This is a genomic window from Agarivorans sp. JK6 (genome assembly GCF_045277145.1).
GTDB classification, from domain to species: Bacteria; Pseudomonadota; Gammaproteobacteria; order Enterobacterales; family Celerinatantimonadaceae; genus Agarivorans; species Agarivorans albus.
The window spans coordinates 1,355,808-1,413,478 of the sequence record NZ_CP113525.1 but is presented as its reverse complement, the minus strand read 5'-3'; the positions used below and the strand labels follow the sequence as shown (position 1 = coordinate 1,413,478).

Genomic DNA, 57,671 nt, shown 5'->3' with positions numbered 1-57,671 from the left:
TCTTCCAGCAAATAATAAAGCAGCTCATTAAGGTAAAGGGTGCTATAGAGATATTGCCCAAACAGCGGTAGCGCTAAGTTACTGGCTTCTACCTGTTTAAAATTACGCAAACTGCCTTTGCCACTAAGCTCTACTAATAGTGGAACGCCGGGTTGCAATATGCCTCGCCACTTAGAGCGTTTAGCTCTAGCTCCGCGAGCCACAGCACTCACTTTGCCATATTCGAGGGTAAACAGCTGAACTAACAAACTGGTTTCTCGATATGGCCGCGTATGAATAACAAACGCAGGTGTGAGCGCCTGTTCAGGCAAGCTTATTCGTCTCCGTAACCTAGACTACGCAAAGCGCGTTCGTCGTCAGCCCAACCAGATTTAACTTTAACCCACATCTCTAAGAACACTTTGTTATCAAACAAACGCTCCATATCTAGGCGGGCTTCTTTACCGATGGTTTTTAACTTATCGCCTTTACTGCCAATAATCATGCGCTTTTGGCTAGGGCGTTCTACCAAAATAAGTGCGTTAATTTGGTAAACACCGTTTTCTTGCATTTTGAACTGCTCAATTTCTACGGTGGTAGAATATGGCAGTTCTTGGCCAGTAAATCGCATCAACTTTTCACGTACTATTTCTGCCGCCATAAAGCGTGAAGAACGGTCGGTAATGTAATCTTCTGGGAAGAAGTGCACGTTCTCTGGCAAGGTTTGCTGTGCCCACTCACGCAGCTGTTCAACATTTTTTCCCTGCTTAGCAGAAATAGGCAGAATATGAGAAAAGTCGAATTTCTCCTGCATCATTTGCATGTGCGGAAACAGCTCTTCTTTTTCTTGCACGTTATCCACTTTGTTAATTGCCAAAACAACTGGCACTTTTAAGTGGCGCAACTTGCCTAAAACCAACTCATCATCGGGGTTCCACTTGGTCCCTTCAACCACAAAGATCACCATCGAAACATCGCCCAGCGAACTGGTAGCAGCTCGGTTCATTAAGCGGTTAATTGCCCGCTGCTCTTCAATGTGTAATCCCGGCGTATCAACAAAAATTGTTTGATAAATATCATCGGTATCAATGCCCAAAATACGGTGGCGCGTAGTTTGTGGCTTTTTAGATGTAATGCTTACCTTTTGGCCTAAAAGAGCATTCAGTAAGGTCGATTTACCCACATTTGGACGACCAACAATGGCTACAAAGCCACAACGGGTATCATAGTTCATACTAAACGCTCCAATACCAGTTCAGCCGCCACTTGCTCGGCCTTGCGGCGACTAGTGCTAATCCCAATAACCGGCTTCTCCAAACCTTCTACTGAGCAGCTTACGGTAAATTGCTGATTATGAGCTTCGCCTTTAATTTCAACGACTTGATAATCAGGTAAGGCTTGCTTTCTCGACTGCAGTATTTCTTGCAATCTAGTTTTAGGATCTTTCTGGCTAAGGCCCGGCTCTATAGTATTTAAGCGATCTTTATACCAACGCAAAAGCATTTCTTTGGCGCTATCGTTACCGCTATCTAAATATACTGCGCCGATAATAGCTTCTACTGCATCGGCCAAAATTGACTCCCGGCGAAAACCACCGCTTTTCAGTTCACCAGGACCAAGCTTAATATACTCGCCTAATTCAAAACTGCGCGCTAACTCAGCTAGGGTTTTCCCCTTTACTAAGGTTGAGCGCATAGGGCTTAAATCGCCTTCCGACACATCAGGAAAGCGGTGATACAGTTCGTCGGCAATTACCCAACTAAGCACTGCATCCCCTAAAAACTCAAGACGCTCGTTATGTACGCCACCAGCACTACGGTGAGTAAGTGCTAGGTGCAATAAACTGTCATCTTTAAATGTATACCCTATAGCACGCTGCAAGCGTTCTGGGTTTGAGCTAATCATCATCTACCTACTTGATCGCGCCAATGCGATTAAATCGAACACCTGTGGGTATCCATCCCGGTAATACTGAATCTTCAGCACGCTCAAATTCAAAGCTAATCCATATTGCTACCGCTTTGCCCACTAAGTGGTCGTCTGATACAAAACCCCAGTAGCGACTATCGGTACTGTTATCGCGGTTGTCACCGAAGGCTAAATAGTGGCCTTCTGGTACAATCCACTCATCTTTAGCCGTGCCCGGCTGTTGATAAAAGTATTGCACACGATCTGGTGCTGCAGGATTTATCAAAATCTCGTGCTCAACTTCTGCTAGGCTCTCTCGATAATTCTCTAGAGCCATTGGACCTTGCTTAAAACGCCCCGAAACTTCAAAATCCAAGGGTACAGGTTTTAGCTCAGGGCAAGGTTTAGCTTCACACTTAGGTTGAATAAACAGCTGCTTACCACGATATATCACTCTGTCGCCAGGCAGGCCAACAATGCGCTTAATGTAATCAATACGGGTATCTTGAGGGTACTTGAATACCGCAATATCACCACGTTCAGGCGAACCAGTTTCAACAATAGTGCTACGAGTAACAGGATCTTTTAAGCCGTAAGCAAACTTTTCAACCAAGATAAAGTCACCCACTAACAGTGTCGGCATCATCGAGCCAGAAGGAATTTGGAAAGGCTCGTAAATAAATGAACGCAGCACCATCACAATCGCAATAACCGGAAACACCGAGCGACCATTCTCAATCCAGCTTGGCGGTGTGGTTATCTTTTCTTCTGCATCGTTAGGTAACTCGCCACCTGCAGCGGTGCGAGCATCTTGCAATTTAAGTTCGCGCTGCTTTTCCCAGTGAAACTTATCTAAGGCCCAAATAATGCCCGTAACAAACGTAGCAATTACCAGAATTAGCGGAAATATTGTGGCCATGTTAATCCTTACCAATATGAAGTACGGCTAAAAACGCTTCTTGAGGCACTTCCACGTTGCCTACTTGCTTCATACGTTTTTTACCTTCTTTCTGCTTCGCTAGCAGCTTCTTCTTACGACTTACGTCACCGCCATAACACTTGGCAATTACGTTTTTACGAAGTTGTTTAACCGTAGAACGAGCAATAATGTGCATACCAATAGATGCTTGAATCGCGATATCAAACATTTGGCGCGGAATAAGCTCTTTCATTTTATCAACTACCTGACGCCCACGAGATTCAGAGTGATCTTTGTGAGTAATCAAGGCTAGCGCATCAACCCTATCGCCGTTAATCATGATATCTACACGCACCATGTTAGCAGCATTAAAGTACTTGAAGTTGTAATCCAAAGACGCATAGCCACGGCTGGTAGACTTAAGTTTATCGAAGAAATCCAACACGACTTCAGCCATAGGTATTTCGTAAGTTAAGGCAACTTGCTTACCGTGGTAAGCCATGTTCTTTTGGATGCCGCGCTTTTCTACACACAGGGTGATTACATTCCCTAAGTATTCTTGAGGAACCAGAATATTTACTTCGGCAATGGGCTCGCGAATCTCTGCAATATTGTTAGTAGGTGGTAACTTAGCTGGGCTATCTACATAGATAACTTCGCCTTTGTTCATCTCTACTTCGTAAATTACGGTTGGCGCTGTAGTGATTAAATCAAGATCGTATTCACGCTCTAAACGCTCTTGAATGATTTCCATGTGCAACATGCCTAAGAAACCACAACGGAAACCAAAACCTAGAGCGGTAGAGTTTTCTGGCTCATAAAATAACGAAGAATCGTTAAGGCTTAACTTAGCTAGCGCATCACGGAAGTTTTCATACTCATCAGAACTGGTAGGAAACAAACCCGCATATACCTGGGGCTTTACTTTTTTAAATCCAGGCAAGGCTTCGGTAGAACCATTTTTTTGGGTAGTTAAGGTATCACCAACAGGTGCGCCCAAAATCTCTTTAATACCGGCGATTACGTAACCTACTTCACCGGTTTTTAATACTCCGGTATTGGTTTGTTTAGGGGTAAAAATACCCACTTCGTTAATCACATGTGCTTGGCCAGTAGACATTACTGTCATGCGCTCGCCTGCTCTTAACTCACCGCTTTTAATACGTACCAGTGATACAACGCCTTGGTAGTTATCGAACCATGAATCAATAATTAGCGCCTGTAGCGGAGCTGTATCATCACCTTCAGGTGGTGGTACGTCACGTACAATGGTTTCTAATACATCTTCAATACCTAGGCCTGTTTTAGCTGAACAAACCGTTGCATCGGTGGCATCAATGCCTACGATATCTTCAATTTCTTCCGCTACGCGGTCTGGATCTGCCTGTGGTAAATCAATTTTGTTCAGCACTGGAATAACTTCTAAGTCCATTTCCATAGCGGTATAACAGTTCGCTAAGGTTTGGGCTTCTACGCCTTGCGCAGCGTCAACAACCAGTAAAGCACCTTCACACGCCGCCAGTGAACGAGATACTTCATAAGTGAAGTCTACGTGTCCTGGGGTATCAATAAAGTTAAGCTGGTAGGTTTCACCGTCTTTGGCGGTGTAATCCAAGGTTACACTTTGTGCTTTAATGGTAATTCCGCGTTCGCGCTCTAAGTCCATAGAGTCAAGAACCTGCGCTTCCATTTCGCGCGCGCTCAATCCACCACAGTGTTGAATCAGGCGATCAGACAAGGTCGATTTGCCATGGTCGATATGGGCAATAATCGAAAAGTTGCGAATATTCTTATTTATCAAGAGCTTACCTATAAAAAGTCATCTGTACGCGAATTAAGATTCGCTTTTCTTAAAAATGCAGCAATCGCGCATTATATCGTTGACGCGGATACTACCACAATCCACTCAGAACCAAAAAAAATGCAGGCTTAAATTAGTAATTGTTTTGTATTCCCTAAAATCAAAAAACGCCCATTACAGGGCGTTTTCTAAAAGAAGTTTATTGCTTAGTATGCATTTGGGGGCGATATCGTGGCTGCCGAGCAAAGTAACGAGTAAAGCCACGAACCAATAAAAAGCCTAAGGCTAAACCTAGTAAGGTGCAGATGGCAATAGCCCATTCACCAGCAAAGCCTTGCATAGTGATAAATTTACCGAGTGCTGCGCCTATAATCAGCATGGCAATGGGAACAAGATAAACAAGCAATGCACTTTGCAGCATGTTTTTGGCGTTCAAGGCTAACTCTATCTGGTCCCCCACCTCAACCGTTTCAGTAAGCTTTACCCGAAGCTGATGAATCCGAGTAGGAAAGGCTTTAGCTATGGCACTATTTCCGCAATTGTCTGCACTGGCGCAACTGCCACATGCACTTTTACTTACGCACTCAACTTTTGCGTAACCGTCACTTACCTCAACAACCTTGGCTGTTTCAATGATTAATGCGGAATTACTGGGCCGGCTCAATGGGCTTCTCGAAGTAAGGACCAATGGTTACTGAATCGGCCATTTTTGAGGCGGTTTCTGGTGGAATTTCACCAACAACAGTGATTTCAATACCTTTACGTACAACGGTATGTAAGCTGGTCGCACCTTGGCGAACCAGTTGTTCACGTAAGGGGTTAGTCTTGCCAACGGCATTGGCATAAACCGAAATATCAAACAGGCCATCGCTAAGTTTAATGTAATCAACCGATTCTGATATAGCCGCCAAGGAATGCTGCTCTTTTTGAGCAACTTTCATCCCTTTGGGTGACCAACCCAAGCGCCAATTAATTTGGTGCTCTTGTTTATCTACCGACTCTTTACCCATTACGGTGCTTGGCAACTCTAAGCTGGCCAATTCTGTCATCCATTCACTGGGCTTTTCATATTCAGCCAACGTCACAGCCATATGCTGTTCGATCAACTCACCTGTTTGATCAACCACATCTAAACGCAAGGGTAAGTGAGATGCGTAATCAATCCATAGGTATAAACCGTACAAATCGGAAGACTTAGGCACTATGCGCATCACCTGTGCGGGTCGACCGGCAACGCGGCTTTTACCTGCAATCACTAAGTCAAAATTGCTTTGTAAATCTTCCAGTTTTACTGCCGCTAAATTGCCAAACATGCCGGGTAAACGACTTGAGGCCAAACTGTAAGGTGATTGCCCTGGTTCAAAAAAGGCTACGGTACCTTCACGGTATACCGCTTCATTAGCAGGGCCGTTTAAGTACACGCGGTGGGCAACTTCTACCCCATTAACCACTCCGTGAATTAAGCGCACTGGCTCGATGTGCCCTTGGCGAACCACAATATAAGAGAGCTCATACTGACGCTGATGAAAAGCCTGTTGGTAATCGTGTAATAAACTCACCGCAGGGCTGGTTTGGCTAACTGAGGTAGCCGAGGCATCAGAGGTGGTTACGGGGGACTCTGCTGAAACAGAAAAAGATGCCAGTAATAAGATTACTGGCATCGAGATAGTCTTTAAGCGCATAGGCTAATTATTTACTCTACAATTCGTTGCTGGAAGCGATGGTCCTGTAAGTAGGCGCTAATACGCTTACGCTGTTCCATAATTTCAGCTTCACTTAGCTCACGAGGCTGAGGGTTAGACTGTAAGCTAACTGGTGCTACAGCTCCACCTACCGGTACTGTGCTAAATACGGGTAAAGGTTGGTCAGCATCGTTGGCTTGATATGAATATTGCTGAACACCAATAATAGCGGCTACCGCTACCGATGCAGCAATTGCATATTGCCCAGCATATTTGAAGAATCGAACAACACGTACTGACGATTCTTTTTGTTCGGCCGCCTGAGGTTTAGGGGCTACAATCGCTGGCTCTTGCTCCAAGGCAGCGGCTACACCACTAGCAATATCAATATCGATTTGCTTGGGGGTTTCTCCGCGAAGTACATCACCAATTAAATGATAATTACTCCACTGCTCTGCATGCTCCGGCTCATTGGCTAACAGATCTAACAGTGCTGCGTCGGTTAATTCGTTATCAACCAGTGCGGATAACTGTTCTTTATTTGCCATATTAGTCATCAATCCCCAAAGTTACCTACTTAAAAGCGGTTGTATTCGCTTTTCAATTGCATCCCTTGCTCGGAAAATCCGTGATCTCACGGTCCCGACAGGACAATCCATTACATTGGCAATCTCTTCGTAGCTTAAACCATCTATCTCTCGAAGAGTAATTGCAGTGCGCAAATCATCAGGTAGTCCTTCCATTGTAGCAAAAACTACCTCTTTTATTTCTTCGGATAACAACAAAGTTTCTGGAGTGTCCGCTTCTTTCAAAGCATCTGCGCCATCATAGAACTCTGCTTCATCAGCATCCACATCATTTGCAGGCGGTCTACGACCTTGAGCAACAATGTGGTTTTTAGCAGTATTTACTGCAATTCGGTATAACCATGTATAAAACGCACTTTCTCCTCGAAAGTTTGGTAGTGCACGGTAAGCCTTAATAAACGCATCTTGCGTTACATCGGCCACATCCCCGTGATTCACAATATAGCGTGATATAAGGTTTGCTACCTTATGCTGATACTTTTGTACCAACAAATTAAATGCCGCCTTATCGCCACGTTGCGTTCTTTCGACCAACGTTTGATCTGTCCACTGTTCTGACATTTGTAACTACCGTCCTCCTAATGCTTGAGATTCGGTAGCTTTTTTGGCGGCACATCTCTTCAGACTGCTTGTTTTCAAAAAAGTTCTCTTCCAACCAAATAAAATTTTTGCGCCTCTGTGAGACACTGCAAACTTGCGTAAGTTTCAGTTAAACTAGCTTATACTCCAATTTTTCTTTTAACTACGTATAAGAGCGCATCTAATGGAATACACTAGCGATGTTCTAATAATAGGCGGTGGCGCTGCAGGCTTAACTATGGCCTTAAACTTAGCTGATTATGCCAAAGTCCACGTACTGAGCAAAGGACCTCTCAAAGAAGGTTCTACTTATTATGCTCAAGGAGGCATCGCTGCTGTATTTGATAAGAATGACAGCGTAGAAGAACATGTCAATGACACCTTGATCGCGGGTGATGGCTTATGTGACGAAGATGCGGTTAAATTTACCGCAGAAAACAGCAAGCAATGTATTGACTGGCTAATTAATCTAGGCGTTCCTTTTGACCAAGAAACCGCCACCAATGGCGAGGCCAAGTACCACCTAACCCGTGAAGGTGGACACAGCCGCCGCCGTATTTTGCATGCCGCCGATGCCACCGGTAAAGCGGTACAAAAAACCTTAGTACGTGCGGTATTAAGCCACCCTAACATTACTTTGCTAGAGCGTTTCAACGCCGTTGATTTAATCACCGAAACTGACAACGAGCAGAAAAAAGTGGTTGGCGCGTATGTTTGGAACCGCAATAAAGAGCGAGTAGAGGTAGTTAAAGCCAAGTTTGTGGCAATGGCCACTGGCGGCGCAAGTAAGGTTTACCAATACACCAGTAACCCAGACGTAAGTAGCGGCGATGGCATTGCCATGGCATGGCGTGCGGGCTGCCGGGTAGGCAATATGGAATTTAACCAGTTCCACCCAACCTGTTTATTTCACCCAGAAGCGCGAAACTTTTTGCTTACCGAAGCACTGCGCGGCGAAGGTGCGTTACTAAAACGCCCTGATGGCAGCCGCTTTATGCCAGACTTTGACTCTCGTGAAGAGCTAGCTCCCCGAGATGTAGTAGCACGCGCTATCGATTATGAAATGAAACGACTAGGTGCAGATTGTGTCTACTTAGACATTAGTCACCGCGATGATGAGTTTATTGAGCTGCATTTCCCTACTATCTTAAAGCGCTGTTTGGAGCTGGGGATCGACATCCGCAAACAAGCTATTCCGGTGGTTCCTGCAGCTCACTACACCTGTGGTGGAGTAGTCACCAACCTACAAGGCGAAACCGACTTAGCCAACTTATACGCCATTGGTGAAGTGGCCTACACTGGCCTGCATGGCGCTAACCGCATGGCCAGCAACTCGCTGTTGGAATGTGTGGTATTCGCCCACGCGGCTAGTGAGCACATCAAGCAGCACTTAAACGAAGTACAGCTATGTAACAGCATTCAGCCTTGGGATGACAGCCAAGTAAGTGACTCTGACGAAGAGGTCATCATTAACCACAACTGGCATGAACTGCGCTTATTTATGTGGGACTACGTAGGCATTGTTCGCACCAACAAACGCCTGCAGCGAGCAATGCGCCGCATTCACTTACTGCAGCAAGAAATTTTTGAGTATTACTCAAACTTTAAAGTGGGTAATAACTTGTTGGAGCTGCGTAATTTGCTGCAAGTAGCAGAATTAATTGTTGGCTGTGCGATGCGCCGTCATGAGAGCCGCGGCCTTCATTACAACTTAGATTACCCAGATAAGTTGGATAAGATCAAACCAACCATTCTCGACCCCAATACCTTCTATCAAGAAGAAGATAGCGAAAGGTAATTAAAAAAGGCTTACATAGGTAAGCCTTTTTTGTAGCCATAAGTTTGCTTAGTTAAAGGCTTGCTTCCGCCTTAGGGAAATTAATTACAAAGCATAATTTGCGATAAATGTGCTCTGGCAAGCTGTCGGCAAAAATCAGTTTACATTTAGGTACATCTTGCTCAAATACAATCACCAGACAACAGCCAAATGCGACTCGAGAATAGTTTGACCATGTGCATTCAAGCTGTTCATCTTGTTGTTCAAAAACCATTTTGTCAGGGCTGAAGTAGCCACTAGGCTGATAATGCCACCAATGAGAGACAAGCACGGCACTGGTTAAAATACAAAAAACTATAAGCGGTATTAACTGAGGAAAGAGGCTTAAAACCAAGCCTTGGAACAGCACACTCGCAGCTATCAAGTACAAGTAGCTGCGCGAGCGATGAGCCGAAAAGTTACACTTTGACACGCTTAAGGATATGCTCAACCATGGCCGCTAAAGGTGCATCTTCACATTCTTTATGGCCCATAAACCAAGCGAATAAATCAGGATCGTCACAAGCAAGCAAGCGTTTAAAGGTAAGCTTTTGCTCGTCGCTTAGTTCATCGTAGGCTTCATCAACAAAGGGCATAAACAAAACATCTAGCTCTAACATCCCACGACGACAAGCCCATTTTAAACGTGATTTATTTTCCTGCATGTTGTTCCTTGTAGACATGAGTTACACTGGTCAGCATCAACTTATTTCGACTAAAAGCCTTATAAGTAGTGCTGTAAAAGTATTGACGAAGATACCATTTCAACAACAAAATTACACCCTTATAAGCTTGACTTAGCTCTCAACGGAAGCCGACTATGTCTCAACAAACTTTATGTACTCTTCCTCCATTATTGGTTCAACCTTTGGATCAGTGGCACCTAGTTAGAGTAAGTGGCGAAGACGCCCAAAGTTATTTACAAGGCCAACTTAGCTGCGATGTAAATAGCCTATTACCAGGCCAACAAAGCTTGGCTGCTCACTGTGATCCTACTGGAAAAATGTGGTCGGTATTACGTCTACTGCGCTTGGAGCAAGACTACCTTTACTTGCAACCAGCATCTTTAGCAGAGTCGCAATTAAAAGAACTAAAAAAGTATGCGGTGTTTTCGAAGGTAAATATCGAAACCGAATCCACGCTACATACAGTAGCGGTAATGGGAGCCGAAGCGCCTCACTATATTGCTGAGCAATTTGGTGAAGAAATTGCCAGCCATGGCGGCCTAATTGAGCAAGGTATTTGTGTACATATTGATGGCCCGAAACGCCGCTACTTGGTGATCACAGAAGATAACAATTGGGGGGCAGATGCTCCTAACAGTGATCTTGATGCCAATGAGCTTTGGCGTGCCCTGCAGATTGTTTCTGGTTTACCCACCATTGAACAGGCAACTCAGCAGCAATTTATTCCTCAAGCGCTTAACTTGCAGCATTTAAACGCCTTAAGCTTTTCTAAAGGCTGTTATACCGGCCAAGAAACCATTGCTCGAGCCAAGTATCGCGGCGCAAATAAACGCGCTTCGTTACGTTTAGCGGGTCACGGTGCTACTTTGCCTAAAGCTGGAGATAGACTAGAACAGCAAATGGGTGACAACTGGCGCGGCAAAGGTACAGTATTGCAAGCAGTTCAGTTAGAACCGGGTTACGTAGAGCTATTGGCAGTGCTAAACAACGATACCGATGCAGAAGCTAAGTTTCGCTTAGCAGGCGATGAGCAAAGCTTGTATACCATCGCTCAACTACCCTACAGCTTAGTAGACTAAACTAGTATTAAGCGCCTGAAGAGATTGCCTAACCATGGAATTACACAAACTTATTGATTCGCCCTGTATTAGGCAATGCACCCTTGACGGTGATGATGTTTGTGTTGGCTGCTTTCGTCACCTAGATGAAATTTGCGCTTGGAGTGGTTCTGACAATGCATCTCGAAAAGCGATTTTGCGGCGCTGCGAACAACGACGCAAATTGGCGCCGCAATGGCAATTTAATCACAGTATTGTTAAGCGCTAGAAAGCCAAACTATAAATACAAAAAAGCCGCAGAACATAGCTCTGCGGCTTTTATTTAACTATCTAAGATTTAACCAAAATCGCCATTCACGTAACCGCGAGTTCGCTCATCCACTGGCGCATTAAATACTTGCTCGGTATCGCCATGCTCAACCAACTCGCCCATCCAAAAGAAGGCGGTTTTATCTGAAATACGCTTAGCTTGAGCCATTGAGTGCGTCACAATCACAATAGTGAACTTTTTGCGCAACTCGTCCATCAACTCTTCAATCTTGTGAGTAGCAATAGGATCTAAAGCACTGGTTGGCTCATCCATCAAAATCACGTCTGGTTGAATCGCAATAGTGCGCGCAATACACAAGCGCTGTTGTTGTCCACCAGATAAACCAAATGCAGGGCTATTTAAGCGGTCACTTACTTCATCCCATAAAGCTGCACTGCGTAGCGCTGTCTCTACCGTTTCATCTAGAATTTTTTTATTGCGAATACCTTGGGCTTTCAAGCCGTAGGCTACATTTTCATAAATGCTCATTGGGAAAGGGTTCGCTTTTTGGAATACCATGCCCACCTTCATCCGAAGCGCTGCTACATTGCGGTCTTGATAAATGTCTTTGCCTTCGAGCTTTACGTCACCTTTAATGGTTACGTTCTCAATTAAATCGTTCATACGATTTAACGTTCGCAACAAAGTAGATTTACCACAGCCAGAAGGGCCAATTAACGCGGTAACTTTCTTTTCAGGGATCGGTAAGTTAATCCCTTTCAGGGCGTGAGTGTCACCGTAATGTAGGTCTAGTTGGTTAACGTCAAACTTATTCATATCAATCTCTTAGTAAGAAGCTTTGTTGAATCGGCTAGCGATCAGCTTAGTTGTTAGGTTAATAAGCAGTACTAAAACAATCAGTACTGTTGCAGTTGCATAAGCCTGATTCCATTCATGAACAGTGAACAATTCTTGAGTTAATTTGTATAAATGAACCGTTAAAGTTCGACCTGAATCCATCACTGATTCAGGGATGCGAGTAACCATACCCGCGGTTAAGAATACCGGAGCAGATTCACCAATAATTCGACCAGTACTTAAGATAACTGCGGTAACAATGCCTGGCATTGCCGACGGTAGTACTACACGCCAAATTGTGTAAATACGTGAGCTTCCCAAACCATAAGACGCTTCGCGATAAGCTTGAGGCACCGCAATTAACGCTTCTTCGGTGGTACGAATAATCACTGGCAAAATCAAAATAGCTAGAGTTAAGGCGCCCGACAAAATAGAGAAACCCAAACCTAAAGTAACCACAAAGAAGGTCATACCAAACAAACCGTAAATGATCGACGGTATGCCCGCTAACGACTCAGTACAGAAGCGAATAACCTTAACTAATTTACTACCTGGCTTTGCATATTCGGTCAGGTATAAAGCGGTCATAATGCCAATAGGTGCGGCAATTGCGATAGACAATCCAACCATGTAAATGGTTGAAACAATCATCGAGAAAATACCCGAAGTTTTGCCAACGGTTGTATAAGCAGAGCTAACAAACTCCCAGCTAACATGGCTTAAACCGTTGCTTAAAATATGCCAAAGCATCCATACCAAGAATAAAATGGTCATGCCGGCTCCGCCCCAAATTAGGCTAAGCGCAATTCTGTCTTCAATACGGCGGCGCATTACTTCACCCTCTTACGGTTTAATACCACTAAGCTGGTATTCAAAATCATCACAAATACCAATAAAACAATACCCGTTGAATACAAAGAGCTAGCGTGAATGCCAGTAGCATACGACATCTCTAATGCAATGTTGGCGGTAAGCGAACGGGCTGAATCTAACAATGAACCAGGCATAGCCGTTGAGTTACCCATAACCATAATAATTGCCATGGTCTCCCCAACTGCGCGAGCCACACCCAGCACTACGCCTGCCAAAATCCCCGAGCGAGCTGCTGGCAACATCACCTTAAAAATGGTGAACATAGGTGAAGCACCCAATGCGTATGAGCCTTCTTTATAGGTACGAGGAATAGCGCGAATAGACGTTTCTGCAATAGTGATTACGGTAGGTAAAATCATCACCGCCAAAACAATGATGGCAGCTAACAAAGTACTACCAGCAGGAACATTAAACGTTGATTCAATTGCCGGAACAATAATAACCAAACCAAAGAAACCATATACTACCGACGGAATGCCAGCTAGCAGCTCAACGGCAGGGCGAATGATATTTGCCAACCATTTCGGCGCAACTTCAGCTAAGAATATTGCCGTTAGTAAGGCTACTGGCACGCCAATAACTACCGCACCTAAGGCCGATACCACCGACGCAACAATCATCGCGCCAATGCCATATAAAGCTGGCGGATACCAATCTACACCAAGTAAGAAGTTGGTTAATCCAGCAAACTGAATGGCCGGTAAGCCCTCAAGCACTAAGAAGTAGCCAATAGTCGCTACCGATAGCACACCAATCAGAGCGCTCAGCAAAAACAGCAAGTTAAAGAAACGACCAACCCAGTCGACCTTTTGGGAAGACTGGCTAAGCGCTTCTAATAGCGCAGAATTTTTCAACTCAAATTCTTGAGTTGGAGCAGCAATCGTTTGATTCATTTTAAAATTATTCCAAAATCAACGTACAACAAAGAGGCATTAAACAATGCCTCTTTTCTTCGTTCCAAATGGGAAGCTTAATTAACTTCGATGTAGCCTTCTTCAGCAACAATCGCTTGACCATCAGTACCCATAATGAAATCTAGGAACTGTTGAGCTTCAGGAGCAGGCTGGTTGTTCACCAACAATACGAATGGACGCGCAATACCGTAAGAGCCAGATTTGATGTTGTCTTTAGTCGCTGCGGCACCTTCAATAGATACAGCTGCTAAAGAGTCATCAACCGAACCCAAAGAGATGAAGCCAATAGCGTAAGGGTTGTTAGCCACTAAAGTTTTAATTGCACCATTACCACTAGCAACCTGTGCACGTGGAGAGATAGCCGTAACAGTTACATCGTTGATTTTACGAGTTAGACCCATAATGTCTTCAAATGCACCACGAGTACCCGAACCTACTTCGCGAGTAACTGCAACGATAGGTTGGTCAGCACCACCTACTTCTTTCCAGTTATTAATCTCACCCATGTAGATTTTTTTAACCTGCTCAATGCTTAAATCTTTTATTTCATTAGCATTGTTTACAGCTACTGCAATGCCGTCCATTGCCATAACAATTTCTTGAGTTACTTCATTCTTTTCAGAATCTTTAACATCACGAGAAGACATACCAATCATGCTAGTGCCTTCTTTAGCAGCTCGAATACCTGCAGAAGAACCAGTACTTTGAACTTCAACAACGTCATGCTGAGTTGCTTGGTATTTTTCAGCTAATACTTCCATGATTCCTGATACCGAAGTAGAACCAGAAACGGTAACAGTGTTACTTGCAAACGCGCTAGTAGCAAACAACATAGAAGCAGCACTTAATGCCGTGATTAACTTGGTTTTCATAACATTTCTCTTTGCAATTAAAAATAACAATCAATTTGTCTAAGTCGGAATGCATTGAAACAATCAAATATGACAGATAGATTACAAAAAGAATTAATAGGAGATTTTTTGGGTTTATTCTGGAGTTTTTATTTGGATTTTATATTTAAATCGGTTTTTATGACTAAAATTTAACAAAGAAAAGGGCGAACACAGCATTAGCAGTTCGCCCTAAGTATTAAGACCCGCGCCAGCTGCGCACCCTTCCGGTATCTAAGTGGATAAAACCACTAGCAGGGTAATAGCCCACACCACCTAGTTTTAAATCAAGCGCATGTTGGTGAACCTTAGCTAGAGATTGCCCCTTAACTCGCAGATCCACAGCTTGTCCGGTCATATGAAAGCTTTTTCTGGCAACCCCACCACCATTTTTACGCAACATCTCATTGGTTGCTGGTGAACGATAGCCAGAAATAATGTCAAAATGCACCTTTCCGCCCAAGCGATCTTGCAGCAAGGCCATTTGCATATATAAGGCCTTATCCATTTCGGTGGCTTCATTACGTCTAAAATCACGTAACAATTGGTCCAACTGCCCTACTTCCTTGTCTTGAAACTCACCACTTTTCCAAAAACACACCTCACAGCTTTCGTTGGTATGTAAATTGGTCATGCTTAGAAAACGCTCTCCTGGCAATTCCCTCGCAATACTAGAACTCGCATAGCTTTTTGGTATTCCAAGACCGACTAACCCAGCGCCTAACCCTAACAACAACGACCGCCGTTTTATATTTCGGTCTAACATCAACACTCACTCCAAATGGATCAAAAAACAACCAATTCGGAGAAAAATACCGACAAACAGCCTAAAAAGCAAACAAAGCTCTAGGTCTTAGTAATACAATTTGGAAAAGGATCGTTTACAGATACCAGCTAGTAGTTTGTTTAAACTAGATTTTCTAGCTCGCTAAAAAAGAATCAACAGAGGCAAAATTATAAATATCTTTTCGATAATGTAGCCCACCACTACCATCAAACCACGAAGTAAAATACACCAAGTAAACCGGTACTTTTTGTTTCAATGGAACCCATTTAGGCTCACCTTTAGCAATCAAACGCTGTTTATACTGTTCGCTATAACCCGCCTGTTTGAGCAAAGTCTCTGCTAGGTAATCAGCCGCCTCAACCCGCACGCAGCCGGAGCTAAAAGCCCGCTGTTGTTCAGAGAACAATTCCGGTGAAGAAGTATCATGTAAATAAACCGCAAACTGATTGTCAAAATGAAACTTGTAAGCACCTAGTGCGTTACCAGGCCCTGGGCGCTGGCGCATACGATAAGGAAAAGAGCCAGTGTCTTTAACTCGTGTCCAATCAATTTGCTCACTGGGCACGGCTTGTCCCTGATAGTCAAACAACTCAAAACGTTGCTGGTCAACGTAACCAGGGTCACGACGCAGTTTGGGGATAATGTCTTTACGAACAATGGTTCTTGGCACGTTCCAATAAGGGTTTATCACCACACTACTTATTTCACTCACCAATAAAGGCGTAGCTCGTGAAGCTCTGCCAACTACCACTTTAGATTGGAAGACCTCGCTGTCTTTATCTAGATAAGTCATCTGATAAGCTGGCACATTAACCATAATACGCTGCTGATTAGAACTGAGCATAAAGCGCTCGAGTAACTGCTTACGCAGTAAATTTCTGGCCAACATTTTAGAGCGATTCACTGGCTTAAAATTTAGCCAATACAGGGTATCGCTCCCTACTATGCCATCAGCCTTTAAACCATGCTGCGTTTGGAAACGCTTTAACGCAATTACAGTGTCTGCGTCCATAGTATCTAATTGCAAATCAACAAACTGATTAGCGATATCAAACTCAGCAAGGCGCTGGCGAATTAGGGGCACCCGCCAATCGCGGCTGTTTAAACTAATCAGCGGTCCACTTGCAATATTCACTTGTTGTTTTCGCTGCTGTTGCACATTTAACCAATGCAAAATCTGCTGACGATAACGCAAACGCTCAATGTTAAGTTCACCGCGCATACTACTTAACTGCTGATACAAATCTGCTCGGCTTAAGTGAGCCAACCACGGTTCATCAATTAGTATCACCAGGGGCGTAGCTGTAATGTTGTTTAAGGCCATACTTTGGGCATAATCTAAACGCATTAACTGCTGGCAAAAAGCCATTAAGCCCAAAAAGGCATCGGTATATAAGGCTTCCCACTGTGGGTTATCGTTGTTTATCGCATTTATTTGCGCCAGCCAATCACTTAACTGTTTTGGCCCCCCCGCTAAACTAAATTCCAACAACATCCACTGCAGTTGGTCGCGAGTATTTCTCGCCTGAGGGTAGCCATACCAAAGTGAATCGGGATGAAAATATTGAATGGATTGTTGAAGATCTGGATAACGAACTTGGTAGTCTTCTGCCTTAAGTACCAAGGCTGACTCTCTACCGGCTTGAACTGGCCAACTTAAGCGACTTAATAAGCGCTCTCCTACACCTAATTCACTATTTGGAGAAGTATCTAAACCCTTAATAGCCGATTGCGAATTGTCAGTATCAAGATGAGTTTGATTGGCTTGTTTAAACACATTACTGGCTTGCTCGTTAGGCCCAAGCAAGCTTACCGCTGCATGAAGATGCAAACTAAAACAACTTACAAAAATGCCCAACAACAACCTGCTCACTGGCTACTCCAACACCAAACAACACCCTTTAAGCTTAGTGTCTAACTGGTATTGGCAGCACAAAAAAACATGACAATTTTATGTCACAATTTTAAGTTATTGAGATCATTTAGAAAGAAGAGTCGGGCCCTGCTAAAAAGGCGATTTCTTCAGGGCTAGACTCTCTACCAAGTATTTGATTACGATGTGGGTAGCGTCCAAAGCGCTCAATAATCACTTTATGCTTTAGCTCAAACTGATAGTTATTTTCTAGCCCTGTCGCTTTAAACAACTGCTCAGCCTGCTGGTGAATAACTAGGGATTCGCTATGCATATATGGCATGTATAAAAAGCTTCGCTGGCTTAGATTAAGCTGCTGATCAAACCCTTTTGCTACAGCTTGCTGCGCAAGGCATAGTGCTAATGAATCGTTAGCAAAAGCACTAGCTTGACCACGATGAATATTTCTTGAGAACTGATCCAATATTATGATTTCTGCTAAGCTTGCTTGCGCTTGCTCGCGCCAAGTAAATAACTCGCTACTAGCAGCTTGTTGCAACAAAGCAGAGAACTGATTACTTATGATCTCATCAAGCTTAGCGTCTACACTAAACCACTGTTGTGGGTTTAGCTGTTCAAACCAAAAATCTAAAACATCTTGATAAGCCATACTTGCCTCTTTGGTCATTGGCTAACAGCCGCAGTCGCCTTGTAAGTTCCACTGGCATTGCTGGTAGTTTTCAAAAATAGAAATTTGACTTATATACCCTACAACTTCGCAGCCTTGTTCTCCCCAAGTACAGCCAGGGCGAACTTGATTTTCTACTGTTATGGCTGTCGCTTGGTAACGAAAATTTTGAGCTAAACTCAATCCAGCTTGGGTTAACAAAGGGCTCTCTTTAGCTCCCCATAAACTCACTAATTTGCCTTCGCGCATCATAATGGGATGAGTTCCATCAAGAGCGGTTTGCAACACAATGTCTGGACGAATCGGAAGATTGGAAGGAAAATAGTAACTGCAACCACATCCCCACCGCTGCTCTGCCACTGGAATAGCTTGCAACTCACAGGCATAAGTAACACTACTTAGCATTGTTAATAACGCGGTGCAGAATCCAACCACAAACTTATTCATAACCATCCAAAGGCCTTAAGGTATAAGCGCAGCGACGCGAGCCAGCAACAATGTGTTCGGTGCGCTCTACCTCGCATTCGCTAAACAGCTTCTGCAGCATATCAAGTTCAGAGCGGCATAAACCTTGGCATTCGGTAGCAGCAATACAAATAGGGCAATGATCTTCAACAAACAGGTAAGCACTTTGCTGGCGCTGCCAATTAGCCATATAACCTTCTTGACTACGCTTATTGCTCAAAAGCTCCAACTTGTCGGCAATACTGGTAATGCCTTCCATCACTTGCTGATAAGCACTAAAACTTTGTTGCTCACGATGACTAACCAATTGCTCTAAGCCAGATTCACCGAATACTTGCTTCACCGCGCCAATTAGCTGAACGCTTAAGTCGCTGTGGCAATCAGGAAAGCGTCCATGGCCTTTATCGGTTAACTGCCAATATCGAGTAGGCCTACCTACTTTTACTTTTTTGTCGAAATGTTCAATTAGGCCATCACTTTCCAAACTTTGTAGATGCTGGCGAACGCCCATGGTTGTGATATCAAGCTGCTCGGCTAACATCTTTACCGTAAGCCCACCTTGGCTTTTTATTCGATACAAGATGTTATCTGTGGTTTTCATGCAATTGTCCTGCGCCTTTATTAAGCACATTATTGTCATTGCTACCGGCTTTGTAAAGCTAGCACTTTATTAAGCTAACAAGCCACTTAGTGAATACTTTTAAAAACTTTAATTCTCAGAGCTTCTAATTGCTCAAGAGCTTCAGAAGCAGTAACTCTACCTTCCAAAAACTCCACCATTATATCCATAGCAGGCAATGCAAATTGTTTAGGGCTATCACGATCAAAAAACTGAGACACTCCTTTGGCGCTATTTAACAGCTGAGTGCCAGCTTGAATAAACCGATCTTCACTGCCCTTACTGTTAGACAAGGGGTTAATTTTCCCCAATTGCAGATTAAGCTCGACTAAGGCGTCGCCCTTGGACAAGAAATCTAAAAACCAATAAGCGGCGATATTAGTTTTCGCTTGTGGGTGCGCCACAATGACATCAATAGGCGCTTCTTCATATTGCTTTTGCCCTTCAAGCACCGGGGGAAACGCCGCAAAGCCTAAGTCATTACGCACTCTATCGGGCACGGTCGCGAGAAAGAAGTTCCCCATTAATACTGCCGCGGCTTTTTCACGATACATTGCTGGTAGCGCTTGTTTCCAGCCCATTTCATCACTATTTGGTACAAAACACTGAGCATCGATAGCTTGTTGCCAATAATTAAAGACCTGCACCACTCGCTTATCGGTGAACGCGATGTTCCCAGCCAGCAACTGTTGATGAAATGCCAAGCCATTAATGCGCAAATTAAGGTAGTCAAACCAAGCAGCCACCGGCCATGCCTCTTTGCTACCAATGGTGACTAAGTGTTGTTGTTTGTTGGCAAAGCTTTGGCAACTCATCAGAAATTGCTGCCAGCTAGTAAAGGTATCGGGTTGGTAGCGAATCATCGACTGCCGATAATAAAAACCCCACTGGTAGTAATTTATTGGCAGTGCGTAATAGTGTTGCTGATACTGGGAGGCGTGTTTAGCAGCCGAGCTGAAAGTATTATCCCAATTGGCTTGTTGCCACCACGATGAAATATCGAGAATTAGATCATTTTTAGCTAGTGCTCTAAGCCGCTCACCACCAAACCAAAAAAACAGATCACCTTCGCCATCATTGCTCTTCATGATGTCTTCAATGTTCTTTTTGTAGTATTCGTTTTCGTAAACCTGTGTCCCCACCTCAACATGTGGGTAGGCAGTACTAAAACGTTCAATAAGCTGCTTGTAGGCTTGTCGCTGTTTGCCGCTACTGGGCATTAGTACCAAGGTGAGCGAGTATTGTTTATCTAGTTCATGCTTTGCTTTAACTTGCCAAGAGCCAATGAGTAAACACAAGAGCAAAAATAACTTTAGCCACTTAGACGAATGTTTCAAGGCGCCAATACTCCTTAAGCCTGCTAGTTCAAACAATCTAATCATTAAGCAAAAGCAAGCGCGTTAGGCAGCACCAATTGTTAGCTTATTGCCATGGAAAATATTGATTTAACTATAGTTATAGCAGCTCTTTGGCACACAACAAGTTGCAAAAATAAACAACTGCAACTTTATCCAGTGTTGAACTAGTTACAGTATTCTTTGATTTTTTCTTCAACCTGCTGCTGGCAGGTTTGCTTATAGCGAATATCTATTTCATTAATTAAGTTGGTGTAAACCTCAAAGCTTTCTTCATAGCCTTTAAAGGCTAGATCTGCATTACTTTTATTGCCTTCACTAACGCAGGCCTCATGCACCGAATACCACTGTTCTGCGGCTTTCTCGGCATTATCTAATACTGTGTTAAGAGGCACTTGGTTAATTAAAGCGAGTTGGCTTCGCTTATCAGTAAACAATTTACATACCTTGTCGCGAGGCATGTCATAGTCCCAAGAACATATTGCCACATACTGTTTACTCAAAGTTTGAATGTCTTGGTGTATACGCTGGTTGCTGCTGGAAGCTTCGGCAAAACCTTCTTTAGAACACACACTGGCAAAAGCTAATGTCGGTAAGCAGCTTACGGCAATAGCAACAAGTAAATTTCTCATTTTCATCCTTAAAGCAGAGCTTCATTTCACACTTATATTTATTAGCAATAAACTAAAACTACGCAGCACTCCAATCAAAATGCCTAGGGCACCTTTCTAAGCATTCTATACCTTTGATTTGATAATGCTTTTCTTACAAGTGCAATAATTGCTTAAGATCGCATGTTCAATCGAGAAAAACATCAGTACAGCTCCAAAAAAATACTTTTTATCAAAAATATGCGCTGTATCTGCTGCTTACCTCAACACTACGATAACAAATATAAAAACTAGCTAAACTAAAAACCAAGTTCAGAGATACTAGGTTTAACGGTAGTATTTCCCGACCTTTCATGAACACAACAAGCAGAGTATTGAACTAGGTTAAAAGCATTAGTTAAAAATTATCGACCTGCCTTTGTATATTTTACAATTCATTATCTGGTCAACCAATATCACTTATGATACTAATTAGTCATACGAACGAATCGTAATAATTATTCCTAAAAATCAGTAAATTAGTGAACCATACTAATAACTATGGCTAGCTTTATAGTAACTGATTTGGCTTGGGAGCAGCAGGAATACTAACAGGGATCTGTATCATGAAACTCAAAGTTGTAACCCGCACACTACTTGGTTTTGCTGTGCTACTTGCGTTGTTGTTGATTGTTGCGCTAATTGGCCAAATTAATATGCGACAACTAGAAAGCCAACTGGATCAAACCGTCAGCCGCTTAGCGCCAATGGCAGAGCAAGTGAATCAACTATCAGGATTATTGCTTAACTCGGCGCGCAAAGTTGGCTTACACAGCAATAGCCAAAACCGGCAACAAGCAGAGCAACTAGAACAGGAAGTCACCAGCCTATTTAGCAGCTACAGCCAACGTATCGAGTCCCTCTCTCAGTTAGCCCAACCTTACCCGCAAATAGTGAGCGGTTTAAGTCAATTAGATCAAGACCTTAATGGCATTAAAACCACCAGCCAAACGCAGTTAACCTTGGCCAACCAAGCGCAACAAGCACAGCAGTTGTTAACCAATCAGCGCCAAAGCTTTAATCAAAAGTGGAAAAACTTTGCGGGTGATATGGAGTTTATGATTGAAATGGTAGAAGAGAGTGCCGAATGGCTAGTAACCGGTATGCAAGCCGACATAGCGGCGTTTTCAGGCTCTCTCGAGAAACTGTTTTATGCTCAAAATGCCCAGCAGTTTGACTCCCAATTTAGTGTTGTATCTAGTTATTACAAATCTCTTCAGCAAAAGCAGGAACAATTGCTCAAGCTAGATCCAGCCAGTGGTGAGGAGTTAACCAGCTATTTCGAGTTACTCAAACAAGCCTTTGCTAACAACGGCTTATTTAGCAATCTAAAAAATCAGCAATTAGTTCTGAGTCGTCAAAACGAGCAATTAGTAACACTAAACCAACAAACAGACCAAGCCCTAAACTTGCTCGACAATATCTCTGAGCAGCTAAGCCAAATCATTGCAGCCGCTCACCTACAAGCTCAACAAAGCTCAAGTTCTGCGCTATTGCAAACAGGGCTAGTGCTGCTTTTGTCAATTGCTATAACCCTCTTTGTAGCTTGGAACGTAAGCAGGCAAATTCGCTTACCGCTAGCAAATACCCTGGCTCAAATTAAACGCATGGTAGATGGTGACTTTAGAACAGTTGAAGGTGTAAATGCCCACGATGAATTTGGTCAAATAGCCACTCATTTACATGAGCTTAGTGCCCAAATGAATCAGGTAATTAGCCAAATGAGCAATAACGCAAAGCAACTTGCTGCCAGCGCCAAGAGCGGCTTAGCAACCAGTGAGCATTCACATAAAGTGATTCAAGAGCAACAAGATCAAAGCCAGCTCGTTGCCGTTGCGGTAAGCCAAATGGAAGTGGGTGTTAACGAAGTATCTGAGCAAGCCCAACAAAGCCGTGACGACATTGGCCAAGTAAATCAACTTACTGGGCAAAGCCACCAAGCCGCGCAATCGACTTTAGCCACAACAAATCAACTACAAACCACCGTGGTAGATGCCAGCCAACAAGTGAGCGAGCTTAAACAACAAAGTGATGACATTAACCGTATCGTTGATGTTATCCAAGGCATAGCCGAACAAACCAACTTATTAGCCTTAAACGCCGCTATCGAAGCTGCCCGCGCAGGCGAACAAGGAAGAGGTTTTGCGGTCGTTGCCGATGAGGTTAGAGGATTAGCTACTCGCAGCCGCGAAGCCACGCAAGAAATTCTAACAATGATAGAGCAACTACAGAGCCGCGCTCAACACGCTATGGACATGATGGTACAAGGCGAAACCATGGTGGGAAGCTGTATCAACGAAGCCGAGCAAAGCTCTCAACAGCTAGAGCAAGTTGCACAACTGCTAAGCGCTATTCAACAGCGTAGCGAGAACATTGCTAATAACGCCCAGGATAAACACACTGTAGCGGTACAAGTAGCAAACAACGTTGAGAAAATTGTCGAACTGAGCGAGCTGGCCAACCGAGATGCTAACCAAACCCAGCAAATTAGCGATGCTCTGCAGCAGCAGTCTCAGCAACAGCTAAGCGAACTATCTAGGTTTAAGCTGGGATAAACAAACGGCTTTTACATAAACATAAAGCGGTAATCACACCGCTTTATGTTTAGCCTTATAGACCGAGTAGAACAGCGCCAAAAACAAACATACTCCAGCTGGTATCAATAAAGAGTAAAACGCCAAGTTAGCAAAGCCAAGTGCCCCTAAAGTGCCGCCGAGTATAAAACCTAGCACAATGAGTGAGAACAACAGTGCCCGCCGTTTATCAAATGGGTCACCACGAAGAACAGCCCCCAACATAATCCCCAAATCAGTAAATATACCGGTAACGTGAGTGGTGCGGACAACCGCACCACTGTAGGTAGTTGCCAAGGCATTTTGTAAGCCACACGCGGCGGATGCTAAGTAGATCCCATAAGAAAAGTCACCGATTAGTAGATAGCTAGCACCACAAAGAAACATTGCCTCTAAGCAAAGTAGAGCGCTGTAATTACGCCCCAACTTTAACGCTTCACCCCGTAAAAAGTAGCCAGAAATTGCAGCGCCCATAACAAAGCTAAACAACACGCCAAACAAATATAATAAGTCATTAAAGCCAGCACTCATTGCTCCCGTGCCCAGTAAAGTGGCCGTTCCAGACAAATGGGAAACCGACTGGTGCTTAAATCCCAATAAGCCCACTGCATTAATAAAACCCGCGTTCAACGCTAGCAAAAACGTTCCATATTCAACCCAGCGAGGTAACTTAGAGATCACAACAATTCCTTGAACTTATGCGTGTTTTTAATCCTAGCGATCAAAAGTTTACCAAACAACCAGGCCTTACCGAAGTAAGTAATATGCGCTAGAGTAGTGACACCATAAACAACACAAGCAAAACACTTTTGGTAACTCAGGGCTTGGCAAAAATAACGCTCTTAAAATCGACGAAGGTTAAAGAACCCCCTTCGCCAAATTAGCCTTAAACGATAATTCAAAGAGCCGAACAATCCAGTAGCGAACATTCATGGCTTTGATTGTTTCGACTAAAATCCCAACTTAACTATGCGCGATGCTTTTTGATGCCTTAACCTCAATACTGCCTCAGCTGTATTTTAGCTTTAACTAAAAAAACTGTCTCAAATTTATGACAACGCAAGTCTTCCACATTTATGAACTAAGCAATTTATTCGCTTGCAGCCTTTATTCACAAACCCACGCCTCACTTTAAAAAACACTGTCTCAAATTGGGGACATAACAATTGACAAAAATGAATATTTACCATTTAATATTCATCATCATTTATTTAAACAACAACACAAAGAAATGCAGAACTTGGTAAAAACCCCTCATTGAGACAGGCACAAGAACACATATAAATCATTAATAATAATGAAATAAAACTATAAAAACAGCCAGTATAAGTCATAAGTTAATATCTATAACAAAGCTGAAATTGGTATAAATCCGTTAAAAAATCAATATCATCTCAAACACCTCTCGCGATCAAAATCACATATTTATGCAATAATACATGAAACAAACTCTAAATGTAGATTGTTTTTTATCCATTCAATGTTTTACATCACGCTGCCAGATTTGTTCATCAAAACAGCTATAGATATTTCTATTAATAAGTTTGATTCTTTAGCCCGAATTTATCGTTCGATCTGTTGGCTAGGTGTTAACTCCCCTTGTAAAAAAACAACACGCTCAAACTAGCCAAGAGCTTGGCGATAGATTCCGTTTTTTTAGGCTGTATAAAAATCTGTAGCTAGGTGATGCGGCTAGAAAGCCACACACGGCAACAGTGACCAATGTGTTTTAAAGGTGACAGCAATACCCTGTCGTTAGGGTTTATTTTTTGAAATGGAGTTTACAATGCAATTTGCTAAACGTTTAGGTTCGAACCATTTACGCGGTTCAAATCAAGCTACTGGGTTAATACGACGCTCTAAACTTACCGCCGCAATTGTTAGTGCCCTTGTTGGGGTTAGCTTTTCTGGTATCGCTAATGCGTCGGTATATGAAGATCGTTTTGCTGAAATTCGCGGTGAAATTTACGCACCAGAAAATGGTTATTTAAGTGCCGACGGTGGCCCTTATCACTCTATCGAAACTTTTATTATTGAAGCGCCAGATCACGGGCATGAATCAACCTCTGAAGCGTATTCTTACATTCTTTGGTTAGAAGCTGTTCACGGTAAACTAACCGGTGATTGGCAACCGCTTATAGACGCCTGGACTCTTATTGAAGACCACATTATTCCTACTTCGGAAATGCAGCCTACGGCCGATAAATACGCTAACGCTAAAGCGACTTATGTACCAGAAGGCCCATTACCTTCTAGCTATCCCCTTCCACTAACTAACGGCGCAGCTGTAGGTGAAGACCCAATCAGTGCCGACCTAGCTTCAACCTACGGTACCTGGGACGTTTACGGCATGCACTGGTTGTTAGACATGGACAATGTCTACCAGTACGGTAATTTGGGAGACGGAACGTCTACACCTTCATACATCAACACCTTCCAACGTGGCGAACAAGAGTCGGTATGGGAAACCGTGCCACACCCTTCTTGGGAAGATTTTAGTTGGGGCGGCGAGTACGGCTTTTTAGACTTGTTTGTTAAAGAATCTCAAGCGCCTGCTAAGCAATGGCGTTACACCAATGCGCCAGATGCCGATGCTCGTGCAGTACAAGTTATGTACTGGGCATTGCAGTGGATGAAAGAACGAGGACAAGATCCAGAAGTTGTTGCACCAGGTCTAATGGCTAAAGCAGCCAAAATGGGTGATTACCTGCGTTTGGCCATGTTTGACAAATACTTCAAGAAAATTGGTTCGCAAGATGCGCAGGGAAGCGCTGGCCAGGGTTACGACTCTGCTCACTACCTAATGTCTTGGTACTACTCTTGGGGTGGTCCTATTGACCCTTCAGCAAACTGGGCTTGGCGTATTGGTTCTAGCCACGTTCACTTTGCCTACCAAAACCCAATGGCGGCTTATGCACTCTCGCAAATTGCCGAGCTACAACCTAAAGCACCAAACTCAGTTCGCGACTGGGATATTGGCCTAGAGCGTTCTTTAGAATTTTTCCAATGGACACAGTCAGCTGAGGGCGCATTCTCGGGTGGTGCCACCAACAGTTGGAACGGAAAATACGATACCTACCCAGCAGACCGCGCTAACAATACCTTCTATGGTTTAGCCTACGACGAAAACCCAGTTTATGAAGATCCAGGTTCAGGCACTTGGTTCGGTTGGCAAACTTGGGGGGTTGAGCGGGTAGCTGAATACTACTTCATTACTGGCGAGGCACGCGCTAAAGCTATCTTAGATAAATGGATTAGCTGGGTGCTAAACGCTACGCCAGAAAAGGGCCTACCAGTTCTCGATTTTAGTGACAACGACGTAAAACTCGCTGCTACTTTAGCCTTTACGGGTGTTCCAGAGAAATGGGATCCTGCTAACCCTAAAGCCAATACAAACCTTCATGTTGAAGTAATAGACCACGGGCAAGATGTGGGTGTTGCGCACAACTTAGCTAAAACCCTTATGTACTACGCTGCAGCAGAACAGAAACACCAAGGTGAAGTTCATCAAGGTGCTAAAGATGCTGCACAAATGATTTTGGATCGTTTTTGGGCTAACCATCGCACAGATAAAGGTGTCTCGGCTCCGGAAACACGCAGCGACTACGCAGAGCGCATCAACGAGCCAGTATTCTTCCCAGCAGGATGGAGCGGTAAAAATGCGGTTGGCGCAGACTTAAATGCCGACACCACATTCTCTAGCATGCGTCCTTTCTACAATGAATCAGATCCAGGATATCAAGAGCTGCAAAATGCTTTAGCTGAAGGTCGCGATCCAACATACACTTACCACCGTTACTGGGCCCAAGTAGATGTTGCAACTGCAAACGCCTTGTATGCTGAATTGTTCCCTGAAGCTGATTGTGCAGACGGATGCGCCCCAAGCGCTAAAGACATTGCAGTTAAAACTTCGGTAAACACTGCAACTAGCATTACCCTAGAAGGCAGTGACAGCAATGGCACGGTAGAGTCTTACAACTACAGCCAAGCGAGCAACGGCACAGTAAGTGGCTCAGGTAAACAAGTTACTTACACTCCGCAAAATGGTTTTGTAGGTGTTGATAGCTTTACTTACACAGTCACCGACAACGAGCAACTAAGCTCTGCTCCCGCTACGGTAACTATTACCGTTGAAGATCTAAACAGTAACTTGCCACCAGAAGCGTGTTTTACTGCTACACCAACTAGTGCAATGGTAGGCGATATCATTAGCTTTGACGCAAGCTGTGCAACAGATACTGATGGCGACACCTTAAGCTACAGCTGGGCCTTTGGCGACAACAGCAACGGCAGCGGTGCAAGCATTAAGCACAGTTATGCAGCCGCTGGCAGCTACGATGCAGTGTTAACAGTTAGTGATGGCAAAGGTGGCGTAGATACTTCAAACGTAACTATCACCATTGAAGAGCCTGCTGGCAACCTGCCTCCGGAAGCGTGTTTTACCGCTACCCCAACCAGCGCTAATGTTGGCGACGCGATTAGCTTTAACGCTAACTGCTCAAACGATGCAGACGGCGATAACTTAAGCTATAGCTGGGCCTTTGGCGACAACAGCAATGGCAGCGGAGCTTCAACTCAACATAGCTACTCACAAGCGGGTAGCTACAATGCAGTACTAACAGTAGACGATGGTAAAGGTGGTGTAGATACCTCTAGCACTACTATCACTATTAGCGAGGCGCCGGTTTCTAGCGCTAGCTGTAAGTACGAAGTGCAAAACCACTGGAACGCTGGCTTTGTTGCAACCATAACCATTACTAACAACGGTAACGAAGTGATTGATGGTTGGGATGTTAACTGGAACTACGCCGACGGTTCGGTAATGAGCAACGGTTGGAACGCTAACTTTAGTGGTAGCAATCCATACTCTGCTAGCTCATTAAGCTGGAACTCACGCATCCAGCCAGGCCAATCAGTAAGTTTTGGTCTGCAAGGCAATAAAGCGGTATTTAACGGCCCTGCTCCTGTGGCAACCGTTACTGGCGCTGTGTGTAACTAAGATCCAATGTTCGTTTCATAATCCGTAAGTAAAGGAGGCCTAGGCCTCCTTTTTTCATGTTTAAAACCAACAGCATTAGCATTTCCTCCAAACTAGAACCCATTTCGCAATCAACCCACCTCGCTAAGCAACAGGCGATAAATCCAGATCTCATTTTGAGCCGCTCACCTTCTGAAACATCGGCCTAATATTTCTTAACACTCACTAAGTTTGTGCTGCTCTCACACATTCGATCATTATTATCAAATCACATAATAAAAATCAAAAAGCTGACTTATACCTTTATTCGCATGAGGGAATTATGTGATTAGTCAATACCGTAAGGGCAAGATTGCCGCAAAGACATTGCCAAAGAGCAAACGCTAGCAATTCTTACAAATAAATTGAATGAACATACATGCAAAGCAAAAGGTAAATAGCTAGCGAACGGAAAATTAGCTTACAGCACCAAGCTATGCGGTAACGAATCGTCGGCTATTGATGATACTCGCTCATCGTAATGATGAGTTTTCATACGAAACGGAGATTCACATGTTTTTATCTAAAACATCCTGGACAAAGCCACAACAAACCACCGGCTTCTCAGGAAAAATCAAACACCACTCATTACGTTTATCTGTTATTGCCGCCCTTGCCAGTGCTGGTTTAAGTAGCATGGCTAATGCTGGTGTATATCAAGACCGCTTTACTGAACTACGTAATGAAATTTATAACCCTGCTAATGGTTATTTAAGTGCTGATGGAGGTCCTTACCACTCGGTAGAAACCTTTATTATTGAGGCCCCCGATCACGGCCACGAATCAACCTCGGAAGCTTATTCCTATATTCTTTGGTTAGAAGCAGTGCACGGTAAAATCACCGGTGATTGGCAACCCTTAATTGAAGCTTGGAGAATAATTGAAGAGCAGATTATTCCTACTTCAGAAATGCAGCCCACCGCAGCGAACTATGCCTCGGGTAAGGCAACTTATGTTCCGGAAGGACCGCTACCTTCTAGCTATCCTCTAGCGCTAGACTCTGGTGCAGCAGTGGGTGAAGACCCAATTAGCGCAGGGCTAGCTGCAACTTATGGCACCTGGGATGTGTACGGTATGCACTGGTTGCTAGACATGGATAATACCTACAAATACGGCAACCTTGGCGATGGTGTTTCTACTCCTTCTTACATCAATACCTTCCAGCGAGGGGAACAAGAATCGGTGTGGGAAACTGTGCCTCACCCATCTTGGGAAGAATTTAAATGGGGTGGAGAATATGGCTTTTTAGACCTATTTGTTTCTGAGCCGCAAGCCCCAGCCGCACAATGGCGCTACACCAATGCGCCCGACGCCGACGCGCGCGTAGTACAAGTGATGTACTGGGCCCTACAATGGATGAAGGATCAAGGCGTAGATCCAGAAGTAGTTGCTCCAGGTTTAATGGCTAAAACCTCCAAAATGGGTGACTACTTGCGTTTGGCCATGTTTGACAAATACTTCAAAAAAATTGGCTCACAGGATGAACAAGGTAGCGCAGGTGTAGGCTACGAGTCTGCGCACTATTTAATGTCTTGGTATTACTCTTGGGGCGGACCAATTGATACTACTCAAAACTGGGGCTGGCGCATAGGCTCAAGCCATATTCACTACGCATACCAAAACCCGATGGCTGCGTATGCGCTATCGCAAATTCCTGAGCTAAAACCGCTGGCGCCTAACTCAGTAGAAGACTGGACTGTTGGTTTAGAGCGTTCTTTAGAATTTTTCCAATGGACCCAATCTGCAGAAGGTGCATTTTCTGGGGGAGCCACCAATAGTTGGAACGGCACGTATTCCACTTACCCAGTAGATCGCCAAAATGCCACTTTCTATGGCATGGTTTACGATGAAAACCCCGTTTATGAAGACCCAGGTTCGGGCACATGGTTTGGTTGGCAAGCTTGGGGCACCGAGCGAGTAGCCGAGTATTACTACATAACTGGCGAAGCGCGTTCTAAAGCGATAATGGATAAATGGATAGGCTGGATTTTAGACAGCAATCCGGCCACTGGTTTAGCCGTGCTAGATTTTAGTAATGACGATGTAAAACTCGCTGCAGGCCTAGAGTTTAGTGGCTTACCAGAGAAATGGGACCCCGCTAACCCGGTAGCTAACAACAACTTACACGTTACAGTTACTTCGCAAAACCAAGATGTTGGTGTAGCACACAGTTTGGCTAAAGCCTTAATGTACTACGCAGCTGCTGAAGAGAAACACCAAGGCCAAGTACACCAAGGAGCGAAAGACGCCGCGCAAATGATCTTAGATCGTTTCTGGGCTAACCATCGCACCGATAAAGGTGTAGCAGCTCCAGAAAGTCGTGGCGATTACCGAGAAAGAATTAACGATTCGGTATACTTTCCTCCCGGTTGGAGCGGTGTAAACGGTGTAGGAGCAGAGTTAAATGCAGATACTACCTTTACTAGCATGCGTCCTTTCTACAACGAGTCAGATCCTGGCTATGTAGAATTACAAACGGCCATTAGCGAAGACCGCGACCCAAGCTATACCTACCACCGTTACTGGGCTCAAGTAGATGTTGCTACCGCCAACGCGCTCTACGAAGATTTGTTCCCCATCATCTGTGATGCCAACTGCCCACCAACAGCCAAAGACCTAGAAGTTAACGGCAATTTGGATACTCCACTTAGCATTACCCTTGAGGGTAGCGACAGTAACGGCAGCATTGTTAGCTATGCCTATACCCAGGCAGCTAATGGCTCGGTTACTGGAAACGGTCCACAAGTGACCTATACGCCAAATGCTGGATACATCGGCGTAGATAGCTTCACCTATACCGTTACCGACGATGAACAGCTAACTTCAGAGCCAGCAACGGTAACCATTACGGTAGAAGATCCCAATAGCAATCTTCCTCCAGAAGCATGCTTTTCTGCTTCACCAAGCAGTGCATATGTTGGTGACCCAGTTGCCTTTGACGCAGGTTGCTCAAGCGATGCAGACGGCGATACGCTTAGTTATGCTTGGGCCTTTGGTGATACCGCAACGGCCACCGGCGAAACCACTAGCCATAGCTATACAACTGCAGGTACTTATACTGCCGAGCTAAGTGTTGAGGATGGTAAAGGCGGAGTAGATACTAGCAGTAAAGTCATTACCGTAACCGAAGCTCCAGTAATCGCTAACTGTAGTTACTCTGTTGAAAACGAGTGGAACTCTGGCTTTGTAGCTAGTATTACCATAAGCAACAATACTAACGCAGTCATTAACTCTTGGGATGTAAGCTGGAGTTATAACGATGGTTCAAGCATGACCAGCGCTTGGAACGCCACTGTTAGTGGTGCCAACCCTTACAGCGCAAGCTCACTGGCTTGGAATGGTCAAATTCAACCTGGCCAATCGGTAAGCTTTGGCTTGCAAGGTAGCAAAGGAGCAGCGAACCAACCAGCGCCAATCCCAGTGGTAAGCGGCGCAGTATGTAACTAACCCGCAGCTAGCTCGTAGCTTGATCTAAAAAGGAGGCTAGCGCCTCCTTTTTTGTAACTAAAATCCAATCTTGCTCAAGCTTTCTCGCATCGTTTCACCTGATTTCTGCAGAGCAGCTAACTCATCACTTTCAAGTGGTAGCTCAATCAACTTCTCAACCCCTTTTAAACCAATACACGCCGGTAAACTAAGGGCTACATTGCTAAGTTGGTATTCGCCACTTAAACGCACCGAAACTGGCAACACGGTTTTACTGTCATCCAATATCGCTTCGACCAAACGTGCAATCACTACTCCTATTGCCAAGTTGGTATAGCCCTTCCCTTCAATAATTTTGTAAGCTGCTTGTTTAACACTCTCGGCTAGCTCTTCTAAACGGCTTGCAGAATAGCTTACGCCAAATACCGCTTGTCCTTGAATAGCTAAGCCTCCGATGCTCACCGTTGACCATGCCGCTAACTCTGAATCGCCATGCTCACCCAAAATGTAACCATGCACCGATTGCGGATCTACTTGATACATTTCGCCCAACAATGTTTTTAAACGCGAAGTATCTAACATAGTGCCGGTGCCAATAATCCGATGTTTAGGGCGCTGGCTCAGCTCCTGCAACATAAACGTTAATACGTCTACCGGATTACTGGCCACCACCACAATGGCGCTAGGTGCATAGCGGTCGAGTTGATCAGCAATAGATTTAAATACTTTGGCATTGTTTTCTAATAGCTCTAAGCGGCTCTCGCCCGATTTTTGTCCCACTCCAGCGGTAACAACAATAACTTGGCAACGGGCCAAATCGGAGAACTCACCCGCACTAATTTGCATCCTGCCGGTTAAACCCTGCCCATGCATTAAATCTAAGGCTTCCCCTTCGGCCCTAGCCTTATTCATATCCACCAAAACCAGCTCTTCACAAGCTTCACGTAAATACAGAGCGTAAGCCCCTGCCACACCAACATTGCCTACACCTACAATGCCCACACTGCGCGTTCGATGTTCCATTAGTCATCCTTTACTGATTTTGGCGACCGCTAGCCGCATAATATGAAATGCATTAATAATGAATTAGTGATAGTGCTAAGTGTTACTTTTAGCAAGCCTTTAAACCAATCACTTGCGTGATAAAAGGTAACTGGGTAAGGTCGGCCTACGCCATGTTTGAGAGTTAGTTATGTCCACTATTTTGTATTCTTTTCGCCGCTGCCCCTACGCCATGCGAGCGCGGTTAGCTATTGCAGTTAGCCAAACACCAGTAAAACTACGCGAAATAGTCCTCAAACATAAGCCGCCAGAAATGCTGGAAATATCCCCCAAAGGCACGGTTCCTGTTTTGCAATTAGCCAATGGCCAAGTCATCGAAGAAAGCTTTGAGATAATGCTTTGGGCACTCAAACAAAACGATCCCAAGGCTTGGCTCTCCCCTAATTACCAGAAGATGCTAGATTGGGTGCAGCGCAATGATGAACAATTTAAGCCTTTATTAGATAAGTATAAATACGCAGTGCGTTTTCCGGAGCAAAGCCCTGAAGACTACCGCCAACAAGGTGAGGCATTTTTGCAAGAGCTTGAACAACAGCTTAGCCGCACCCCTTATCTAATGGGCGAACAGCAGAGCCTAGCAGATATGGCATTGCTGCCTTTTATTCGTCAATTTGCTTCAGTCGATCTAAGGTGGTTTGAGCAAGCCCCCTATCCACATTTGCAAGCGTGGTTAAAACAGTTTATCGACTCAGCATTGTTTCGCTCAATTATGCAAAAACATCCCACCTGGTTAGAGAGCGCCAGTGAAATCGATTTTCCTTAACCACAACTAAAAGTTCGATAATTACCCCGTGATAGGGCGCCTATACTTGAAGTAAACCTAGTTGCTGTAAACTCAGCAGTTAGTTTTTAGCAAGTGCATTTCAGCAAGTAAACTGGAGAACACACCATGTCGAATATCGTATATATCGCCCTAAGCCTTGATGGCTATATCGCCGACAAAGAAGGGGATATAGCTTGGCTAGAAAGTGTTGCGAACCCCGATGGCGGAGACTTAGGCTTCGGCGAGTTTATGGCGGGTATCGACGCTTTAGTTATGGGGCGAAATACCTTTGAAAAGGTTGTAAGCTTTGGCATTGATTGGCCCTACAACAAACCAGTAATGCTGCTGAGTAACAGCCTAAAGCAATTACCAGAAGGCTTTACTGGCGATGTACGCATTGTAAATGGCGAGCTTAAGCAACTGGTAACGTCGCTCAACCAACAGGGCTACCATAATCTATACATTGATGGTGGCATTACCATTCAACAGTTTTTGGCAAAAGAGCTGATTGATGAACTTATTCTTACTCGTTTCCCCATTTTGTTGGGCGGCGGAGCGCCGTTATTCGGGGAACTACTGCACAGCCAAAGCTTTAAGCACAAGCAAACCAAGGTCTTGCTAAACGAGCTAGTACAAAGCCACTATGTGCGCGCTTAAGGCACCAAAAGGCATAAAACTATCAGTAAGCTGTAAAAAGACCGCAATAACTGCTTTAATTAGAACGACACGGGTGATTAAAAAGCAAACAAATATGGAGTAAATGTGCGCAGCTATTTTTATTACTTTGTTTATGTTTGCAAAACCATCACAGTGTTTGCATTGCTAGCCCTGCCTACAAAAGCTGCCGAGCTCGTTACCCTTTCTAGTGGAGAGTGGCCCCCTTTTACGTCTAAGTCTTTAGCGCATCAAGGCTTTTATTCAGAAATAGTTCGTCAAGCTTTTGCCCTAGAAGATTATGAAGTGCAATATCAGTTCTTACCTTGGGCTAGAGCCTATATGTATGTTGAACAGGGCAAGGTAGATGGCTCTTTAACATGGGCAAAAACCACCAGTAAAGAAAAAGCAGTGCTATTTAGTGAGCCGGTCTTTTGGCACAACAAAGTGTTTTTTCACTTAAGCCAGCAGCCCTTTAATTGGCACAATATAGACAGTTTAAAACAGCTAACAATAGGTGCAACAGAGCAATATACTTACGGCTATGCCTTTGATCTAGCAGCTGAAAAAAGTGAATTAAAAATAGAGTATGTTTCTTCTGATTTACTAAACCTTAAGAAGCTGCTCGTCGGTAGAATTGACATATTTCCTTCCGATATTCATGTTGGCTATCAATTAATCAAGCAGCACTTTCCTGCAGACAAAGCAGCTCTATTCACCCATCATCCTCAATCGGTGCAACAAACTTATACTCATGTGATTTTTTCAAAGAATAACCAACAACGTAGTAAACAATTGTTGGCTGCATTTAATCGTGGACTACAGAAACTAAAGCAATCTGGTGCTTATCAACAAATTATTGATGATGCTGCCTTACTTGAGCACAACTAACACGCTAAGCAGAGCAGCTTAGTTTCAATATCGGGGCTTATGCCATTAGCATACGCCACCACATACCCGGTAAGGTGGTAAAACCCGCGGTATAGTGTTTTAGCTCTCCATTTTTAACCACCATCAAGGTTGGCGTTACCGAAATCCCCCATTGCCCGCCCAAGTTAGCTTGCGGATCGTTAATCACTGGGAACTGGTATTCATGATGTGTTAAATAAGCCTGTACCTTGGCTTGCTCGCCAGAACGTAATGCAACTGTCACTACATTGAAGTGCTTAGCCATGGTGTTTACCGCTGGGCTCACAAAATTACATACGCCACACCAAGATCCCCAAAAATAAACCAATACTGGTTCATCTTTGCTTAGCTCCTTTAGATCTATTGCCTCACCGCCTAGAGTAACTGCGCTTAAGTTGGGCAACTCACCTTCTGGTAAATCTTGTGAGCGCCAGAAATCCACAACAATGCCTACCACAGTGACAAAAAGCACCATAGTGATGAGTTGCTTAAAAACAGACCATAACTTACTTAACATGAGCGTTCCCCCGCAAAAAAGGTAGGCTTGTTAACACTTAACAGCAAGCTAGATAGCGCTGGTTTTGCGATGATAAAAATTACAGAGTTCATAAATTCAATCCTGAAAAAGAGATGCATCACCGGCAGCTTGAGCAAGTGCTTGCTCAATTACCTGGTGGCTTAAAATAACGGGGAGAGCGATACCATTTGGCGCAGCAGGGCCATAGACAATATTAAACGGCACGCCAAAACGTTGGTAACGTTGTAAGAAGGCACTTACCTCACTAGAGGGCTTAGTCCAATCACCTTTAACTAAATGCACGGTGTCTAGCTTTAGCCGGCTGTATGTTGGGTCTTGAAGCAGCACCCCCACCTTATTTGCCTTACAGGTAATGCACCAATCAGCAGTCACATCAACCAACACGACTTTGCCTTGCGCCACTTGCTCGGCAATGTTGCTTTGTTGGAGAGGCTGCCAAACTAAGTCACTAGGCAATACTTTTGCCCAGCGTTCACTCGTCATAGCACCCACTAATGCAACGCCGCCACCAATCAACATCAAGGCACTAAAACTTATCAGCAATGCTTTAGCGCCGTATTGTTTAAGCAGTACCCAAACAAAGGTCAGCACTACCACGGCAGTTACAAGTAACAACCCAACACCAGATAAAAAATTGGCCAGTAAACTTAACAGCCATAAGCAAGTTGCCAACAACATCAAAGCAAAAACCAGCTTTACTTGCTTCATCCATTTACCGGGTTTGGGTAAAGCTTTTGCTAAGCTTGGAAATGCCGCTACTAACAGCCAAGGCAACGCCATGCCAAGCGCTAATGCGCTAAAAATGATGATTAGAGATAAGGGTTCCGCCCCCAGAGCAAACGCCACCGCGGTTCCCAAAAATGGCGCACTACAGGGCGTCGCTAATAGAGTGGCGAACATCCCCTGTAAAAAGTGCCCGCCATAGCTATTTCCACCGCTGGTTGCTAACCGCGTTTGCCAAGAAGCCGGCAGGCTTATTTCAAACGCTCCCAACATATTTAGTGCAAACAACCCAGTTACCAGCGCCATAAAGCCGATAAACCAAGGTTGTTGAAATTGAATCCCCCACCCTACAGCCTGGCCACTAACTTTAAGCAACATAACAAAGCCAGCCAAGATCCAAAATGACACAACAATGCCTGCAGCTGATGCTAAAAATTGGCGGCGAATTCGCCCTTGGTCGTGACTAGCGGCAGCAATCACCGAGCTAAGCTTCATGCCTAATACAGGAAGTACACAAGGCATAATATTGAGGATTAAACCACCCAATAGTGCAAACACTAATAGCTTAGGCCAAGCGATTGCCTCTACACTTACCTGCCCAGCAACAACCTTACTTTGGTACTCAACAGCCTGCTGCTTATCAAATATAGTTAAGTGCAATACCTTGTCGGTGAGCATGGGGGGCGCTAACCAGTTTTCAGCGCTAAAAACCGCGCTTACTTGCTTAGGCTGTAGGCTCAAATTAAGCAGTTTAAAGATAGTTTCCGGGTCACCATCTACCACTAGTTGCGGCAACTGCCATTGATATTCACCACGTAAGGTTACCTGCAATTGCTGCTTGGTGTCATCCCATACGAAGTCACTAGAACCAGCCTCAGCGAGGGGCGGTACCGCCATTTTTGCTTTGTTGTATAAATACATCGCTTCACTGTCTGGGCGCAGCGCTTTTAAGTCCACATCAACGGCAAAAGGGTAATCAGTGAGAACACAAACATTGGTGCAAGTAGATAGGGTTAATACCCCGCTTATTCGGCCTGCCTGAGAGCTAGAATCAACTCTTAACAACAGTGGAAAATCGACCGCTTGTTGGTAGCCAAAGGTTTGCAAACCCAACAATGAAAAGCGCTCGGGCCGCGGCCACAACCATTCAAGTGATTGAACACTGCTTGCCTCATCCCAACGAATACTGGGCGCAACGCCGCCTTCTCCTGGCGAGCGCCAGTAGGTTTTCCAATCGCCTTCTAACTTCACTTGCAACACTGCAGGCAAGAGCTTGGTTTGCTGATTGAACTCACCAGTAAGCATAAGCCGAACTTGCGCAGGCGGGTGTTGTTGATGAGTTAACCAACCCGTGCTTTGGCTAAACGCCAAGCTCGGCGTTAAGCTCAATAACAACAGCCAAGGTAATAAAATTTTCAATATCATCTCCAATAAATAAACATTAACGCAAAAGGTTGCCGTTAGTTTTTATTCTCGAAAATGACACACCGAGCGATACATTCGCCGAGGAGGCGGAATAGTAGGTTTAAGAAAGGTTTGAAAAGCGCTTAAGTGTGGCAGCATTACCAGCGCTAAAGCGGCAAATAGCACCACCACAAATACTTGCTCTAAGGTTTGAACGTATTGCTTAAGTAAATGTTCAGTAAAATGACAGCTTTGCTCGTTTAATACCTGGCTGGAAAAGCTTTGTTCATCCGCTAAATGCGCACTGGGGCATGTGACACTCAAGCCAAGGTTTTTTGCTAAACAGGTAGCCAATAGCACTGCTAGAAGCAGTAAAGTAATTTTAGCTTTAAAAGTAGTGTGCTTAAAAAACATGGCTTGGGATTAACAAAATGATGTTCATCTTTTACTGATACTCGCTATAAATTACAAGTAATACCACCAAAAATCGATCAACAAAATGTAAGTGGGATAAGGGCTAAAGTCAGAAATTTTCGCAGTAGAACAAAATGTTATACAAGGGTGCAACTTAGCAAAACTTTTTAGGTCGAAGCTTAACAACAAAAATACCTTGTAGTCACTTTTATGACACCAACTACCGCTATTACTATTGTTCGCTACCCTGGCGCCTCTCAGGCCGCCATATTTGGCTTACAAGAAATGTTTTGGTTAGCCAACAGTACCTCTCAACAGCAGCAATATAACCATCATTTTGAATGTAACATTGTTGAACATTACGATGTAATGGCGCAAGCATCCTGCTTACAGGTGGTAATCGTGCCACCCAGCATTAATCATGATTATTATCTCTCGCCAACACCAGAGCTTTTGCTATGGTTAAAGCTGCAGCATAAACAAGGTTGTGTAGTAAGCTCGGCCTGTGCTGGCGCATTTATATTAGCTAAGGCAAATTTACTAAACCAACGCCCGGTAACTACTCATTGGGCCTTAGCTGAAGACTTTGCTAAGCGCTTCCCTGATTGCCTGCTGCGGTGTGAACAAATTCTCATTAACGATGGCGATATTATTACCGCTGGCGGTTTAATGTCGTGGGTTGATTTGGGTTTGGAGTTGGTCGCGCAATACACTCGGCCAAGCATCATGCGCCAATTGGGGAAAAGCCTAGTTGTGGATACCGGGCCGCGTGAACAACGTTACTACCAAAGCTTTAACCCAAACTTTGAACATGGCGACAACGACATCATTAAAGTGCAGCACTTTATACAAAGCCACTATCAGCAAAACATCAACGTGGCACTACTGTGTGAACAATGCTTTCTTACAGAGCGAACTTTATTAAGGCGTTTTGTTAAAGCTACTGGCCTAAAGCCTATTCAGTATTTGCAAAAATTGCGGGTTCAGAAAGCCTGTGAGTTACTTGAGACAAGCCCCCAAAGTACCGAAGCCATTGCCCAACAAGTAGGTTATGAAGACGCCGGAGCGTTTAGAAAAGTATTTATAAAAATCATCGGCTTAAGCCCAAGGGACTTTCGCCGACGATTTACCAAGTAGTGATATTAGGCTAGCTAAATTGGGCCACCTGTTGCTGCAGCTCTTGCGACAGAGTTTGCAGTTGGGTGGCGCTACTGGCTGTTTGCGCCGCAGTATTTCGGCTATCACTAGTAAGGTTGCTAATTTGTGAGGCATTGGCAGCAATTTCTTGAGACACCTGCGCTTGTTGCTCGGTAGTAGCAGCAATGGTTTCCGACTGGCTAGCAATACTGGTAACTTGCTCGGTAATGCCATTTAAGGCTTCACCAGTTTGCGCAGCATGCTCGGTAAAAAACTCACCGCGTTTCTGGCTCTCGCTCATCATGCTCACCGCATTGCTAGTGCTTGATTGCAACTTGGCGATAATAGTTTCCACTTCTTTAACCGATTCTTGAGTGCGCTGGGCCAGCGTTCTTACCTCATCTGCAACTACTGCAAATCCGCGCCCTTGCTCACCGGCACGCGCCGCTTCAATAGCTGCATTAAGCGCTAATAAGTTGGTTTGATCGGCAATATCGTTGATCATTTTGGTGACATCTTGAATGTTGTTACTTTCTTTACCTACTAACTCAATGGCCTCGGCCGAGGATTTTAATTGGTCATTAAGTAAATCAATCTCACCCACCATTCGAGCGACCAGTTTTGCCCCTTGCTGGGTATTACCGTCAGCAGCGCGCACACTGCTAGCAATGTCTTCAACCTGTTCCGCTACCGACGCCGCAGAGGATGACATTTCTTCAATAGCCGCTGCTACTTGGTCAACCTGCGCTTGCTGATTATCCAACTGGCCTAGGCTATGCTCCGCATCTTGGTAAACACCGCTGGAGCGCTCTTGCAGAGCACTACTGGTATTTCGAATACTTCCAACCAAGTCGTTTAGTTTACTGGCCATCTCTTTCGCGCCAGCACTTAACTGCTCAACTTCGTTGCTTGATTCTGCACGGCCATCTTGAAAACTAACGCTAATTTCACCATTACCCATGCGCTGCATGTTTTCGCTTAATACTTCTAAGGGTTTAGTCATTTGTTTTAGTAACAAAGCCAAACCCAGTAATACAACTACCGCTACCGAAACCGATACTAAAGCAATTAACACCAATAAATCGCGGCTAGCTTTAGTGATTTCACTAACAAAGGTGCCACCTAGTATTTTCCAATTCCAACCTGGTACTTCGGCAAATACCAAGTATTTCTCACCCATTACACCATTGTATTCATAAGGGTAAAACAAACGACCAGAAGGCTGCTTAAAGATTTCTTTAAATGGCTGATTACCGTCGTAGTCACGGCGATCAATAATCGATTCACCTGGTTTAATTTCTGGGTGTAATAAGTAGTTACCGAGTAAATGGCTAGCATCGTTGTCTACCACAATAGTGTAACCGGTATCGCCCCATTTAATTTGTGAAAGATTATCGAAGATTTCTTCTGTGGCTTGGTCGATAGGTACCCCAATAAAACTTAAGGCGGCTACTTTGCCCTGCTGGTTTTTTATCGGCTTATAGTAAGTGAGATAATCTTTTCCAAATAAGGTAACTTTTGCATGAAAGGCTTGGCCACTTACCAAAGTGCTATAGCCAGGGTGATTTAAACCCAACTTAGTGCCAACTGCGCGCTGGGCTTGGCTATTTTTTAATGAGGTACTCACCCGCACAAAATCGTCGCCAGAGGCACTAAACAAAGTAGCAACCGCGCCGGTATCGGCAGTAAAACGGTCCACATAACGACTGTTATCAATCAGTGAGGCACCACGAATATGAACATCTTTAACGCTAAACTGCTCAAATTGAACAGTGCGTTCAGCCACTTCTACGCCACTCAAGTAGCCATTTCGAAACGTAGCTTCTAAATCCTGAGCTCGCTGTAAATAAGACGCAAATTGCCCTTCAACCATAGAAGCAACCGCTTTTACTTTTGATTCATGATCAGCCATCGCTTGTTCAAACAGCGCTTTAGAGGCTTTGTTGTATACCAGCGCCGCCATTAAACCCAACCCTAACAAAATGATCAGGCCAATAACTAACTGCAACTGCAATGAGATACTGCGACTTTTAAACCCACTAATCATGCCAAACTCCCTTTCTTAAAATTGACTAAAAAGTCAACAATTCACTTACTAAAGCTAATTTAAGCAAAACAACCGGTCAAGTAAATATCACAAAGGCATCACAAGAGCTTTCCTTGTTTTATATCAACAAGCGCTCTACACGGGCATTTTTTGTCAATAAGTGCAATATTTTATCGGCGAGAATGCTCACAAAAACGTTTATATGACAATTGCATCACATAACGTTTTATTAACATATTTAAGGGAGTAAGAACCAAAGCAGCTGGATGCTACTTTGGCTAAGTAAGATAAAAGAATTAGTTGGCGGCTGCCTTGCTAATGCCCGCTAACGCACCAGCGATTTTACCAAATACCGGATCGCAACCAGTTACCTGGTGACGCTTAGCGAGATACTGAGGATCGTTATAAGAAATCCACACTTTACCGGCTTCATCTTGCCAAATAAGTGCTTTTTGCGGCAAATCTAAGGCAATCAGCTGTTGGCACTTCATTAGAGGTGAACCGACTTTAGGGTTACCAAATATAATCAATTGAGTATCTCTAAGCTCAATACCCACTTTCTCTGCGCCATCAGAATGCTTAACTTGGTTAAACACTGTCATGCCTTTTTGCTCGAGTATGCTCAGCATACGCTCTGCGGTTTGGTTTACATCATGCTGGCTGGCCACACTGATTACGCCATCACTAGCAGCATTTACCACACTCGACACCATCAACAAGGTCGCACTAACAAGCCCTCGTTTTATCGCTCTAACACTCAGCATAAAAACTCCTATTTTTCAGCAGAATAAGTAACTTACTATCTAACTAAGTTATCGCTTTCTAGCCAAGTCTAGTTCAATTATTAGCTTTATCACACTTGCTCTGTTGGTTGCTGCTAACTCAGGCTTTGAAGGCAAGATAAGATAATAAGTTGCTAGCTTAACGATCCATCTCATTTAGATTCCCCACCATAAGCTTTGCTAGCTTCTCAAATTCCTCAATTTGCTGATCGCTCAGGTTTTGACACATTTGGCTTTGCACTTTGCTTTGGGTCTCTTCAATTAAGCTTGCCAGCGCTTGTCCCTCGTTGGTGAGAGACAAGAGCTGGCTGCGTTTATCTTCTGGGTTGGCGGTTTTTCTCAGCCAATCTTTTTCAATCATTTCTTTTAGCAAACGGGCGATTTGCGCTTTATCGCGAGAAAAGTGATTAACAATGTCGTTAGCCGTGCAATGGTGGCTTGCGGCAATAAAACTTAAACAACTCACATGCATGGCATTTAAGCCTAGCTGTTGGGCTTTTAAGCCAGAGCGCATAGCGATTCGATATGCTTGAACCAGAGCAAAAACCGAATCAGAAATTGATTGCTGTTTCATAAGACCTCAAATATTAGTTGACTAAGTCTACCTTTAAAAATATAGTTGATTTTATCAACCTATTAAACAATGTACAAGTCATTAGGAGTAACGATGAAGCCAAAAATGTATCCCGTTCAGGTATCACAGCTTATCCCACTCTCTCCTCACCTACTGCGGATTGTAGTGAAAGGCAGCAGTCTTAAACGCTTTCCTGAATCTAAGGAAGGGGCGCACGTGAAGGTGATATTGCCAAACAGCGATGGTTCAAAACCTAAAATGCGCTCCTACACCATTCGTTGGTTTAACTCGGCGAGCCAAGAGCTTGCTTTAGATTTTGTAATAAATCGGCACAGCGGGCCAGCGACTAACTGGGCGAGCCAAGCAAAGCTAGGTGACCAATTAAGCATTGCTGGTCCTGGGCAACTAAAGCTGAGCCAGTTTAATCATCACAGTTATTTGCTACTGGGGGATATTACCTCGGTTAACGCCATTAATGGTTATGTGCCAAGGCTTAATCCACAAGCTGAATTAAGGGTAGTAATCGCCGTTCCCTCTCGCGCCGACATTATAGAGCTAGACTATCACGCTGCTGACAACACCCACTGGTATGTTGAGGATGAAGCAAATATTAGCTTTGCAGAGCAAGTGCAAACAATCGCCGCAGGTATGGCTAGCGATAGTCATATATTTATGGGCTTAGAAGCCTCACAGATCCGCTCTTTACGGCCAATGTTGCAGCAACACCTAGGTTTTGATCGCCTAAATACCTTTGCAGTAGGTTATTGGAAACAAGGCGTAGATGCTGATCGCTTTGGCGCACAAAAAAAAGCGGCTCCCTTGTAGCCGCTTCCTTTTACTCTATTGACATTATTCACTGAGCCTGTAAATCAATAACTAGCGCTTAGGGCGATTTACAGCTTTCTTCTAAGGTATTTGGCAAGCGGTAGATACGTGATGAATCAACGTCGAGCCCATCCCCCACTATCAGCCAGCCACTTTCAACAGTCACTAACTTCCATTGTATTTGTTGCCAACTTAACCAGCGTGGTGGCTGCGCAAGTGCTTGCTTGGCATCTTCTGGCAAGGTTTGGGCGAGTTGTAATTCCAACTGCTCAAATGAGTAAGCGCTTAGCGCCTGCTCCACACACTGCAGAACAGCATCGCTTGCGGCAATAGCAACAGCATCAGACATCTCATCACTCGGCAAAGATGAAAATGCAGCTAGCTGCTCCTCAAGAGCGTAATGCTGCTCAGCAGACTTGGCAGCAATCTCTGTTTGCCTTTGTATTGTTTCAGCCTGCATAGTTGGTTTTTGCATAGCCTTCTGTTTGGCTAACTCTCTGCGCTCTCGCTCAATTGCTTGGGTATCTAGTTCTCGCTTACGCAATAGCTTTTCTGCTAGCTGCCGTTTTTGCTGGTCGAGCTCTTCGGTCGCCGGGTCATTAGCCTGTTGCGACGGGCTAATTAACTGCACATTGCTTTGATAACTTATTTCACTTGGTGGCACACTAATTTCGGTAACTAACCACCAGCCTAGCACTCCCACACAAGCCAAAGACGCAGCACTCGCCCACCAAGGCGCAGCCGCCCAAGAGTAAGATTTAGCTTTACTATTTTGCTTTGCCTGCTGCTTAGCCAGATTTTGAATACGTTTATCTAGCAGTTCCGAGGGTTCAAATTGGTTTAGCGCTTGCTGATAAGCGTGATCAATTTGCTGATCGCTGGGCGCATTACCTTTAGGTGTATCAACCATGATGTTTCTCCCAGCACTCTCGCAATTGTTGATAAGCAACCCGTATACGACTTTTTATGGCATCAAAAGATGCATCAAGTACTTGGCTCATCTCGGCCACAGCTAGGCCCGATTGTTTTAGCATAAATACATCTTGTTGCTTACTAGGCAGTAACTCCACACAGCGTAATATCACTTGCTTATCAAGGCCTTGCTGATGCTCTTTCTCGGGGTTTGAAAGAGATTCCAATTCATCTACTTCTTGTTCGTCGTTATGGCTTTGCTTGCCTTGCGAGCGCCAGTAATCGGCAATTCGGCGGCGTGTAATGGTATAAAGATAGCCTCGAAAGTGCGCGATATTTTGCTCGTCATCACTAGGTACCTGGTATTGGCTAGCTTGACTAATTATCGATTCCCAAACTTCTTGAAATACTTCGTTACAGGCAGCCTCTGCCATCTTTTGCCGAATAAAACCAAACAAGGGTTTGCGATAGCGTTGATAAAGCTGGTCAAACGCGGCTACGTCACCACGCTGACCATAATCAAGCATCAGTTGTTCATCACTGACTAAGCTCTTCATTGTTCGCATCAATCCTTGCGGGTAAGGTTACCGGTAATGGTTGCACTGCATACTCTAACTCTGGCAATTGCTGCGGCTGTGGCATAACCGGCGATTGCAAGGCTAAGGTATTGGTTAATCGCGCTAATTTAACAAACTCTGCGCGATAACCAAACTTATCTTGACCTTTTGCAGCATTAGCCCAATCAATAATTTGCTGATAAGCAAGCTCATCCAACTGCTCATTGGCACGTAATTTTTGGCCAAAAGCTGCTACAGCAATCGCAAAGCGGTCGTCATTGTTAGCTAGCTCAAAATCAACCAAATCTTGGCTAAATACCCGCTGCACGTACTTTTCGGAAGCTTGCGATTGCGCTTTTTTGTAACGCACTCGCACTTCGGCTAGCGCTTCATTCACCTGTGGCTTAGCCATTTTGTTTTGCTTCTGCTGCTGAAATACCAAAGGGTCAATTAAACCCGGTTTACCCACTGGGGTTATCTCATAAATAGCCGTTACACTGTGCCCCGCTCCCATGTCGCCAGCATCTTTTTTGTCATTGTTAAAATCGGCGCGCTCAAGTTGGCGATTCTCGTAACCCAGTAAACGGTATTCCGACACCATACGAGGATTAAACTCTACTTGAAACTTCACATCATGCGCCACCGTATGCAAGCTGCTACCTAATTGATCCACCAGCAGTTTTTGCGCTTCGTGCAAGGTATCAATGTAACCCGCTACACCATTGCCGTTATCGGCCAGTTGCTCCATTAAATGGTCATTATAATTGCCTGTTCCAAAGCCAATGGTAGAGAACTGCACCCCTGCTTTACGCTTTTGAGTAATGCGATGTTTAAGCTCATCAATGTCGGTGATGCCTACATTAAGATCACCGTCTGACATTAAATAAACATGGTTAATGCCGCCTTCAATAAAACCTTGCTGCGCTTGGTTGTAGGCCAACTCTATGCCAGCAGAACCATTAGTTGAACCACCCGCTTGCAAGCCGTTAATGGCCGCTACAATTTTGTGTTTATCTTTTACGCTAGTGGCAGGTAAAGCCACTCCAGTACCACTGGCATAAGTCACAATCGCCACATTGTCGCTGGTTTTTAGGTTATTAAGCATCAATAACATTGATTGCTTTAACAGAGGCAGCTTTTCTTGCGATTGCATCGAGCCAGATACATCCACCAAAAACACTACATTAGCAGCTGGGCGAATGCTGGTATCCGCTTTGTATGCGCTCACGCCAATGCGAATTAGTTGATTATTGCTGTTCCAAGGAGAAGCGGTAAGTAAAGTATCAATCGCAATAGGCTGCTCAATGCTCAAAGCTGCATCGTTGCCAGTCGCGTAATCGTAAGAAAAGTAGTTAATAAGCTCCTCTACACGCACAGCATCTTTTGGTGGAAGTTGGCCATTGTTGATAAAACGGCGCATGTTGGCGTAACTGGCACTGTCGACATCGGCACTAAAAGTAGAAACCGGTTGCTCTGCTACGGCCACTACCGATAAATCGGAAAACTTTTGGTAGTTTTCGTTATTGCCCTGCTCGTAGTAATACGAAGAGTCGGCAAGCCCCTGCGCCGCCGCAAAGTTAGATGTTCTTGCCATTTGCATTTGGCTAACTGCGCGCTTTTCTCGCTGATGCTTAGCGATGGGGTGTACCGCCTTAATAGATTGGTCTTGCTGCGGTCGTTGGGCTGGCTTGGTTTGCTTAACAGACTCATTCTGTTGTTGCGGTTCTACTCGATCAACATTGGCCTGCTCATCAGCACTATATTGGCCACAGGCAACTAACGAAGAAAGGGTTAAGCCCACAAGCACTGCACGAGCAATAGGTGAATATGAAACATGTAACTTTTGCATTTTGAATACCTTGTTTAAATCAATCTCACACAGGTAATCGCAGCTAATAAAAAAACGAGGCTAAATTAACTGAAAAATTTTCAATTTAACGTAACTCGCCTAAATTTATGAAGTAAATGGGTTTCCATCATTCAATCGGCTACCGCACCAATAACAGCTTTCTCGGCGCTTTTTGACTTTGTGCCCACAGTCTGGGCAATCGGTGCTGTATTCAGGATTTAGCTTCCCATCTTTAATTCCATCACGTAGATCAATCTCTTCCATTTTCAGCATAAGCTCTTGCTCACTAACACCATATTTAGTTTGCAAAATTTCCCACATAGCCTGACTAGCTAAAGACAAAGTGTCGAGCCTCTTCTCTAAATGGTCAAGGTCTCCAGAATGGCTTCGCGTTTTTATCTGAGCTTCTGAGGCAATAGTATTGTTTCTATTGATCTGATCTGACTGAAACATATTCCAGAAAAAGGCCATACAATCTCCCTATTATTTACGCCTAAAATCAAAACATTACAGCTTATCAACTAAGCTATCAATTCATAATATATTTTCGAACAACTTACTAACGCAAACCAGCCCTATTCTTTTGGCTTAGCAACAAAGCTATATATTTGCTCACCAGAATCGCGAAGGGCATCTAGCGCTACATCACTGGCCCAAAACTCACCAACCTTGCCTGCGGGTATCCAACCCGTAAACAGCTGGTAGGCTTTAAGGCTTTTACCATCGTGTACGTATGACGATGGGATATGAACCTCTAAGTCTTCAGCTAAATCGTTATTCAGCACAAACACGCTTTCTAGCTCCAGCATATTTAGCTCTTCGGTACGGGCTTTTAGCCGCTTACGTAAGTTGTCGTCTAGCTGTAAACTAATATAACCCTGTTCGTTATTAGCAATAATCACCATGCCGGTTTTAGACTCAGGAGACTTCTTGTCTTGTATTGTATCTAGCACCACATCAACCTTGTAGTTGGCAGTATATTCCAAACCTAGATCATCATTCGCCTGACACGACACCAGCTCATGGTTCTGCTTAAACAAATTGAACATCAATCCATTAGCTTCGGCCAAACCATCGCTTTCCACGCCCGTTTCGGGATGAAAACACCCATCCATTAAAGTGACATACATATTGGCACTCAGTACCTTGCCGTTGGAATCTGGGTTATTAATATCTGATGCGTTTAATTGAGTCACCAGCTCAGCCTTACAGCCAACTAACATTAATATTGGTAGCACTAGCAAGCATTTTAGATTCATGATTTGTCACTCTTTACTTAGGGTGCGCGCAGTGTAAGCAAGCACTATGAGCAAAATAGACAATTTACGAACTACCTACCTATTACCGCCACTAAAACACTACAACTCCTTAAGACAGAGAAACAGTAACCACCTAGTGAAATACCCTAGTAAATTAGCTATTTACCAAAATTTGTAGGGCTTAAGTGACTACTTTCTATGACTGACATTGAATTGTCTTATTAATGTCGCATATTTATCCGCGATCAAATATCAACAAAACATAAAAATATAGTATTCAGCAAAGTAGTGGCTAGGGTGTTGAAAAGTCTGGTTATTGAGACGAAGTGAATATGCCAATCACACCAAGTAAGTGACCATCAATAACGCTGTGAAAATACTCGAGAACAAAGCAGAGTTTTTCGATAAGTAGTTATTCTACAATCAAAAATTCTAACGCAGTTATCGAGTATTTTAACCAGATAGTATGAACAGTTACTCAGTACGATTGGTATTCGTTCAGGCAAGACAATCAAACACTAGCAACAAGTTATGGATGTTTAGGAGTAATAACTTAGATGACGGATCAACGCGTTAGGTTTGCCGACAGCGACAACCTTATATCAACCACCACAGCCGACAGCCACATTACCTATTGTAACGACAGCTTCTGCAAAGTAGCAGGTTACCAACAAGACGAATTGCTAGATAAGCCACACAATGTAATTCGCCATGCCGACATGCCCAAGCCCGCTTTTGCTCAGTTGTGGCAACATATTCAAGCAGGTTCTAGCTGGATGGGATTAGTAAAAAACCGTTGCAAAGAGTCTGGACACTACTGGGTATCGGCATTTGTTACTCCCATAATGGATAAAAATGGCGAAGTATTTGAATACCAATCAGTACGTACCCAGCCTAACGATGAGCAAATATCTCGGGCCAGCAAGCTTTACCAAAAACTCCAGCAAGGCGAAGCAAAAGTAAGGCGACTGGCGCTGTGCAGCTGGCAGCAACTTGGCATCTTAGCCACCCTAGGCTGCTTGGTATTAACTGCTTTGGAGGTGATTAGCTCGGCCACTTTACTCGCCACCGCCATTCCACTTTTGGTGATTAGTTTACTGCTTAGTATTAAGTTTAAAGCTAGGTTATCTGCGCTTAAGCAAATTGCCCAACAAAACTACCACAACCCCTTGATGGAAATGCCCTACACCGGCCACTGCGACGATTTATCTTCCATCGAGCTAGCCATGCTAATGAAAAAGGCAGAACTGCGCGCCGTAACTGCCCGCGCTAACGAAACCTCCGAGAGCATTCTAGATTCCGCCAAACAAGAAGTCGCCAACAGCCAAGCCATAGACAAAGAGCTAAGCGAACAGAGCAATGCCACCGACGCCATGGCGGTATCGGCCGAGGAAATGCTTGCCTCAATCGATGAAGTCTCGCAACAAGCCAAACAGAGCAGCGAGTTTACTCAAGATGCCAGTATTACCGCGATGCAAGGGGCAAAAACCATTGATGAAGCGGTTGCCACCGTTAACTCACTAAGCCAAAAATTAGACGACTCTCGGCAAGCCCTTGGCCAGCTATATAACGATGTAGAAAGCATCGAAACCATTTTGGGGATGATTCAAGGCATCGCCGAGCAAACCAATTTGCTGGCGCTAAATGCAGCCATTGAAGCTGCTCGAGCGGGTGAACACGGCCGAGGTTTTGCTGTGGTGGCCGACGAAGTGCGTGCGCTATCGGGTAAAACCAGCAGCTCGGTAGACGATATTCGAAGCAAAATAGAAGTACTACAAGCCACAGTAAACAAAACCGGAAACTTAATGGAGCAAGGCATAGCCGCTTCGGATTCCAGCGTAGCTAAATCGCAACAAAGCAAACAGGCTTTTCAAGCCATTGTTAACGATTTACATGCCATTGGTGAGCAAAGTACTAGCACATCACAAGCAATCACCGAGCAAGTTCAGGTTACCCAAGGCATGACCGAACACGTACACCGAATGAAAGAAGCGGTGGACTCCACCAAGCTACTGTCCGACAGCTCGGTGGGCCGCACTCAAAAACTGGTGAATAGCTTAGAAAGCTTAAAGCGCTTGGTTAACCAGTTCAGCCAATCCTAAGCTCGCTAAAGTGCCAAATACCTAAACGCTAAAACAAAACAGCCCGCAAAAGCGGGCTGTTTAACATCAATCTACTGTTTAGCTTAAATACTCGTTAACCAGTTATGCTGGTCTTGGGCTTTACCCCATTGAATATCGTTAAGCGCTTGGCGCAACTTCAAGGTGGTTTCACCGGCTTCGCCATTACCAACGGTGTGTTCTTTACCGTTGTGAATAAGCGTACCTACTGGCGTTAATACCGCAGCAGTACCCGATAAAGCCGCTTCACAACCTGGCTTAGCTGCACGCTCTAATAGCTCGTCAACAGTAAGCTCACGCTCACTTACTTTCAAGCCCAAGTCGCGCGCCAAGGTTAGAATAGAGTTACGAGTAACCCCATGTAAAAAGCTGCTGTCGAGCGCTTTAGTAATTAGCTCATCGCCGTCAATTAAAATAAAGTTGGCAGCACCCGTTTCTTGTACGTCGCCACCTGGGCAAAACAGAACTTGGTCGGCGTCAACTTCGGTGCGCGCTTGGCTAATTGGCCCTAAAGCACTGGCGTAATTACCGCCCGATTTAACCATACCCATGTGTGGTGCACAGCGCATGCCGTTTTCTTCTAGCAATAAGCGTAGTGGCTTAGCACCTACCGCAAAGTAATCGCCCACTGGCGACAGCAATACGTAAAGCAATGCCGAGCTAGTTGGCGCGGCCGCTTTGCCAATGGCAGGCTCGGTGCCAATAAAGGTTGGGCGAATATACATAGACCCCGGAGCAGCTGGCACTTCATCTGCAAATTTTGCCACAATGTCTTTAACCATTTGCTCTAATAATTCGGGTTTAAAAGCAGGTAAGCTTAATAACTCAGCAGATTGCGCCATACGCTTAATGTTGGCGTCCATGCGGAAAATATGCACGCTGCCATCTTCATGACGAAAGGCTTTAAGCCCTTCAAAACAAGTGCTTGAGTAATGAAGTACGTGCGCGCCAGGGTGCAAGCTAATACTGTCAGACGAGACAATTTCACTATCACCCCATTGCTGATCTTCGTATTTTGCTAATGCCATTTGTGGCATAAAAACCGTACCAAAAGCTGCCATGTTGTGTTCCTACTTATGTTGGGGCTTTAAGCCCTATTCTTTATTTTGATTGTCTGTTCTTTAGCGAAGTAGAAAACTGGTGGGACTGAACGAGTTCGCGCTTTTATCAAACCGAGGTACCTGAACGACCAATGCCAATTTTTCCATAAACTGGATTCGCAGAATGGTAAAAGAGTATGTGGTCTTATGGCACTGCGATCAAGCTTAAGAAACCCTCAATCTGCAAATATTCTGCAATAAATGTGTATGCAAAGGGATTTTGGCAACCAACAAAGCAAATTTGTAAACTGGCTTTGCTTAAACTTACCCATAGCCCGCCAGCAATCAGTAGAAAGAAAAAAGGCAAGGCATAGCATTAGATAAGGGCTTCATTTTGCTTGTAGCTGTACTTGGGCTATCACAACTACCGCGAAACCGCTTGTGATTCAGGCATCACCAAAAAATAGGCGATGCACTTTTTTGGTAACGCTTCAATAATGGGCAAGTGTAGCGGCATCACCGCGTCTTGGCACTTGTCCCCATGACGAGCGCATGATTATGTTGCATGTTAAGCATCGCTAGGTTTGCGCAGATGTTTTGCTACAAAGTAATACGCCCAGGATATGACGAGTAGTAACACACTCAAGAAACCTACGGTTTCAGGGATCAGAAAATAGTAGCGCTCTTTGCTACTTGGCCCTTCAAGCAAACAGACTCCCCATGAAACGAAGGACAGGATCAGCGACACATAAGTCACTCGCCAGTAGAGGCCAATTCCAACATTCTTTGGAGTCAGCTTTTTAGCTGCGAGCATGCACAAGAGGCTCGGTATCGCTGAAGCAACCGCAACGATTGATATGAACAAAGCTATCTCTGCCGGAGCAGCACTAGAGGTTCCAATATCCTGCCATACGTCAGTCCCTGCCATAAGCGCTACTACTAGTGCGCAGATATAAACTTTATTCATTGGGCTCCTATGAACTACGTATGCTTAACGCCCCAATAAGGGGCTGATAAATGCTTGGCTATAATGTGCAGCGAAGCGGAACTGAGCCAAGCTTTAGCAATTCCGCACTTGATTGGTTTGTTAGGTGCCAGCTACTCCGAACTAGTAAATAGTTTAACGTGCGCATACGCTAGCCAAAGTAATAATCCAACTACCAATAATGATAAGCCTAAACTCATCCAGTATGAAAATGGGCTATCTACAACATCAACTGTATTTCCAAATCTTAAATTAGTTATACCTGTTTCGTAATCATTTAAAATAACTTTAAAAATAGCTAACGAAAGTATGAAACAACCTGAAGAAATGGAAATATCCTTTAGTTTTTTCACCATTTTTCCTTAGGCACCTAACGCTTCACGAATGGGCTGGCCAAGCCAGTCCCCTGGAGGCAGCGCTTTTCAGCGGCCGGAGCGAAATTACGTGACTTGTTAGGTGCCATAGATGCTCACTTTGCTATACAAGCGCAATGTGACAACAGCTAAAACGGAAACTAAGACCGTCATAAACAAGCCAATATAGATAAATATTTCGAAAATGCTTTCTAGGTAGTTGCCAGCATCGACATGCGCTTCTCTCATACCCTGCACAAGAATTAAGCCCAACTCTTTGTCGACTTCCAACTCTCCCGATTTAACTTTTTCGGAAAGCTCTAAGTAAATAGGACTGCTATCTATGCTTTTAATTTTTTGAGCGTTTAGGTTGATACCTAAATTGCCGCCGACAACTATACCTAAAGCAGTCAGGAGCAAAAGTGCTATTAGTACAAAATTTAACGATTTAATCGGACTACTCCTTTGGGAATCTAACGCCAAGCTAAGCGGCGCATTCGATTAGCATGCGTCCTTGCTTGAACGCCTGGTTATATTTCTTTGCCATAAGCTTGATTATAAACATCAATAGCCTTTCGATACCCTCTATCGCGGGCTTTTTCTAAGTACATTACACCCTCAACTTTCTCTTCATGAGTTGTAGCCTCGTACATGTACAAATTAGATATAAGGAATACCATTAGTTGTGCATGCAAGTGGTCTTGTTTAGCTGCTTTTAAATAGAGCTCATGAGCTTTAGCTAGATCTTTGCTTGTACCGTTACCCATTAGATAAAGCTCTGCTAGCAACGTTACTGAGCTTGGCTCATTAAATTCGGCTGCGATGGTGCACCACTTAAAAGCCTTATCGTAATCTTTTTCGAAGTCACGCTCACCATAGCTATAGTTGTAACAAGAACTATGCGCTACATTGAGATCATTGGAAAGTTGCTTATTACTGCAACCGAAAACAAAAAAAGTTACCAAGAGGATCATAATCCTTTGCATCCTAGTACTGCTTCCTTTTTGAAATATAACGCCCCAACAAGGGGCTGATAAATGCCTGGCTAAACGGTGTAAAAAAGTGGAACTGAGCCAAGCTTTAGCAGTCCCGCACTTAATTGGCTTGTTAGGCATACTTTACTATTTAGCTCTAATACGATGAACTATTTTTTCTTCACTAATATTTTCATACAGGATGTAGCCGGGTCTAACTAAACCACTTTGCCCTGATACAACGTGACCATTTGTAAAAGTAGCCGTTAACTCATACTTTGAAGGAAAATCGATTGGAATCTTGATAACTTTTTCGCCTTCTTCATCAAAGTCAGTAAAAGAAATATCTAAGCCATTGATCGCTATATTAACTTTAACAACATCAAGTTTTTCAAGAGGCGGAAATATTTTTATCAGGATATATGATGGGCTATTTATAATAAAAAAATAGATTACTGAGAGAATAAACCCAAGTAGCAATCCTGCTACGAAATTTGTTTTTTTGCTCGGTTCCATAGGTATGCCTAACGTCGCAAGCAGCGGCACGCGTTAGCGCGTCCAGCCCGCAGGGCGATGCTGCCTTGACTCGTTAAATGCTGGCCGTTACTGAGGAATATCAATGCTGGCAAGCTCCATTTGTTTCTTGGGGTTCCAGTTTTCTGGAATAGATTTCTTATCTCCCCACCACCTACAAATATTTTCGACAACCCACTCTCTACGGATCTTTTCAAGATGCTCGGACGTGGAATCCTGATCATACTCCAAACCAGACTCATAGCCGCAGCATTCGCAAATTTCAAATGTGGTGCAATTAAACTCATCTAGAGCTACAACATCAGCGAAACCACAAATTGGACACCCTTGCTTATTCATACCCATGGCATTTAACGCCGCCGTATGGGCGGCAACAGCGGCGAAGCCGCGCAGTAGTTGCCGCCCCAGGGCGCGCAGCGCCCATAACGGCATTGTTAGGTGATTTCGATACAAAGGCGCCACTCAGGCGAATAGCGGGAATAGCGGTACTCTGGGGAGAATTCGCTGATATAACTGTACCCTTCACCGCGCTCTGCAAGTTCAATGAAGAACGCCTGAAGACTTGATAGCACAATGTCACTACCATAAACCCTTAAGATATCCCGGCTATTCCACTCCTCCATTGACGAATACTCATTCGCCCTGTTCTGGAGAGATGTGAAAAGCTCGTCAGCGGTGTCGTCACAATAAATCTCAATCGAAATACCAGACGCACAAGGCAATGACACCCGGCTTTGGCATTTGACCGCGTTACCAACAGATTCGGCGAGCAGCAAGTACTCCGCACGCGTAGCGTAAACAACCAAATCATCGATTAGCCCGTTCGAGCGGAACATTTGCCGTGCTTCGATTTCCATTACTTGATTTCCATTACTTGTTCACCTAACGCCCCATTAAGGGGAGATTTATTGTTGGCTAAAATGTTGAACGGAGTGAAAACAGCCAACTGTAAATTTTCCCCCTTGAATGGCTTGCTATATGCCAATACCTAACCAATTGAAAAGTATAAATAAACACACACTGTAACCCGGTAAACAGAAAAATAAGGGAACTCCCCAATGGTAAACTTTGCTATCTGGTAGCTTGTCATCAAATGCAAACGCGATTCCAAAAGCAAATGTTCCAAAAATTGTTGTAATCAGAAGCCCAAGCACTCCAAAGATTAAAAACAATGCTGCTAGAAATGAGCCTCCATTTACCGATGTTGATTCCATTTTTTGGATGTAACCTAAATAGAACGAAGCGAAAATAGTTACGCTAAGCAAGGCTAGGAACATCAATATTTGATACGAAAGCTTCATGTTGATTTTGGCATATAACGCCCGCATAACGGGCTAATAACGCTTGGCTAAAATTGGTGAGGCACGAACCAAGCCAAGCGTTACTAGTCCAATGCGTTGATGCGTTTGTTATAACTTCTGCACCTGAAATCCCATATATTTTATGCTTTTATCCACCAAGTTATTAGTTAGTGTAAATACATCACTTTTATAGTTTTCAACTATTTCATTTAGTTGCTCAAGGTTTGATATGTCTTTTGAAATAGTAATATTCTTGTGAGTGATCCAAACAGAGTCACCGCCATTATGACCAGTATCTCCATTAGATGCTAAAAACTTTCCTGTATTTACATCAAATAATGTGAAACTGATTTGTGAGTAAACAATTTTATTGTCTGAACCAAAGAAACTACGATTATAAATACCATAGCCTTCTACATACTGGTTTGTTTGATAATATGCATCTTGAAAATCAATAGGTGCAATGAATAAAACGTAGTCAAAACCTTGGTCTTTAAGAATATTTAAACCATTTTTACTTGTCATTGCATTGGAGTAACCAGTTAGATAATTGTCCGAAGGGATAGTTAGCTGGTCGTTTATTTGGTTATCAGTTTGAGGACTGTAAACACCTTTTAATTGATTTACAACTCTATTTTCAACGTGAGAGTTTAATTCCCAGTGCTCAACATTGGCTGCGAACTTTTTATTTTGAAATGCAGTTATTCCTGTTTCTTGGAAATTGAATTCATTATTTAGTTGGCTTGCTATAAATATCTTACTTTTTGCAGCCACTTCTTTTGAAGCAATTCCCTGTGTTGAGGCGCACCCTTGAATTAACATGATAAATACGCAAAAAACTAAAATTCTCATACGATACTCCCTGAAGTTATAACGCCTCGTTAAGAGGCAATAAAATAGTTGGCTAAAATTAGCGACGAAGGAGCAAAAACCAACTGTTTTTTGTCCTTTTGAACGACTTGTTATAACTTGACTGGCACCTTAAATAAATCTGATAAGCTAGCCCAACCAGCCATTTGCATTACATTACTTGATTGCAGATAAATAATTTCAAAGATAATGACTATTGAAATTGCATAAATTGCAGTTGTTATAAAAGCCCAAAATAGATTTCTTCCTGCCCAATGGAGGTATTCAGCTCTAGCCCCTTTTTCGATGATGGTCATATTTTTCTGCTTTTCAATGTCACGACCACCGACCTTTTCACTCTTAATATCATAAGCATTTTTTACTAGCTCCAAAATTTTTAAAGAATCGTTATGAGATACAGGGTCTTGCGTAATGAAATTTTGTATAGCGACTAGCTGAGTAAGGCTTAAATTGGTAGCTATATCTATAGGAGGAATTGCATTTACCCTATTTTCGTTTTCTTTCAGTTCAGAAATTAACTTTTCGTAGGATCTTATGGCCCTATGTCTTTCAATTTCACTTTCTTTCTCGCCTTCTTTAGTCGATAGATAGCCTTGCGCTCTTTTTAACGACTCTTCTGAAGGGTGATTTGAATAATCTTCTTTTTTGTCTTTAACAAATTCCTCAAAAGTAAAATTTCGCAATATTTCAGGTGATGCCAACTGATATATCAAATGGGCAATGACTGCAAATAAGGATGCAAAAAAAGCAGCAGCCCATGTCCATGGTAGAGATGACTTTTCTATTGTTTTAGGTAAAAAATCACTTGTGAAGTTACGAATATCTTTCAAAAAGCTTTCTGATTCACTATTTA

The 57,671-nt window shown here is 43.9% G+C and carries 55 protein-coding genes (2 of these 55 cut by a window edge); 12 read left to right on the top strand and 43 right to left on the bottom strand.

Annotation, left to right across the window (positions count from 1 at the left end; genetic code table 11):
• The 9 genes from recO to rpoE form a co-directional block, all read right to left on the bottom strand.
• Positions 1-311: the 5' end (the start) of a DNA repair protein RecO gene (recO, locus tag OV592_RS06680; protein ID WP_220718531.1), read on the bottom strand. It extends 397 nt beyond the left edge of the window; 311 of the gene's 708 nt are visible here — the first part of the coding sequence; it begins with the start codon at positions 309-311; its stop codon lies beyond the left edge, outside the window.
• Between the two features lie 2 nt (positions 312-313).
• Positions 314-1,213, bottom strand: coding sequence for a GTPase Era (era, locus tag OV592_RS06675; protein ID WP_406610858.1), 900 nt, complete (start codon positions 1,211-1,213; stop codon positions 314-316).
• Positions 1,210-1,884, bottom strand: a complete 675-nt coding sequence (rnc, locus tag OV592_RS06670) for a ribonuclease III (RefSeq protein WP_338626417.1) — start codon at positions 1,882-1,884, stop codon at positions 1,210-1,212. Before rnc ends, era begins: the two co-directional genes overlap by 4 nt.
• A gap of 7 nt (positions 1,885-1,891) precedes the next feature.
• Complete coding sequence (gene lepB / locus OV592_RS06665; RefSeq protein WP_338625035.1) at positions 1,892-2,806, bottom strand: signal peptidase I; 915 nt, start codon at positions 2,804-2,806, stop codon at positions 1,892-1,894.
• A gap of 1 nt (position 2,807) precedes the next feature.
• Positions 2,808-4,607, bottom strand: coding sequence for a translation elongation factor 4 (gene lepA / locus OV592_RS06660; protein ID WP_016402856.1), 1,800 nt, complete (start codon positions 4,605-4,607; stop codon positions 2,808-2,810).
• A gap of 199 nt (positions 4,608-4,806) precedes the next feature.
• Positions 4,807-5,271: a SoxR reducing system RseC family protein gene (locus tag OV592_RS06655; protein ID WP_406610857.1), complete on the bottom strand. Its 465-nt coding sequence runs from the start codon at positions 5,269-5,271 to the stop codon at positions 4,807-4,809.
• The gene (locus OV592_RS06650; RefSeq protein WP_406610856.1) at positions 5,255-6,268 is read right to left on the bottom strand and encodes a MucB/RseB C-terminal domain-containing protein; all 1,014 of its coding nucleotides are present in this window, start codon (positions 6,266-6,268) and stop codon (positions 5,255-5,257) included. Before OV592_RS06650 ends, OV592_RS06655 begins: the two co-directional genes overlap by 17 nt.
• Before the next feature lie 32 nt (positions 6,269-6,300).
• Positions 6,301-6,837, bottom strand: coding sequence for a sigma-E factor negative regulatory protein (locus OV592_RS06645; protein ID WP_016402859.1), 537 nt, complete (start codon positions 6,835-6,837; stop codon positions 6,301-6,303).
• 21 nt (positions 6,838-6,858) lie between these two features.
• Positions 6,859-7,437, bottom strand: a complete 579-nt coding sequence (gene rpoE / locus OV592_RS06640; protein ID WP_016402860.1) for an RNA polymerase sigma factor RpoE — start codon at positions 7,435-7,437, stop codon at positions 6,859-6,861.
• A 202-nt stretch (positions 7,438-7,639) separates the two neighbouring features.
• Between rpoE and nadB the strand changes: the two genes are divergently transcribed.
• The gene (nadB, locus tag OV592_RS06635) at positions 7,640-9,253 is read left to right on the top strand and encodes an L-aspartate oxidase (protein WP_406610855.1); all 1,614 of its coding nucleotides are present in this window, start codon (positions 7,640-7,642) and stop codon (positions 9,251-9,253) included.
• Between the two features lie 437 nt (positions 9,254-9,690).
• Here the strand turns inward: nadB and OV592_RS06630 are convergent, their stop codons facing one another.
• Positions 9,691-9,936, bottom strand: coding sequence for a succinate dehydrogenase assembly factor 2 (locus OV592_RS06630; RefSeq protein WP_016402863.1), 246 nt, complete (start codon positions 9,934-9,936; stop codon positions 9,691-9,693).
• Between the two features lie 155 nt (positions 9,937-10,091).
• On the opposite strand from OV592_RS06630, the gene ygfZ reads away from it, so the two are divergent.
• Together ygfZ and OV592_RS06620 are read left to right on the top strand one after the other, a co-directional pair.
• On the top strand, positions 10,092-11,036 hold the full coding sequence (ygfZ, locus tag OV592_RS06625) for a tRNA-modifying protein YgfZ (RefSeq protein WP_016402864.1): 945 nt from the start codon (positions 10,092-10,094) through the stop codon (positions 11,034-11,036).
• A 34-nt stretch (positions 11,037-11,070) separates the two neighbouring features.
• Complete coding sequence (locus OV592_RS06620) at positions 11,071-11,283, top strand: DUF1289 domain-containing protein (protein ID WP_406610854.1); 213 nt, start codon at positions 11,071-11,073, stop codon at positions 11,281-11,283.
• Between the two features lie 69 nt (positions 11,284-11,352).
• On the opposite strand, the gene pstB is transcribed toward OV592_RS06620, so the two are convergent.
• From pstB to OV592_RS06565, 11 genes are all read right to left on the bottom strand, one after another.
• Positions 11,353-12,102, bottom strand: coding sequence for a phosphate ABC transporter ATP-binding protein PstB (gene pstB / locus OV592_RS06615; protein WP_220718543.1), 750 nt, complete (start codon positions 12,100-12,102; stop codon positions 11,353-11,355).
• A 9-nt stretch (positions 12,103-12,111) separates the two neighbouring features.
• Complete coding sequence (pstA, locus tag OV592_RS06610) at positions 12,112-12,954, bottom strand: phosphate ABC transporter permease PstA (protein WP_406610853.1); 843 nt, start codon at positions 12,952-12,954, stop codon at positions 12,112-12,114.
• Positions 12,954-13,889 (bottom strand): phosphate ABC transporter permease subunit PstC, encoded by a 936-nt coding sequence (gene pstC / locus OV592_RS06605; protein WP_016402868.1) that lies wholly within the window; start codon positions 13,887-13,889, stop codon positions 12,954-12,956. The genes pstA and pstC overlap by 1 nt, the downstream gene beginning before the upstream one ends.
• 77 nt (positions 13,890-13,966) lie before the next feature.
• Positions 13,967-14,782 carry a phosphate ABC transporter substrate-binding protein gene (locus OV592_RS06600; RefSeq protein ID WP_152781665.1) on the bottom strand — a complete coding sequence of 272 codons (816 nt, stop codon included), beginning with the start codon at positions 14,780-14,782 and terminating at the stop codon, positions 13,967-13,969.
• A 217-nt stretch (positions 14,783-14,999) separates the two neighbouring features.
• The gene (locus OV592_RS06595) at positions 15,000-15,458 is read right to left on the bottom strand and encodes a DUF882 domain-containing protein (protein WP_256471421.1); all 459 of its coding nucleotides are present in this window, start codon (positions 15,456-15,458) and stop codon (positions 15,000-15,002) included.
• 262 nt (positions 15,459-15,720) lie between these two features.
• Entirely contained in the window at positions 15,721-17,460 is a 1,740-nt protein-coding gene (locus tag OV592_RS06590; RefSeq protein WP_406610852.1) for a murein L,D-transpeptidase, read from the bottom strand.
• Positions 17,461-17,569: 109 nt separating this feature from the next.
• Positions 17,570-18,109 (bottom strand): DUF924 family protein, encoded by a 540-nt coding sequence (locus tag OV592_RS06585; RefSeq protein ID WP_406610851.1) that lies wholly within the window; start codon positions 18,107-18,109, stop codon positions 17,570-17,572.
• Positions 18,110-18,130: 21 nt separating this feature from the next.
• Positions 18,131-18,574: a hypothetical protein gene (locus tag OV592_RS06580; RefSeq protein WP_406610850.1), complete on the bottom strand. Its 444-nt coding sequence runs from the start codon at positions 18,572-18,574 to the stop codon at positions 18,131-18,133.
• Positions 18,567-19,193 carry a helix-turn-helix transcriptional regulator gene (locus OV592_RS06575; protein WP_406610849.1) on the bottom strand — a complete coding sequence of 209 codons (627 nt, stop codon included), beginning with the start codon at positions 19,191-19,193 and terminating at the stop codon, positions 18,567-18,569. The genes OV592_RS06580 and OV592_RS06575 overlap by 8 nt, the downstream gene beginning before the upstream one ends.
• Before the next feature lie 86 nt (positions 19,194-19,279).
• Positions 19,280-20,548: an ABC transporter substrate-binding protein gene (locus tag OV592_RS06570; RefSeq protein WP_406610848.1), complete on the bottom strand. Its 1,269-nt coding sequence runs from the start codon at positions 20,546-20,548 to the stop codon at positions 19,280-19,282.
• 185 nt (positions 20,549-20,733) lie between these two features.
• A complete protein-coding gene (locus OV592_RS06565; protein ID WP_406610847.1) occupies positions 20,734-21,198 on the bottom strand; it encodes a hypothetical protein in 465 nt (154 codons plus the stop codon).
• Between the two features lie 584 nt (positions 21,199-21,782).
• Between OV592_RS06565 and OV592_RS06560 the strand changes: the two genes are divergently transcribed.
• Positions 21,783-23,771: a methyl-accepting chemotaxis protein gene (locus OV592_RS06560; protein WP_406610846.1), complete on the top strand. Its 1,989-nt coding sequence runs from the start codon at positions 21,783-21,785 to the stop codon at positions 23,769-23,771.
• Positions 23,772-23,804: 33 nt separating this feature from the next.
• Here OV592_RS06560 and OV592_RS06555 read toward each other — a convergent pair whose 3' ends face one another.
• Positions 23,805-24,470 (bottom strand): YoaK family protein, encoded by a 666-nt coding sequence (locus OV592_RS06555; protein WP_406610845.1) that lies wholly within the window; start codon positions 24,468-24,470, stop codon positions 23,805-23,807.
• 1,105 nt (positions 24,471-25,575) lie between these two features.
• Between OV592_RS06555 and OV592_RS06550 the strand changes: the two genes are divergently transcribed.
• Together OV592_RS06550 and OV592_RS06545 are read left to right on the top strand one after the other, a co-directional pair.
• Entirely contained in the window at positions 25,576-28,788 is a 3,213-nt protein-coding gene (locus OV592_RS06550) for a glycoside hydrolase family 48 protein (RefSeq protein WP_406610844.1), read from the top strand.
• A 531-nt stretch (positions 28,789-29,319) separates the two neighbouring features.
• Positions 29,320-32,253, top strand: coding sequence for a glycoside hydrolase family 48 protein (locus tag OV592_RS06545; protein WP_406610843.1), 2,934 nt, complete (start codon positions 29,320-29,322; stop codon positions 32,251-32,253).
• A gap of 57 nt (positions 32,254-32,310) precedes the next feature.
• Here OV592_RS06545 and OV592_RS06540 read toward each other — a convergent pair whose 3' ends face one another.
• Positions 32,311-33,255, bottom strand: a complete 945-nt coding sequence (locus tag OV592_RS06540) for an L-lactate dehydrogenase (RefSeq protein ID WP_406610842.1) — start codon at positions 33,253-33,255, stop codon at positions 32,311-32,313.
• 169 nt (positions 33,256-33,424) lie between these two features.
• Between OV592_RS06540 and OV592_RS06535 the strand changes: the two genes are divergently transcribed.
• From OV592_RS06535 to OV592_RS06525, 3 genes are all read left to right on the top strand, one after another.
• Positions 33,425-34,057, top strand: coding sequence for a glutathione S-transferase (locus OV592_RS06535; RefSeq protein WP_338624984.1), 633 nt, complete (start codon positions 33,425-33,427; stop codon positions 34,055-34,057).
• A gap of 126 nt (positions 34,058-34,183) precedes the next feature.
• Positions 34,184-34,714 carry a dihydrofolate reductase family protein gene (locus OV592_RS06530; RefSeq protein ID WP_406610841.1) on the top strand — a complete coding sequence of 177 codons (531 nt, stop codon included), beginning with the start codon at positions 34,184-34,186 and terminating at the stop codon, positions 34,712-34,714.
• 105 nt (positions 34,715-34,819) lie between these two features.
• Positions 34,820-35,602 (top strand): substrate-binding periplasmic protein, encoded by a 783-nt coding sequence (locus OV592_RS06525; RefSeq protein ID WP_406610840.1) that lies wholly within the window; start codon positions 34,820-34,822, stop codon positions 35,600-35,602.
• Between the two features lie 37 nt (positions 35,603-35,639).
• On the opposite strand, the gene OV592_RS06520 is transcribed toward OV592_RS06525, so the two are convergent.
• The 3 genes from OV592_RS06520 to OV592_RS06510 all read right to left on the bottom strand — a co-directional run bounded on the left by OV592_RS06520 (position 35,640) and on the right by OV592_RS06510 (position 38,639).
• Positions 35,640-36,137 (bottom strand): protein disulfide oxidoreductase, encoded by a 498-nt coding sequence (locus tag OV592_RS06520; protein WP_406610839.1) that lies wholly within the window; start codon positions 36,135-36,137, stop codon positions 35,640-35,642.
• Positions 36,138-36,233: 96 nt separating this feature from the next.
• Positions 36,234-38,306 carry a protein-disulfide reductase DsbD family protein gene (locus tag OV592_RS06515; protein ID WP_406610838.1) on the bottom strand — a complete coding sequence of 691 codons (2,073 nt, stop codon included), beginning with the start codon at positions 38,304-38,306 and terminating at the stop codon, positions 36,234-36,236.
• Between the two features lie 42 nt (positions 38,307-38,348).
• The gene (locus OV592_RS06510) at positions 38,349-38,639 is read right to left on the bottom strand and encodes a hypothetical protein (RefSeq protein ID WP_406610837.1); all 291 of its coding nucleotides are present in this window, start codon (positions 38,637-38,639) and stop codon (positions 38,349-38,351) included.
• A gap of 270 nt (positions 38,640-38,909) precedes the next feature.
• Between OV592_RS06510 and OV592_RS06505 the strand changes: the two genes are divergently transcribed.
• Positions 38,910-39,836 (top strand): GlxA family transcriptional regulator, encoded by a 927-nt coding sequence (locus tag OV592_RS06505; RefSeq protein ID WP_406610836.1) that lies wholly within the window; start codon positions 38,910-38,912, stop codon positions 39,834-39,836.
• Between the two features lie 10 nt (positions 39,837-39,846).
• Here the strand turns inward: OV592_RS06505 and OV592_RS06500 are convergent, their stop codons facing one another.
• The 3 genes from OV592_RS06500 to OV592_RS06490 all read right to left on the bottom strand — a co-directional run bounded on the left by OV592_RS06500 (position 39,847) and on the right by OV592_RS06490 (position 43,239).
• Positions 39,847-41,883, bottom strand: coding sequence for a methyl-accepting chemotaxis protein (locus tag OV592_RS06500; protein ID WP_406610835.1), 2,037 nt, complete (start codon positions 41,881-41,883; stop codon positions 39,847-39,849).
• A gap of 296 nt (positions 41,884-42,179) precedes the next feature.
• The gene (locus OV592_RS06495) at positions 42,180-42,647 is read right to left on the bottom strand and encodes a DUF302 domain-containing protein (protein ID WP_406610834.1); all 468 of its coding nucleotides are present in this window, start codon (positions 42,645-42,647) and stop codon (positions 42,180-42,182) included.
• 157 nt (positions 42,648-42,804) lie between these two features.
• Positions 42,805-43,239 (bottom strand): MarR family winged helix-turn-helix transcriptional regulator, encoded by a 435-nt coding sequence (locus OV592_RS06490; protein WP_406610833.1) that lies wholly within the window; start codon positions 43,237-43,239, stop codon positions 42,805-42,807.
• Between the two features lie 93 nt (positions 43,240-43,332).
• Between OV592_RS06490 and OV592_RS06485 the strand changes: the two genes are divergently transcribed.
• Positions 43,333-44,064: a siderophore-interacting protein gene (locus tag OV592_RS06485; protein ID WP_406610832.1), complete on the top strand. Its 732-nt coding sequence runs from the start codon at positions 43,333-43,335 to the stop codon at positions 44,062-44,064.
• A gap of 58 nt (positions 44,065-44,122) precedes the next feature.
• On the opposite strand, the gene OV592_RS06480 is transcribed toward OV592_RS06485, so the two are convergent.
• From OV592_RS06480 to OV592_RS06460, 5 genes are all read right to left on the bottom strand, one after another.
• Positions 44,123-44,974: a hypothetical protein gene (locus OV592_RS06480; protein WP_406610831.1), complete on the bottom strand. Its 852-nt coding sequence runs from the start codon at positions 44,972-44,974 to the stop codon at positions 44,123-44,125.
• On the bottom strand, positions 44,967-45,533 hold the full coding sequence (locus tag OV592_RS06475; RefSeq protein WP_221074345.1) for a sigma-70 family RNA polymerase sigma factor: 567 nt from the start codon (positions 45,531-45,533) through the stop codon (positions 44,967-44,969). The genes OV592_RS06480 and OV592_RS06475 overlap by 8 nt, the downstream gene beginning before the upstream one ends.
• Positions 45,514-47,382: a vWA domain-containing protein gene (locus OV592_RS06470; protein WP_406610830.1), complete on the bottom strand. Its 1,869-nt coding sequence runs from the start codon at positions 47,380-47,382 to the stop codon at positions 45,514-45,516. Before OV592_RS06470 ends, OV592_RS06475 begins: the two co-directional genes overlap by 20 nt.
• A gap of 105 nt (positions 47,383-47,487) precedes the next feature.
• Positions 47,488-47,853, bottom strand: coding sequence for a hypothetical protein (locus OV592_RS06465; protein ID WP_406610829.1), 366 nt, complete (start codon positions 47,851-47,853; stop codon positions 47,488-47,490).
• 104 nt (positions 47,854-47,957) lie between these two features.
• The gene (locus OV592_RS06460; RefSeq protein ID WP_406610828.1) at positions 47,958-48,641 is read right to left on the bottom strand and encodes a hypothetical protein; all 684 of its coding nucleotides are present in this window, start codon (positions 48,639-48,641) and stop codon (positions 47,958-47,960) included.
• A gap of 557 nt (positions 48,642-49,198) precedes the next feature.
• On the opposite strand from OV592_RS06460, the gene OV592_RS06455 reads away from it, so the two are divergent.
• Positions 49,199-50,743 (top strand): methyl-accepting chemotaxis protein, encoded by a 1,545-nt coding sequence (locus tag OV592_RS06455; RefSeq protein ID WP_406610827.1) that lies wholly within the window; start codon positions 49,199-49,201, stop codon positions 50,741-50,743.
• A gap of 83 nt (positions 50,744-50,826) precedes the next feature.
• Here OV592_RS06455 and OV592_RS06450 read toward each other — a convergent pair whose 3' ends face one another.
• The 9 genes from OV592_RS06450 to OV592_RS06410 all read right to left on the bottom strand — a co-directional run.
• Positions 50,827-51,822, bottom strand: coding sequence for a branched-chain amino acid aminotransferase (locus OV592_RS06450; protein WP_016404026.1), 996 nt, complete (start codon positions 51,820-51,822; stop codon positions 50,827-50,829).
• Between the two features lie 547 nt (positions 51,823-52,369).
• A complete protein-coding gene (locus OV592_RS06445; protein WP_406610826.1) occupies positions 52,370-52,768 on the bottom strand; it encodes a hypothetical protein in 399 nt (132 codons plus the stop codon).
• Between the two features lie 470 nt (positions 52,769-53,238).
• Positions 53,239-53,622, bottom strand: a complete 384-nt coding sequence (locus tag OV592_RS06440; RefSeq protein ID WP_406610825.1) for a hypothetical protein — start codon at positions 53,620-53,622, stop codon at positions 53,239-53,241.
• Between the two features lie 47 nt (positions 53,623-53,669).
• Entirely contained in the window at positions 53,670-54,113 is a 444-nt protein-coding gene (locus OV592_RS06435; protein WP_406610824.1) for a tetratricopeptide repeat protein, read from the bottom strand.
• 147 nt (positions 54,114-54,260) lie between these two features.
• Complete coding sequence (locus OV592_RS06430; protein ID WP_406610823.1) at positions 54,261-54,629, bottom strand: hypothetical protein; 369 nt, start codon at positions 54,627-54,629, stop codon at positions 54,261-54,263.
• A gap of 87 nt (positions 54,630-54,716) precedes the next feature.
• The gene (locus tag OV592_RS06425) at positions 54,717-55,079 is read right to left on the bottom strand and encodes a hypothetical protein (RefSeq protein ID WP_406610822.1); all 363 of its coding nucleotides are present in this window, start codon (positions 55,077-55,079) and stop codon (positions 54,717-54,719) included.
• 2 nt (positions 55,080-55,081) lie between these two features.
• Entirely contained in the window at positions 55,082-55,504 is a 423-nt protein-coding gene (locus OV592_RS06420) for a hypothetical protein (protein ID WP_406610820.1), read from the bottom strand.
• A 552-nt stretch (positions 55,505-56,056) separates the two neighbouring features.
• Positions 56,057-56,800 carry a hypothetical protein gene (locus OV592_RS06415; RefSeq protein ID WP_406610819.1) on the bottom strand — a complete coding sequence of 248 codons (744 nt, stop codon included), beginning with the start codon at positions 56,798-56,800 and terminating at the stop codon, positions 56,057-56,059.
• A gap of 110 nt (positions 56,801-56,910) precedes the next feature.
• Positions 56,911-57,671, bottom strand: partial view of a hypothetical protein gene (locus tag OV592_RS06410; protein ID WP_406610818.1) — the 3' portion only. It continues 307 nt past the right edge of the window; only the last 761 of its 1,068 coding nucleotides appear in the window; its start codon lies off the right edge, out of view; it ends in the stop codon at positions 56,911-56,913.

Bases quoted from the DNA above. Each gene is read 5' to 3' on its own strand.
- OV592_RS06480 (WP_406610831.1), bottom strand. From the start codon at position 44,974: ATGGTTGATACACCTAAAGGTAATGCGCCCAGCGATCAGCAAATTGAT.
- OV592_RS06450 (WP_016404026.1), bottom strand. From the start codon at position 51,822: ATGGCAGCTTTTGGTACGGTTTTTATGCCACAAATGGCATTAGCAAAA.
- OV592_RS06535 (WP_338624984.1), top strand. From the start codon at position 33,425: ATGTCCACTATTTTGTATTCTTTTCGCCGCTGCCCCTACGCCATGCGA.
- OV592_RS06485 (WP_406610832.1), top strand. From the start codon at position 43,333: ATGAAGCCAAAAATGTATCCCGTTCAGGTATCACAGCTTATCCCACTC.
- era (WP_406610858.1), bottom strand. From the start codon at position 1,213: ATGAACTATGATACCCGTTGTGGCTTTGTAGCCATTGTTGGTCGTCCA.
- pstC (WP_016402868.1), bottom strand. From the start codon at position 13,889: ATGAATCAAACGATTGCTGCTCCAACTCAAGAATTTGAGTTGAAAAAT.
- rnc (WP_338626417.1), bottom strand. From the start codon at position 1,884: ATGATTAGCTCAAACCCAGAACGCTTGCAGCGTGCTATAGGGTATACA.
- rpoE (WP_016402860.1), bottom strand. From the start codon at position 7,437: ATGTCAGAACAGTGGACAGATCAAACGTTGGTCGAAAGAACGCAACGT.
- OV592_RS06600 (WP_152781665.1), bottom strand. From the start codon at position 14,782: ATGAAAACCAAGTTAATCACGGCATTAAGTGCTGCTTCTATGTTGTTT.
- OV592_RS06455 (WP_406610827.1), top strand. From the start codon at position 49,199: ATGACGGATCAACGCGTTAGGTTTGCCGACAGCGACAACCTTATATCA.
- OV592_RS06630 (WP_016402863.1), bottom strand. From the start codon at position 9,936: ATGCAGGAAAATAAATCACGTTTAAAATGGGCTTGTCGTCGTGGGATG.
- OV592_RS06460 (WP_406610828.1), bottom strand. From the start codon at position 48,641: ATGAATCTAAAATGCTTGCTAGTGCTACCAATATTAATGTTAGTTGGC.
- OV592_RS06470 (WP_406610830.1), bottom strand. From the start codon at position 47,382: ATGCAAAAGTTACATGTTTCATATTCACCTATTGCTCGTGCAGTGCTT.
- OV592_RS06435 (WP_406610824.1), bottom strand. From the start codon at position 54,113: ATGATCCTCTTGGTAACTTTTTTTGTTTTCGGTTGCAGTAATAAGCAA.
- OV592_RS06565 (WP_406610847.1), bottom strand. From the start codon at position 21,198: ATGAGAAATTTACTTGTTGCTATTGCCGTAAGCTGCTTACCGACATTA.
- OV592_RS06520 (WP_406610839.1), bottom strand. From the start codon at position 36,137: ATGTTAAGTAAGTTATGGTCTGTTTTTAAGCAACTCATCACTATGGTG.
- OV592_RS06575 (WP_406610849.1), bottom strand. From the start codon at position 19,193: ATGAAAACCACAGATAACATCTTGTATCGAATAAAAAGCCAAGGTGGG.
- OV592_RS06445 (WP_406610826.1), bottom strand. From the start codon at position 52,768: ATGAATAAAGTTTATATCTGCGCACTAGTAGTAGCGCTTATGGCAGGG.
- OV592_RS06430 (WP_406610823.1), bottom strand. From the start codon at position 54,629: ATGGAACCGAGCAAAAAAACAAATTTCGTAGCAGGATTGCTACTTGGG.
- OV592_RS06420 (WP_406610820.1), bottom strand. From the start codon at position 55,504: ATGGAAATCGAAGCACGGCAAATGTTCCGCTCGAACGGGCTAATCGAT.
- OV592_RS06585 (WP_406610851.1), bottom strand. From the start codon at position 18,109: ATGGCTTATCAAGATGTTTTAGATTTTTGGTTTGAACAGCTAAACCCA.
- OV592_RS06550 (WP_406610844.1), top strand. From the start codon at position 25,576: ATGCAATTTGCTAAACGTTTAGGTTCGAACCATTTACGCGGTTCAAAT.
- OV592_RS06530 (WP_406610841.1), top strand. From the start codon at position 34,184: ATGTCGAATATCGTATATATCGCCCTAAGCCTTGATGGCTATATCGCC.
- OV592_RS06425 (WP_406610822.1), bottom strand. From the start codon at position 55,079: ATGCCGTTATGGGCGCTGCGCGCCCTGGGGCGGCAACTACTGCGCGGC.
- OV592_RS06490 (WP_406610833.1), bottom strand. From the start codon at position 43,239: ATGAAACAGCAATCAATTTCTGATTCGGTTTTTGCTCTGGTTCAAGCA.
- OV592_RS06580 (WP_406610850.1), bottom strand. From the start codon at position 18,574: ATGAATAAGTTTGTGGTTGGATTCTGCACCGCGTTATTAACAATGCTA.
- OV592_RS06560 (WP_406610846.1), top strand. From the start codon at position 21,783: ATGAAACTCAAAGTTGTAACCCGCACACTACTTGGTTTTGCTGTGCTA.
- OV592_RS06645 (WP_016402859.1), bottom strand. From the start codon at position 6,837: ATGGCAAATAAAGAACAGTTATCCGCACTGGTTGATAACGAATTAACC.
- pstB (WP_220718543.1), bottom strand. From the start codon at position 12,102: ATGAATAAGTTTGACGTTAACCAACTAGACCTACATTACGGTGACACT.
- OV592_RS06495 (WP_406610834.1), bottom strand. From the start codon at position 42,647: ATGCTGAGTGTTAGAGCGATAAAACGAGGGCTTGTTAGTGCGACCTTG.
- OV592_RS06540 (WP_406610842.1), bottom strand. From the start codon at position 33,255: ATGGAACATCGAACGCGCAGTGTGGGCATTGTAGGTGTAGGCAATGTT.
- ygfZ (WP_016402864.1), top strand. From the start codon at position 10,092: ATGTCTCAACAAACTTTATGTACTCTTCCTCCATTATTGGTTCAACCT.
- OV592_RS06465 (WP_406610829.1), bottom strand. From the start codon at position 47,853: ATGGCCTTTTTCTGGAATATGTTTCAGTCAGATCAGATCAATAGAAAC.
- OV592_RS06415 (WP_406610819.1), bottom strand. From the start codon at position 56,800: ATGAGAATTTTAGTTTTTTGCGTATTTATCATGTTAATTCAAGGGTGC.
- OV592_RS06545 (WP_406610843.1), top strand. From the start codon at position 29,320: ATGTTTTTATCTAAAACATCCTGGACAAAGCCACAACAAACCACCGGC.
- OV592_RS06620 (WP_406610854.1), top strand. From the start codon at position 11,071: ATGGAATTACACAAACTTATTGATTCGCCCTGTATTAGGCAATGCACC.
- OV592_RS06650 (WP_406610856.1), bottom strand. From the start codon at position 6,268: ATGCCAGTAATCTTATTACTGGCATCTTTTTCTGTTTCAGCAGAGTCC.
- lepB (WP_338625035.1), bottom strand. From the start codon at position 2,806: ATGGCCACAATATTTCCGCTAATTCTGGTAATTGCTACGTTTGTTACG.
- pstA (WP_406610853.1), bottom strand. From the start codon at position 12,954: ATGCGCCGCCGTATTGAAGACAGAATTGCGCTTAGCCTAATTTGGGGC.
- OV592_RS06475 (WP_221074345.1), bottom strand. From the start codon at position 45,533: ATGAAGAGCTTAGTCAGTGATGAACAACTGATGCTTGATTATGGTCAG.
- nadB (WP_406610855.1), top strand. From the start codon at position 7,640: ATGGAATACACTAGCGATGTTCTAATAATAGGCGGTGGCGCTGCAGGC.
- OV592_RS06500 (WP_406610835.1), bottom strand. From the start codon at position 41,883: ATGATTAGTGGGTTTAAAAGTCGCAGTATCTCATTGCAGTTGCAGTTA.
- OV592_RS06515 (WP_406610838.1), bottom strand. From the start codon at position 38,306: ATGATATTGAAAATTTTATTACCTTGGCTGTTGTTATTGAGCTTAACG.
- OV592_RS06505 (WP_406610836.1), top strand. From the start codon at position 38,910: ATGACACCAACTACCGCTATTACTATTGTTCGCTACCCTGGCGCCTCT.